The organism is Janthinobacterium sp. TND4EL3, from assembly GCF_900156175.1.
GTDB lineage: Bacteria > Pseudomonadota > Gammaproteobacteria > Burkholderiales > Burkholderiaceae_D > Janthinobacterium.
Genome location: NZ_FTMV01000010.1, coordinates 1 through 57,671, shown reverse-complemented (window position 1 = coordinate 57,671; position 57,671 = coordinate 1). Strand labels below are relative to the sequence as shown.

Genomic DNA, 57,671 nt, shown 5'->3' with positions numbered 1-57,671 from the left:
CGTAGTCATTTTGCTCCTTGCATGGTTTGTTGCAGCCAGGCGCCCAGTTCGCTGCGCTCGGCGTCCGTCATATTGGTCAGGTTCCCGATCGGCATGGCCTTCAGCTCGATGGCCTGCTTGTAGATTTGCGCCGCGTGCTGGCGGATTTCTATTTCATTATCCAGCATCATGCCGGCCGGCGCCGTGGCGAATCCCGGTTGCGTCGGGTGCGCCGAATGGCAGGTGGCGCAGCGCTGGGCAATGATGGCATGCACGGCCACGAACTGGGCGACGGGGTCCGCCACGGGCGCGCTCGCCACGGGTGCTTTCGGCGCGATGGCCACGGCCACGGCCACCAGCAAGGCCACGCCGAGGGCCGGGTAGCGCCACTCGACGCGGCCCTTGTGGCGCAGGTTGAAGAAATGGCGGATGAAGACGCCGGCCGCCATGATCAAGGCCAGCACCAGCCATGCGTGGTCGTTACGGTAAGTCATCGCGTAGTGGTTGCTGATCATGATGAACAGCACGGGTAACGTAAAATAATTGTTATGCACGCTGCGCTGCTTGGCTTTCAGGCCATGTTTGGGATCGGGCAGCTTGCCAGCGGCCATGGCCTCGACCATCTTGCGCTGGCCGGGAATGATCAGCATCAGCACATTGGCCACCATGATGGTGCCGATCATGGCGCCCACGTGGATGTAGGCGGCGCGCCCGCTGAGCAAATGCGTGAGCACATAGGCGGCGGCGACGATCAGCGCGAACACCGTCACGCCGAACCACAGTTCATATTGCGCCAGCTTCGAGCGGCACAGCAGGTCGTACACGGTCCAGCCGATGACGAGGGTGGCGATGCCGATGCCGACGGCCTGGCCGCTGGAGATATCGGCCACGGCCTTGTCGATCATCATGGCCTGGGCATTGAAGTAATACGCGATGGTGAGCAGTGCAAAGCCGGACAGCCACGTCGAATACGCTTCCCACTTGAACCAGTGCAGTTCCTTCGGCAATTCGGCAGGCGCGACCAGGTATTTTTGCGGGTTATAAAAGCCGCCGCCATGCACGGCCCACAGTTCTCCCGACACGCCCTTCTTCGCCAGCTCGGAGCCGGGCGCGGGCGGGCGGATCGAGTTGTCGAGCCAGACAAAATAAAAGGAAGCACCGATCCAGGCGATGCCCGTGATGACGTGCAGCCAGCGGACGATCAGGTTCAGCCACTCAAGGCCGTACGGAATCAGGTAGGCAAATACTTCCATAAATTTCCTCTAGTCAGACTGAACCAATATTCGTGCCAATCTACACAAGATAAACGGATTTACCGCCCATCACATGAAAAGTATCGTATATTTGACATATTCAAATCGATATACAACAGAGCCGCCGCCACATGTCCAGCCTGCCGCAACACCTCGACCTGCACCTGATCCGCATCCTCTACCTGCTGCTGGTGGAAAAGAATGTCTCGCGCGTGGCGCTGAAACTCAATCAGCCGCAGCCCTCGATTTCCGCCTCCCTGCGCAAGCTGCGCGAATTGACGGGCGACCCGCTGCTCGTGCGCGGCGCGCGCGGCATGGTGCCGACCCAGCATGGCGAAAGCCTGCTCAATCCGGCCAAGCGCATCCTCGACCAGACAGAAAGCCTGTTCGTCAAGAAGACGCCGTTCGTGGCGCAGGAAGAGGCGCGCACCTTCCATATCGCCGCGCCCGACTACCTGGACAGCCAGTTCCTGCCCAACGTCGTGGCCCTGCTGCGCCGCGGCTCGCCGAAAAGCCGCGTCGTGCTGCACAGCCTGGGGCCGGGCATCGACCATATCCGCCAGCTCTCCGACGGTGGCCTGGACCTGGTGATCGCCAACTGGGACGAGCCGCCCGCCCACCTGCACATCTCGAAGCTGTTCGAAGACCCCATCATCTGCGCCATGCATGCGGAAAACGCCTATGCGCGCCGCACGGCCAGCGACGCCATGACGCTCGACGATTATCTGAGCCTGCCCCACGTGGCGCCGTCGCAGATGATGCCCGGCTACCACGGCGTGATCGATTCCTTCCTCGAACGGCAAAACCTGCAGCGCAACGTGGTGGTGGAGTCGGCGTATTTCGGCCTGATCCCCTACATGCTGACGCAGACGGACCTGGTGCTCACCACGGGCCGGCAATTCATGCGCTTCTATGAAAAGACCCTGCCGCTGAAAACGTATACCGTGCCCTTGAAATTCCCACCCATGCGTTTTTACCAGCTGTGGCACCAGCGCGTGCACCAGGCGCCCGAACACAAATGGCTGCGCGACCAGGTCAGCGCGGCCGCCAAGGCGCTGGTGCAGCGATAGCCGCTATCAGCACGCGCATATAATGGAGGCAGGAACGGGGCGCTATCATCACCGCTTGCATGATCGGAAAACCATGACCACCCTTTCAGACCTGAACGCCGGCAGCCAGGCCGATTTTATCGCGCACCTGCATGGCATCTACGAACATTCGCCTTGGATCGCCCAGCGCGCGGCTGCCGCCCGGCCGTTTGCCAGCCTGACGGCACTCAAGACGGAGCTGCAGCGCGTGCTGGCGCAAGCCTCGCCCGAGGAGCAGCTGGGACTGATACGCGCCCACCCGGAGCTGGCCGGCAAGGCCGCCATCGCCGGGCAGCTGACGGCGGAATCGACGCGCGAACAGGCCAAGTCCGGCCTGAACCTGTGCAGCGCCGATGAATTTGCCACCCTGCAGCGCCTCAACAGCGAATACAACGCCAAGTTCGGCTTTCCCTTCATCCTGGCCGTCAAGGGCCCGACGGGCGATGGCCTGACGCGCCAGGACATCATCGCCACGTTTGCGCGGCGTCTGAAAAACCGCCATGCGGATGAGCTGGCCGAATCGCTGCGGCAGATCAAGCGCATCGCCGAACTGCGCCTGAACGACCTGTTCGACGTGCGCCTGGACTTCGGCCCCGCCATCATGCAGCAGGCGGAAACGCTGGCCGGCTGGAGCGACAGCGATTACAACCTGACCTGCGCCTACCTGACGCCGGCGCACCGCAAAACGGCGGCGCAGCTGGCCGACTGGATGCGGGACGCGGGCATGCAGGTACACATCGACGCCGTCGGCAATGTCGTCGGCCGCTATCTGTCCGACGCGCCGGGCGCGAAGACCCTGATGACGGGATCGCACTACGACACGGTGCGCAACGGCGGCAAATACGATGGCCGCCTGGGCATCGTACTGCCGATCGCCGTCGTGCGCCACCTGCATGAGCGGGGCGAAAAGCTGCCGTTTCATTTCGAGGTCGTCGGTTTCGCGGAAGAGGAAGGCGTGCGCTTCAAGAGCACGTTTTTGGGCAGCACGGCCGTGACCGGAAAATTCGACGTGTCGCTGCTGGAGCAGCGGGATGCGGATGGCGTGAGCATGCGCGACGCGCTGGCCGCCGCAGGCCACGAGGCGAGCGCCATCGGCGCCATCGCACGCGATCCCGAAGACTTGCTCGGCTATGTGGAAGTGCACATCGAACAGGGCCCCGTGCTGCTCGAGCGCGACCTGCCGCTGGGGATCGTCACGGCGATCGCCGGCAGCTCGCGCTACCTGGTCAATCTTGGCGGCGTGGCCAGCCATGCGGGCACCACGCCCATGACCATGCGCAAGGATGCGGCCAGCGCGGCTGCGGAAATCATCCTGCTGGTGGAACGGCGCTGCAGCCACGGCGAAGCGCTGGTGGGCACCGTGGGCCAGCTGCAGGTGCCCAACGGCTCCGTCAACGTGATCGCCGGCGCCTGCACCCTGTCGCTCGATATCCGCGCGGCCGTTGATGCCGTGCGCCAGGCTGCCGTTGACGATATTCTCGATGGCATCGCGGCCATCTGCGCGCGGCGCCAGATCGACTACCAGCTGGAACTGCTGCTGTCGGCGCGCGCGGCGCCATGCGCGCCGTGGCTGATGGCGCAGCTGGCACAGGCAGTGGAATCGGTCGGCATCGAACCGTATGCGCTGCTGTCGGGCGCCGGCCACGACGCCATGGCCATGGCCGCCATCACCGACGTGGCCATGCTGTTTACCCGCTGCGGCAATGGCGGCATCAGCCACAACCCGCTGGAAACCATGACGGCCGACGACGCCGACATCGCGGCGCGCGCGCTGCTGGCGTTTTTGCGCAACTTCCAGCCAGGGTCCAATGCCTAAGCGTCTATCCCAGGACGGAGCATCTCCTTCCGCCAATGCATCAACCGCTCGGCAAGGTGCGCAACGAGCGGCGCCCATCCACCTGGCGAAGGCTGGTGGAACAGGCGCATCGCAGGATACCAGGGACTATCGCAGCGTCCCGCCAGCCAGCGCCAGTCAGGTCGGTAGTGTGGCAGCAGCAGCCAGCACGGCGTGCCCAGCGCACCCGCCAGGTGCGCCACGGCCGTATCGACGCTGATCACCAGATCCAGGTTGGCGATCAGCGCCGCCGTATCGGCCATGTCACCCAGCGCCGCTCCGCCGCCAGCCAGGGCCAGTGATGCCGAAGTGTCATCCTCGCCTGCACCCTTTTGCAAGCTGACAAACTGCACGCCTGCCACCGCTCCAAGCGGCGCCAGCGTGTCGAGCGCCGCCAATGAACGCTCGCCATCGTTTTCAAATGCGGGATTGCCTTTCCAGGCCAGGCCCACGCGCAACGGCGCAGGTGGCAGGCGCGCGGCCCAGGCGGCCACAGCGTGCGAATCCGCGTGCACATACGGCACGTTCGACGGTATCGTTTCCAACACCGTGCCGTACAGGCCGGGAATGCTCAGCAGGGCGACCCAATAATCGCGCCCGTGCTCAGCGACCGCCTCGCCAATGGCCATCACCTCGTCAATGCCAGGCACGGTCCGCAGCAGTGCCTTGAGCGGCGCATGGCACAGCAGCGACACGCTGCCTGCGCCCAATTCGCGCAGCAAGGGCACGTAGCGGCACAGCAGCAGCATATCGCCCATGCCCGCTTCCGGGCAGATCAGCAGCGATTTGCCGGCCAGCGGCTCGCCCTGCCAGCGAGGGAAGCGAAAATAGCCGCCAAACGCGGACGGTTGCGGCCGCGCTTCCAGCATGTGCCAGCCTTCCGCCAAGCGGCCCTGGCGCAGCAGCAGGTAGGCGAGATTGTAGCGCGCGTTCGCGTAGGTGGGATCGAGTTCCATGGCCCGGCGGTAGCAGTGCTCTGCCTGTGTTTCGCGCTGCAGGCTGGCCTGCAGCGCGCCCAGGGTGGACCAGGCAGAAGGCAGCTCGGGCGCCAGCGCCAGCACGCGGCGCTGGATTTTCTCCGCTTCGTCAATGCGGCGCATCCGCAGTAGCAGCGCGCCCAGGTTTTGCAGCAGATGCGCGTCGTCCGGCATGTGCGCCAGCGCACGCAGGTACAGAGCCAAGGCATCTACCAGTGCGCCCTCCTGTTCCCGCATCCACGCCAGGTTGAGCAGGGCAAACGCATTGTCGGGGTCAAGTAGCAGCGCCTGCTGGAAACAGGCCTGCGCGCCTGCCGCGTCCCCCATGGACAGCAGTTCTCCACCACGCGCGGCGTGCAGCGCGGCCGGGTGCCGCTCGGTATCGGTATCGGAAATGCTCATCGCTGGGCAGCCTTTTGTCGCAAGGCGCCCAGCATAGCACCGCCGCGCAGCGGCAGCTAAGTAATCCTCGGCAAATTATTGTGACTTTATGACGAACAGAACCGGATGCTGTGCAAGGCGCCTACAGCGACGCAGTGCGAGCACTGCCAGCTGCCGGCAACACCGCACAGCGCCGGTTATGAAAGTCAGAAAACACAATAATTTATTGGGGGTTACTTAGACGAGCACGGCCCGCTCCAGCATCGCATGCAGCAGCACGTTGCAGCCCGCTTCCAGGTGCTCGGGCTTGGCGTCCTCGATTTCATTGTGGCTGATGCCGTCCTTGCACGGCACGAAGATCATGCCGGCCGGGGCCAGCCGGGCCGCGTAGATGGCGTCGTGGCCGGCGCCGGACACCACGTCCATCACGGAGTAGCCGAGTTTGGCTGTGGCATTGCGCACGGCGCCCACGCAGTCGGGGTGGAACGGGCATGGCGGGTAGTAGGACACCCTTTCCAGTGAGATGCCCAGGCCCGTCCTCTCGCGCGTGGCATCGATGAAGGCCGTGATCTCGCCATGCATGGTGTTGAGCAGTTCGTCGTTCACGTTCCGCAGGTCGATGCTGAACTTGACCTCGCCGGGGATCACGTTACGGCTGTTCGGGAAGACCTGCACCATGCCCACCGTGCCGCGCCCGTACGGCGGGTAACGGTTGGCAATCGCCACCACTTCCTGCATGATGGTGGTGGCCACCTGCAGCGCATCCTTGCGCAAGGCCATGGGCGTGGGGCCCGCATGCGCTTCCATGCCCGTCACCACGCAGTCGTACCAGGACAGACCCATCACGGCCGGCACGACGCCGATAACCTTGTCCGCGTCTTCCAGCACGGGGCCCTGTTCGATATGCGTTTCAAAATAGGCGCCGATGGGATGGTCGCCCGGCACCTGCTCACCCTTGTATCCGATGCGCGCCAGCTCCTCGCCCACCGTTTTTCCCTCCGTGTCCTTGGCCGCATACGCCGTTTCGAGCGAGAAGGCGCCGCAAAACACGCCCGAGCCCATCATCACGGGCACGAAACGCGAGCCTTCCTCGTTGGTCCAGAAGGCCACTTCGATCGGTGCCTGCGTCTTGATCTTCAGATCGTTCAGGGTGCGCACCACTTCCAGGCCCGCCAGCACGCCGTAATTGCCATCGAACTTGCCGCCCGTAGGCTGCGTGTCGATATGGCTGCCCGTCATCACGGGCGGCAAGGTATTGTCGGTGCCGTCGCGGCGCATGAAGACATTGCCGATCTGGTCAATCGTGATGCTCATGCCCGCCTCACGACCCCAGCCTACCACCAGGTCGCGGCCTTCCTTGTCGAGGTCCGTCAGTGCCAGGCGCTTGACGCCGCCCTTCGCCGTCGCGCCGATCCGCGCCAGCTCCATCAGCGCTGCCCACAGGCGCTCGCCATTGATACGCAATGCATCCATCGTCAACTCCTTATGCGATCGTGGCGGCAAACGCGGGACGCTCGATATAGCGCCCCGCCCCTTCGACGGCCGTCAGTTCGCCCTGGTGGAACACCACCTTGCCGGCGGCAATCGTGGTGCTGGGGATGCCGCGCACGGTGCGACCTTCGAAGACATTGAAGCCTCCCTTGGCGAACTGGGTGGCGGCGGAAATGGTGCGCGTGCCTTGCGGATCCCACAGCACGATATCGGCATCGCTGCCTGCGGCGATGACGCCCTTGCGCGGATACATATTGAAGATCTGCGCCGCATTGGTCGATGACACCTTGACGAATTCGGAGGGCGTGAGCATGCCGGAATTGACGCCTGCGTCCCACACCACGGCCATGCGTTCCTCGACGCCGCCGCAGCCGTTCGGGATGCGCGTAAAGTCATTCTTGCCGGCCGCCTTCTGCTCGGCGCAAAAGGTACAGTGGTCGGTGGCCGTCGTGTGCAGGTTGCCGCTTTGCAGGCCGTGCCACAAAGCCGATTGATGGTGCTTGCCGCGGAACGGCGGGCTCATGACATGGCCTGCCACGTAGTCGAAATCGTCGCTCTGGTAGACGCTGTCGTCGATCACCAGGTGGCCCGCCAGCGCTTCGCCATACACGCGCTGGCCATTGGCGCGCGCCCGCGTGATGGCGTCGAGCGACTCCGCGCACGAGACGTGCACGATGTACACGGGGGTGTTGAGGACATTGGCGATGGCGATGGCGCGATTGGCCGCCTCGGCTTCCACGGCCGGTGGGCGCGACAGCGGGTGTGCCTGCGGTCCGGTAATCCCCTTCTTCAGCAAGGCTTGCTGCAACTGGAAAACCAGCTCGCCGTTTTCCGCATGGACGGTGGGTAGCGCACCCAGTTCCAGCGAGCGGGTAAAGCTTTTCACCAAGGTTTCATCGTCGGCCATGATGGCGTTTTTATAGGCCATGAAATGCTTGAAGCTGTTCACGCCATGCTCGCGCACGAGAGTGCCCATCTCCGCATGTACCTGCTCGCTCCACCATGTGATCGCCACGTGGAAGGTGTAGTCACCAGCCGCCTTGGCCGACCACGCGCGCCACTGGTGATACGCCTCGATCAGCGACTGCTTCGGCGCGGGGATGACGAAGTCCATGATGGTGGTGGTGCCGCCCGCCAGTCCCGCCGCCGTGCCCGTGAAAAAATCGTCGGCCGTCACGGTGCCCATGAAAGGGAGGTTCATGTGCGTGTGCGTGTCTATCCCGCCCGGCATCACGTACAGGCCGCCCGCGTCGATCACGGCGGCGCCGGCCGGCAGCGCCAGGTTCTCGCCGACGGCGGCGATGGTGTCGCCCTCGATCAGCACATCGGCGCGAAACGCGCGGTCGGCGTTGACGACAGTACCGCCACGTATCAATGTAGTCATCTTGTCTCCTTTTTATTCGCAACGATCAGGATTGCGGCGCTTGCCGCACCTGCGCCGCCACCTTGCCCTTCATCATGACGCCGTAGACGACGGCGGCGATGGCCACGCCCACGAACCAGGCGTAGGTATAGATGGTTTTGAAGCCTTCGGCCACGCCAGGGAACGCCGTGGGAAAGGCCGCGTTCAAAAAGCCCGGGATATTCGGCAGCACGGCGATAATGAAGGCGATCAGCGCCGCCATGTTCCAGCCACCGCCATACGAGTAGATACCGTCATCGCGGTACAGCTGCCTGACGTCGAGCCGCGTCTTGCGCACAAAATAATAGTCGACGATAAGGATGCCGGCGATGGGACCCAGCAGGGCGGAATAGCCGATCAGCCACGTGAAGATATAGCCCTGAGTCGACTCGAGCACCTTCCACGGCATCATGACGATGGCGATGAATGCCGTGATGTAGCCGCCCATCTTGTACGAAATCTGCTTCGGCGCCAGTGCGGAAAAGTCGTATGCCGGCCCCACCAGGTTGGCCGCCAAATTGACGCTGACCGTGTCGATCAGGAGGATGATCAGGGCGATCAGCACGGCGGCGCCCGTCATGCGGCTGGCCAGGTCGACGGGGTCCCAGATGGCCTTGCCGTACATGACGACCGAACCGGCAGTGACGATCACGGCCAGCATGGCCAGCAAACCCATGGGCACGGGCAAGCCGACCGACTGGCCCAGGATCTGGTCGCGCTGCGTCTTGGCGAAGCGCGTGAAGTCGGGAATGTTCAATGCCAAGGTGGCCCAGAAACCCACCATGGCCGTCAGCGATGGCCAGAAGACGCTCCAGAACTGGCCCGCCTTTTTGCCGCCGGGGATGAATTGCGATGGCTGGTCCAGCAGGCTGGCCACGCCGCCGGCCTTGCTGTGCACCCAGTACAGCAGCACGAAGCAGATCAGGATTTTCAGCGGCGCCGTGTAGGTTTCGAGTTTACGGATCGATTCCATGCCATGCAGGATGTAATAGAACTGGATGGCCCAGAAAGCCAGGAAGCACAGCAGCTGGCTGCCATTGATGCCCAGGCCCGCGATCTTCTCGCCGCCCAGTTCATGTCCCATTAATACACCCATCAAGGTGTAGATCATCTGGCCGCCGAACCATGTCTGGATGCCGTACCAGCCGCAGGCAACGATGGCGCGCATCAGGGCCGGCAGGCGCGCCCCCGCCGTGCCGAACGAGGCGCGCGCCAGCACGGCATACGGGATGCCGTACTTGGTGCCCGCATGGCCGATCAGCAGCATCGGCAGGAGCACGATGGCGTTGGCGAGAAACACCGTGAGCACGGCCTGGTAGCCGGACATGCCGCTGTCGATCAGGCTGGCCGACAGGGTGTAGGCGGGAATGCACATCACCATGCCGACCCACAGCGCGGCAAAGTGATACCAGCGCCAGGTGCGCTGCGCCGCCGTGGTGGGCGCCAGGTCTTCATTCCAGAGTTGCGTATTGCCTGAATAGTCGTGGTTCACAGGGTTGCTCCATCGGTTGGGAGGTTGGGCGTTTTAAAAACGGCTGCGTCCTAGCTTACTGCAAAGTTGGGCAACTGTTTATAAAATATACGTACGCAAAAAACGTGCCCTATGCCGATTCCGCCAATGCCCGAGGGTTGCGCGGGTCCTGCGTCCAGTTCATGTACGGCTTGCCCGTTGCCTGCGGCACCATCGTGATGCAGCCCTGCACCGGACAGGTGATTTCGCACAGGTTGCAGCCTACGCATTCCTCCTTGATCACCTCATATGTGCGCGTGCCGGCCGCGTCGATCAGTTGCGCAATCGACTGGTGCGACGTGTCTTCGCAAGCCACGTAGCACTTGCCGCATTTGATGCAGTCATCCTGGTTGATCTGCGCGATCACCTGGTAATTCATGTCCAGGTATTTCCAGTCCGTCGTGTTGGCCACGGCCTTGCCGGAAAAATCGCTGATGCGTGCATAGCCCTTCTCGTCCATCCAGCGCGACAGGCCATCCTTCATCTCGTCGACGATGCGGAAACCATGCAGCATGGCGGCCGTGCACACCTGCACGCAGCCGGCGCCCAGGGCGAGGAATTCGGCCGCGTCGCGCCAGTTGCCGATGCCGCCAATGCCGGAAATGGGCAAGCCCCGCGTCTGCGGATCGCGGGCGATTTCCGCCACCATGTTCAGCGCGATCGGTTTCACCGCCGCGCCGCAATAGCCGCCGTGCGTGCTGGCGCCGCCGACAATCGGCAAGGCCACCATGCGGTCCAGGTCCAGCGAGGTGATGGAATTGATGGTGTTGATCAGGGAGACGGCGTCCGCGCCGCCCGCCTTGGCCGCGCGCGCCGGCATGCGCACGTCCGTGATGTTGGGCGTGAGCTTGACGATGACGGGCAGACGGCTGTGCTTCTTGCACCAGGCGGTCACCATCTGCACGTACTCGGGCACCTGGCCCACGGCCGCGCCCATGCCCCGCTCCGGCATGCCGTGCGGGCAGCCGAAATTGAGCTCGATGCCGTCCGCTCCCGTCGCCTCGACCTTGGGCAGGATGTCGGCCCAGTAGTGCTCTTCACAGGGCAGCATCAGGGAAACGATCATGGCGCGGTCCGGCCAGTCCTTTTTCACCTGCGTGATTTCGCGCAGGTTGATCTCCAGAGAGCGGTCGGTAATCAGCTCGATGTTATTGAAGCCGACCACTTCGCGGTTCTTGCCGTACAGGGCGGAATAGCGCGACGAGACGTTGACGGCGGCCGGATCTTCGCCCAGCGTCTTCCACACGACGCCGCCCCACCCCGCTTCGAAGGCACGCACCACGTTGTAGGCCTTGTCGGTCGGCGGTGCGGACGCCAGCCAGAAGGGATTCGGCGCCTTGATGCCGCAAAATTCGATGCTGAGATCAGCCATTATGCAGCCTCCACTTTATTCAACAAATCGGAATGGATGGCCAGTGCGGCCAGCTTGCCATGCTGGACGGCTTGCACCGTCAAGTCCTGTCCTGGCGCCACGCAGTCGCCGCCCGCATAGATCCCCGGCAGCACCGTGCGAAAACCCGCATCGACGGCGATCTTGTCGCCTTCGCGCTGCAGCAATGACGCCATCGGGTCCTGCAGCACCTGCGTATCGAGGCTCTGGCCGATAGCCTTGAAGATGGCGTCGGCCGCCACGTCGAAGGTTTCGCCCGTGCCCGCCAGGCGCGTGCCCTGCATGCGGGTTTTTTCGAAACGCATGCCGGTCACCTTGCCGGCAGTATCGAGCAGCACCTGCTGCGGCTGGGCCCACGTCAGCATGCGCACCTGGTTGGCCTTGGCGATCTCCTGCTCATGGTGGGTGGCCGTCATGGCGTCGAAACCGCGCCGGTAGACCAGGGTGACTTCCTCGGCGCCCAGGCGGCCAATCTGCACGGCCATGTCGATGGCCGTATTGCCGGCGCCAATCACAAGCGCCCGTTTCGGCACCGGCAGCGCGGCCAGGTCGTCCGCCTGGCGCAGCGCGGCGATATAATCGACGGCGGCCAGCAAGCCCGGTGCGTCCTCGCCCGTCAAGCCCAGCTTGCGGCTGGCGCCCAGCCCTAGGCCGAGAAAAACAGCGTCGTACTGCGCGTGCAGGTCGCGCAGCTGCACGTTTTCGCCCAGCGTCTGGCGACATCGGATGGTGATGCCGCCGATGTCCAGCAGGAAGTCGATTTCCTTTTGCGCGAAATCGTCCGTCAGCTTGTACTTGGCGATGCCGTATTCATTCAGACCGCCCGCCTTGCCCTCTTTTTCAAAGATCACCACATCGTGCCCCAGCATGGCCAGGCGGTGCGCGCACGACAGGCCGGCAGGGCCCGCGCCGACGATGGCAATCGTCTTGCCGGTGCTCGCCGCGCGCCTGAACGGGTGCGTCGCAAAGTGCATGTGGTCGACGGCGTAGCGCTGCAGCAGGCCGATTTTCACGGGCTGGCCTTCGGCGTCGTGATTGCGCACGCAGACGTCTTCGCACAGGATTTCCGTGGGACAGACGCGGGCGCAGCTGCCGCCCAGGATGTTCTGCTTCAGGATACCGGCGGCGGCGCCGTTGATGTTCTTGTCGTGGATATTGCGGATGAAGCTGGCCACGTCGATTTCCGACGGACAGATACGGCTGCACGGCGCGTCGTAGCAATACAGGCAGCGGGCGCTTTCGATGGCCGCCTGGCGCGCCGTGAGCGGCGGCGCCAGGTCCGTGAAATGGCCTGCCAGTTCCTCGTTGGGCAGGGCGGGATGCGGTAAATAGTGCAAAGACTCGATCATCGCGTATTCCTCTTGTTATGTGCGGCCGGCTTGTCGTTTGAAACCCTTACTTCATCTGGGGAAAAGCAAATTCCACACCAGCGCTGGCCGTGTTGGGCCAGCGCTGCATCACGGCCTTGTGGCGCGTGTAGAAGCGCACGCCTTCGGGGCCATACGCGTGGTGGTCGCCGAACATGCTGCGCTTCCAGCCGCCGAAACTGTTGAAGGCCATCGGCACGGGCAAGGGGATGTTGACGCCCACCATGCCGACCTGAATCTGGCGCACGAATTCGCGCGCCACGCCGCCGTCGCGCGTGTAGATGGCCACGCCGTTGCCATACTCGTTGGCGTTGATCAGCTCCACCGCCTGCCCCACGTCAGGACACCGCAGCACGCACAGCACAGGGCCGAAAATCTCTTCCTTGTAGATGCGCATGTCGCGCGTGACATGGTCGAACAAGGTGCCGCCGACGAAGAAACCGTTCTCGCGGCCAGGCACCACATGGTTGCGTCCATCGACCACCAAAGTCGCGCCCTGCTCCACGCCGGAGGCGATGAGTTTTTCGATCCGCTGCTTGGCCGCCAGAGACACGACCGGTCCCATTTCCGCACCATCTTCCATGCCGTCGCGCACTTTCAGTGCGGCCGTGCGCGTTGCCAGTGCATCGATCAATTTGTCGCCCGCATCGCCCACGGCCACGACGACGGAGATGGCCATGCAGCGCTCGCCCGCCGAACCGTAGGCCGCGCCGATCAGCGCGTCGACCGTCATGTCCATGTCCGCGTCCGGCATCACCACCATGTGGTTTTTCGCCCCGCCCAGCGCTTGCACGCGCTTGCCGCTGGCGCTGCCGCGCGCATAGATGTATTCGGCGATCGGCGTCGAGCCGACAAAGCTGATCGCCTGCACCACCGGGTGGTCGAGCAGGGCGTCAACGGTCACTTTATCTCCCTGCACCACGTTGAAGACGCCGTCGGGTAAACCTGCATCCTTGAGCAATTTCGCGTGCAGCAGGGACGCGGACGGATCGCGCTCGGATGGTTTCAAGACGAAGGTATTGCCGCAGGCAATCGCCACCGGGAACATCCACATCGGCACCATCACGGGAAAATTAAATGGCGTGATGCCGGCCACCACCCCCAGCGCCTGGCGCATGGACCAGGCATCGATGCCGCGCGAAATCTGGTCCGTGAATTCGCCCTTCAGCAATTGCGGTATGCCGACGGCAAACTCCACCATCTCGATGCCGCGCGCCACCTCGCCCTGGGCATCGGCAAAGGTCTTGCCATGCTCGCGCGTGAGCATGGCGGCAAATTCATCCGTGTGCTGCTGACACAGCTGCAGGTAGCGGAACAGCACGCGTGCACGCGTCAAGGGCGGCGTGGCAGACCACGAGGGAAAGGCGGCGGCCGCCGCCTGCACGGCCGCGTCCACGTCTTCCACGGTGCCCAGCGCCACGCGCGCCACAGGCTGGCCCAGGGCCGGGTTGTAGACGTCGCCGTAGCGGCCACTGCGGGTGTCGACCTTGGCGCCGTTGATGAAGTGCGTAATCGTGTCGAGATCGTTCATGGTGTTCCTTAGTCGAGATTTTTGAGTACCTTGGCCAGCTTGCCAAACAGCTCGTCGATATGCTGTTTCTCCAGCACCAGCGGCGGCGACAGGGCGATAATGTCGCCCGTCGTGCGTATCAGCACGCCGTCGGCGAAGGCTTGCTTGAAGGCGTTGAAGGCGCGCGTACCCGGTTTGCCGGCGATGGGATCGAGTTCGATGCCGGCGATCAGGCCGATGCTGCGCAAATCGATCACGTGCGGCAAACCTTTCAAGGAATGCACTGCATCGCTCCAATACGCCTGCATCGCTTTCGCGTGGCCCAGGATGTCCTGCTCCTCGAACACCTGCAAGGTGGCCAGCGAGGCGGCGCAGGCCAGCGGGTGGCCGGAATACGTATAGCCGTGGAACAGCTCGATGCCCGGTGGCGCATCCATGAAGGCATCGTGGATGTATTTTTTGCTGAATACGGCGCCCATCGGCACCATGCCGTTGGTCAGGCCCTTGGCCGTCGTCATCAGGTCCGGTTCGACGTCGAAATAGTCGGCCGCGAACGGCGTCGTCATGCGGCCGAAACCCGTGATGACTTCATCGAAGATCAGGAGGATGCCGTGCTTGGTGCACAGTTCGCGCAAGCGCTTCAGATAGCCTTTCGGCGGGATCAGCACGCCCGTGGAACCGGCCACCGGTTCGACGATGACGGCGGCGATCGTCGAGGCGTCGTGCAGGGCGACGATGCGCTCGAGTTCATCGGCCAGGTGGGTGCCGTATTCGGGTTCCCCCACCGTGTAGGCGTTCTTGTCCAGGTTGTGCGTGTGCGGCAGGTGGTCGACGCCCGGCAACAGCGGGCCGAAGGTCTTGCGGTTGCCGCCGATGCCGCCCACGGAAATGCCGCCGAAACCGACGCCGTGATAACCGCGTTCGCGGCCGATCAGGCGCGTGCGCGCGCCCTCGCCGCGCGCCCGGTGATAGGCCAGCGCGATTTTCAAGGCCGTGTCGACGGCTTCGGAACCGGAGTTGGTGTAGAAAACGTGGCCGAACTTGTGGCCCGTGTAGTCCATCAGTTTTTCCGCCAGGTCGAAGGCGGCCGGATGGCCCATCTGGAAGGTCGGCGCGAAGTCGAGCTGGCCCACCATCTCGCGGATGGCACCGACGATTTTCGGCTGCGCATGGCCGCACGGCACGCACCACAGTCCCGCCGTGCCATCGAGGATGGCGTTGCCATCGACGTCCTTGTAGTACATGCCTTCGGCCGACACCAGCAAACGCGGATGGGCCTTGAAATCACTGTTATTCGTAAATGGCATCCAGAATGCCGACATCGATTCCGGCCTTGTTTCGTTCATGACCTTCTCCTTGGGATGGGCTGGCGCTGGGCCAAGATCGTTTTTGACGAAGCGTAAAATAATTTACCAGTTGGCAAAAAGCTGATGTAATAATAGACAGGCCATCCCCAATGGCACAGATACACAAACGGCAAAGTATCCCAACCGTACAGGTCGAAAAACCACTACAGTTTTGTGCAAGGCAGCATATGGAGCCACCGGTGATACACAACGTGAAGCAGGACGAGGGCGAAGGTAACGCCAGCGGCTGGCCCGTGCTGGACATCGACCGCCAGAAAAAGGGCGGCCTCGTCGAGCAGATCGTCATCGCCATCAGCGTCATGGTAGGCAGCCGCGCGCTGCGCATCGGTACCAAAATGCCATCCGTGCGCCAGTTCGCCCGCTGCAATGGCGTGTCGACGTTTACCGTCGTCGAATCGTACGACCGCCTGGTCAACCTGGGCCTGCTGTCGTCGCGGCGCGGCTCCGGCTATTTCGTCGCGCGCCACGATATCGCCGCCTCGCCGCAGGCGGCCCTCAGCGCCAACACCCTTGCGAGTCCCACCGCCATCGACGCCCTGACGCCGGACCTGTACTCGGGCGTGTCCGACGCCCTGCCCGTGGGAGCGGGCTGGCTGCCGCCCGAGATGTATGGCGAAGCGACCGTGCTCGACGCCGTGCGCCAGGCCATGCGCATTCCCGCCAGCCGCCTGCGTGGCTATGGCCACCCTCTCGGCTTTCCCTCGCTGCGCCAGCACCTGGCAACCAGCCTGTCGGAAGAGCTGTTCCAGGTCGAGCCGGACCAGGTCCTGCTGACGCACGGCGCCACGCATGCCTTCGACTTGATCCTGCGCAGCCTGACCAAGCCGGGCGACACGGTGCTGGTGGAAGACCCCGGCTACAGCAATCTGCAGTCGCTGATACGCCACCACGGCTGCATCCCCGTGGGCATTGCCCGTGGCGAGGCGGGCCTCGACCTCGATGCGCTGGCCGTTGAAGCCGCGCGCACGCAGCCCAAGCTGATGTTCGTCAACACGGTGCTGCAAAATCCGCTCGGTACCTCCTTGAGCCAGGCGCAGACGCACCGCCTGCTGGCGCTGGCCGAACAATTCGATTTCTGGCTGGTAGAAGACGATATCTACCGCGAACTGGCGGCGCGCGGCGAAGCATCGCTGGCGGCCATGGACGGCTTGCGCCGCGTGATCCGCGTGGGCAGCTTTTCCAAGACCCTGTCGCCCGTGCTGCGCGTGGGGTCGATTTGCGCCTCGCCGCCGCTGCTGGCCGAACTGGTGCGCGTCAAAATGCTGGCGGGACTGACGACGTCGGAAATCAACGAGCGCGCCGTCTACCACGCCATCTGCGCGCGGCCGTACAAGCGCATGGTGGAACGCCTGGTGGCGCAGCTCGATGCGGCCCGCGAGCGCAGCATCGATTGCCTGGCGCAGGCGGGCATGGCTCCCGTGGCGCGGCCCCGTGGCGGCATGTTCGTCAGCGCCGGCTGGCCCGACGTGCAAACACCGGAGTGGAATGGCAAGATCATTGCCGACATGGCCCTGAAGGCGGGCATCCTGCTGTCGCCGAACGAATTTTTCATGCTACGCGCGCCCGAGACGGTGTGGTTCCGCTTCAACGTGGCCTATACCGATACCCCTGTGCTGCAGGCATTCCTGCAATCGATACGCCCACGCTAAAGAACCCGCCATGGCCAGCGACAAATCCCCTGCCCTTCCCGTAAAAAATGCCGGTGGCAGGCGCCTGCAAAACCGCGACCGCCTGGAAGCGGACATCCTTGAGCAAGCCGTGCGCGTCTTCGCGGAAAACGGCTATGAAGGCGCGTCGATCGCCACCATCGCCGAGCGGGCCGGCCTGTCGAAGCAAAACCTGATGTACTACTTCCCGTCCAAGCAGCTGCTGTACCAGCGCGTGCTCGACGATGTGCTTGACGACTGGCTGGCGCGCATGGAATCGCTGGCCAATGAACACGACGAGCCGCGCGACGTGCTGCGTGCGTATATCGGCGCCAAGCTGCGTTTTTCGCGCGAACAGCCATGGGCCTCGCGCGTGTATGCGCTGGAAGTGATCAATGGCGCGCCCCTGTACGGCGCACAGATACGCGACCGGGTCGTGCCCCTGCTGCGCAAGGATATCGCCGTCTTCGAAGCCTGGATTGCGGCCGGCCGGATCGCGCCCGTCAACGCCACGCACCTGATGTTCGCCATCTGGGCCATGACCCAGTCATATGCGGACTTTTCGGCGCAGATGGCCCTGGTGCTGGAACGCAAGCAGCTCACGCGCAAGGATTACGAGGATGCCGAAATCCTGCTCACGCACATGGTGCAGGCGGCCATCGCCCTGCCCGCGGCAGCACCCGGCACGTGATGAAATTTCCAAGGAACAATCTGGCAGTGATAGCATGGCGCGCTGGAGCGTTTGCACGGGCGGCGCAATATCGACAGGATAAGGAACAGGCATGAAACTATGGTCATCGGCGCGCACCGCGTCATTGCTGGGCAAAGCTGTCTGCGCGGCCCTGCTGGCAGTGGCGTCCACGGCACAGGCGCAGACAGTCGGCATGATAGACAGCCAGCCGCTCAGCGAAACCTGGCTCAACGCGGGCTTTTATTCGTATCACTTTCAGCGCGACAAGAACCTGAACGACAGCAATCCGGGCCTGGGCGCCGAATACCGCTTTTCCACGGTCGCGTCGGTCACGGCCGGCCGCTTCTACAATAGCGACCGCGCCTACTCGAACTACCTGGGCGTGTACTACCAGCCGATCAAGGTGGGTCCGCTGCGCATCGGCGCCGTCGTTGGCGGCTTCAGCGGCTATCCGAAGATGCGCGATGGCGGCTGGTTCCCGGCCCTGGTTCCCACCATCAGCTATGAATACCAGCGCGTGGGCGTGAATATCGCCATCGTGCCGTCCTACAAGGACCGCCTGTATGGCGCCCTCAGTTTCCAGCTGAAACTGAAGGTATTCGAATAACGGCTTGTCCCGGCCTGTCGCCGTTCGGTCTGCCATTCCTGCCATTCGTCGCATACGCAATGCCCGGCAGCAAGGATTTGCCTATAGTGGATTCATCGCCAGCATGCATACGGCAGCGGCCCCCACACGACAGGAGAACGGCATGAAAGACATCAATTCGGCACCGGGCAGCACTTCCTTCAGCGCTTTCTGGAACGAGCTGTGCACTTACGCGCGCCAGGGCCTGGCCGCCTTGCGCGCCATGCCCTGGCCCATGCTGCTGGCGTGCTGCCTGGGCCTGGCGTTCGTGATCACCATTTTACCGCTGGCCATCATGCTGTTTGCCCTCGTCATGCTGCTCAGATGGGCGAGCAACAGTGACGATACGGGCACGGACACGAAGGCGGCGGGCGCTCAGCAGCCACCGCAGTAAAATTTGCGTTATGGCAGAAGTGTCATGATTGTTTTATGGCACTATGGATGCGCGCAGCATTGACAAGTGTCAATACCATCCCTATGGATGGTACGGGCACGGAACACCGCGCATCCCGGACGATCAAAGCTACTCCCCACCTGCCATAGGAGTTTCCAGATGACCAATACAGCAAAAGCAACAACCGCGACCACCATCCCCTGCCTGCGCTACCGCGACGCGCCGGCTGCCATTGAATGGCTGTGCAAGGCGCTCGGTTTTGAAAAGCAATTGATCGTGCCCGATGGCGAAGGCGGTGTCGCGCACGCCCAGCTCAGCTTTGGCAATGGCATGGTCATGGTGGCGCCCGCCATCGACAGCGACTATGGCCGCCTGATGAAACTGCCTGGCGACATCGGCGGCGCGAATACACAAAACTGCTACCTGGTCGTCAGCGACGCCGATGCCGTCTACCGCAGCGCGCTGGAAGCGGGCGCAGAAATCGTCCTCGACATCAAGGATGAAGATTACGGCGGACGGGGCTTCACCTGCCGCGACCCGGAAGGCCACATCTGGAGCCTGGGCACCTACGATCCATGGTAAAACGGAGAACAATGATTGTCGCTACCCTCACCGCCGCCAGCCTTGCGCTGATCGGCGGTTTCCTGTCCGCTCCCGTCCTCGTCGACGAACATCTCAACCGCATTCATCCCCCGTCCGGCAAGGCGCCGTCGGCAGCCACTGTGACCCTGCACCAGAGCCTGTGGATCGCCGACCTGCACGCCGACAGCCTGCTGTGGCAACGCAATCTGAACCGCGACAGCCAGCGCGGCCATGTCGACTTTCCCCGCCTGCAGCGGGCCAACGTGGCGCTGCAAGCCTTTTCCGTCGTCACCAAGACGCCGCGCAAGATGAATATCGAGCGCAATGGCAGCGATACGGACAACATCACGGCCCTGGTCGTGGCGCAAGGCTTGCCACCGGCCACGTGGAACAGCCTGCTGGCGCGCGCCACTTACCAGGCCGACGAGCTGCGCCAGCAAGCGGGCAAGAGCCATGGCAAGGTGCGCGTCATTGGCAGCCGCGCCCAGCTGCGCAGCTTCATTGCCGCGCGCGAAAAAGACCCCGCCCTGCTGGGTGGCTGGCTGACCCTGGAAGGCGCGCATGCGCTCGAAGGCAAGCTGGACAATCTCGACACCCTGTACCGGTCCGGCTACCGCATGGCAGCGCCCACGCATTTCTTCGATACGGAACTGTCCGGCTCCCAGCACGGCTTGAAAAAAGGCGGCCTGACGCCGCTGGGCAGGCAATGGCTGCGCGCCATGGAGCAGCGCAAGATGATCGTCGACCTGGCGCACGCCTCGTCGGCCACCATCGACGACGTGCTGACGTTGGCGAAACGCCCCGTGATGGTATCGCACACGGGCGTGCGCGGCACCTGCGCCAACGGGCGCAACCTCAGTGACAGTCAATTGAAGCGCATCGCCGCCCAGGGCGGCCTGGTGGGTATCGGCTTCTGGAATACGGCCGTCTGCGGCAAGGACGTGGCCTCCATCGCGCGCGCCATCAAGTACACGGTCAAGCTGATCGGCGCCGAACATGTGGCGTATGGTTCGGACTTCGATGGCGCCGTCACCACGGCCATCGACGCGACGGGCTTGCCGCGCTTGACGCAGGCGCTGCTGGACGCGGGCCTGTCGGAAGAACAGATCCGCCGCGTCGCCGGCGAAAACGTGCGCGACTTCCTGTTGAAAAACCTGCCCGACGACGACGCCTAGGCCAGGGAGCTGATCAAGGCCTGGTCCGCCACCTGGCGCGGCCGGATGCGTATCAGTTTGCGGTACAGGGGCGGCATGGCGTCGCACAGCGCCAGCAATGCATCTTCCGCCATGGCCGGGCGCACGTACTGGAACTGTGCGGGATTATTCTCGGGCAGCGCCCCTTCCATGGTGGAGCCGTAGGCGCCCAGGGTCATGAAACTGGCGGCGCTGTCGTCCGGGCCGATGGCCAGCACGAAGGTGCCGTGCTTGGGATGCCCCAGGTAGCATTTGATTTCTTCCTGCAGCGCCGGCGCCGCATTCGCCATCAATTCATAGCGCAGCTGCGCGTACTGGCGCGTGCATTCCATGAACGGCGTGCGGATGGCCGATTGACCCAATTTTCCCGGCATACATAGCAGCAGGTTGCCGAAGGAATCGAGCAAGGCGGCCGCATCGCCCTGACCGCCATCACGCGCGTCCTGCTCCATGGCCGCCTGCAGAAATGGCGCCAGGCCCGCGTCGGGCGCGTGCGGGTCGCAGCGGTAAGTCAGGGCGTCGGGATAGCGGCGGCGCAAGGCGCGCACCACGGGATGCTCGGACGGCAAGGCGGCGGGATCGCGCAGGGGCACGTCGTCGCCGGCGCTCAGCAGCTGCATCACCTGCGCCGATGTCGCCTCGAACACGAGCGAACACAGTGCCTGCGTCGCCTCGTGGATGCTCTTGCCGATGAAAAAAGATTTGGGCGCGGCGCCGGACGGGGCACGCGCATACTCGGTGGCGCCGCGCACGGCCGGATAGCAAAAACTGCGGCCCGCCTGCGCCTGCAGCGGCGCCGGCAAGGCCGTAAACGTGGCGCCGCCATCATAATTGATACCCGCCTTGACGTCGGGCGCGGCGACCACCACATTGAAACCGGCCGCCAGGATGGCCCCCGTGCACATGCAGCAGGGATCGAGCGAAGTGACGATGGTCAGTTCGCCCGGCGGCGGCAAGGGCGTGCCCTTGGCACGCTCGGCGAAATACCAGTCCACCAGCTGACGCTCGCCATGCGCGGTGGGGTCGAACACCAGGCCCTGGCGCACGACGTTGTTGTGCATCGATTGCAGCACGTTGCCGGCGCCGTCGAGCAGCACGCCGCCCACGCCAAAAGTACCCTGCGTCTTCGCTGCCATGGCTTCGGCCGCGGCTATCGCCACGGCGGCCTGGATATCGATCGTCTTGTTCAAGCGGATCCTGTTACTTCATGTCCAGGTCGGAATTGCCGAAGCCGTGCGGCAGCAGCCAGCCCGCCGTCACTTCCATGACATCGTTTTTCAGGTTCGTCAGGATCACGGGCAGGTCGGCGCCGCCCATCTCGAAGATCACCTGTCGGCAGGCGCCGCATGGCGAAATCGGTTCCGCCGTGTCGCCCGTGACGGCCAGTTTGGCGAAGTCGCCCGGCTTGCAGCCATGCGCGATGGCGCTGAAAAACGCCGTGCGTTCGGCGCAGTTGCACAGCCCATAGGCGGCGTTTTCCACGTTACAGCCACGGAAAACGCGGCCATCCTTGCACAGCAGCGCCGCGCCCACCTTGAAACGCGAGTATGGCGCGTAGGCCAGTTCGCGGCCCGCATTGGCTTCGGCGATCAGTTCTTGGTTGTTCATTTGATTATTTACCTGTAAAACCCGCAAAGGCCGGGGCCGTACCCTCATGGTACGACCCCAGCCCCTGCTTTGGAGCTAAAAATAGTTATTGACGAATGGTACGGTAAATCACCGGATTAGCCGCCAGCGCCACGGTGCTGATGTCATACGCTTGCTGGATTTCCCTGACGGCTTGCTGTGCCGCCGCTTCCGTGCGCGCGTGGACCATGGCCAGCGGCTGGCCAACGGCCACCTGCTCGCCCAGGCCCACGAGGTCTGTCAGACCGACGGCGAAATCGATGCTGTCCGTCGGACGGCGGCGGCCACCGCCCAGAGCCACCACGGCCAGGCCGATGGCGCGGCAATCGCGCACGTTGGCAAAGCCGGCCGACAACGCCGGCGCCGGCACGACGAACGGCGCCTGTTCCAGGTGTTTATCAGGATGCTCGACCAGATCGGCCGGGCCGCCCAGGGCGGACACCATGCGCGCAAAGCGCTCGGCCGCCGCGCCCGAATCGAGGGCCGCGATCAGTTTCACGCGCGCTTCCTCTTCGGTGGCGGCCAGGCCTCCCAGCACCAGCATCTCGGCGCACAGCGCCAGGGTCACTTCATGCAGGCGTGCGGGACGCGAACGGCCCGTCAGGTAATCCATGGCGCCGCGCACTTCCAGCGCATTGCCGGCGTACGGCGCCAGCGACTCGTTCATGTCCGTCAGAATCGCCGACGTCTGCATGCCCGCTCCATTGCCCACGGCGACGATGCTCTCGGCCAGTTCCACCGACTTGTCGTAGGTCGGCATGAAGGCGCCCGTGCCCACTTTCACGTCCATCACCAGCGCATCCAGGCCCGCCGACAGTTTCTTCGACAGGATGGAACCGGTGATCATGGCCACCGATTCCACCGTGGCGGTGACGTCTCGGATGCTATAGAAGCGCTTGTCGGCCGGCGCCAGCTGCGCCGTCTGGCCGATGATGGCCACGCCAACGTCCTTGACGACTTTACGGAACAGAGCATTGTCCGGCACCGTGCAATAGCCTGGAATGGCGTCGAACTTGTCCAGCGTGCCGCCCGTGTGGCCCAGGCCGCGGCCCGAGATCATCGGCACGTAGCCGCCGCACGCGGCGACCATGGGGCCCAGCAGCAGGGAAACCACGTCGCCCACGCCGCCCGTCGAATGCTTGTCGACGATGGGACCCGGCAGGTTCAGCGAGCGCCAGTCCAGCACCTGGCCGGAATCGCGCATGGCCAGGGTGAACGCCACGCGCTCGTCCATGTTCATGTCGTTGAAATAGACGGCCATGCCTAGCGCCGCGATCTGTCCTTCGCTGACGCTGCCGTCAGTGATGCCGCGCACGAAAAACTGGATTTCCTCGGCGCTCAGGACGCCCTTGTCGCGCTTCTTGCGGATGATTTCCTGGGTTAAAAACATGAATTAACTCCGATCATAATAGACTGGGGTCAGTCCCTACGGTTCTGACCCCAGCTTTGCAACTCCAGTTGTCAATCAGACGCCGTAAGGAATCCACACGTTTTTCACTTGCGACGCATGCGCCAGCACGGCACGGCCGCCGCTTTGGGCGGCGCTGTACCAGTCGCGGCCCTTCGCGCCGCCGACCCAGGTGCGCTTCAGGGTGCCAGCCGACAGGCGCTCGACTTCCGCGCAACCGTCGGCGGAGCCGTCATGGCGCCAGACGGCGTCGATGTCGGCGTGCGTGGCCAGCGTGCGCGCCAGTTCATCGGCGTTGCCGCTGATGATGTTGACGACGCCGCCAGGCAGGTCGGACGTGTCGAACACCTGGTACAGGTCCAGCGCGGACAGCGGATGCGCTTCCGACGGCACCACCACCACGCGGTTGCCCAGCGCGATGGCCGGCGCCACCAGCGAGATGAAGCCGAGCAAAGGCGCTTCATTCGGGCAGACGATGCCGATCACGCCGACCGCTTCATTGAGCGCCACGGTGATGCCCTTGGTGGGCGGCTGGTGCGCCAGGCCGTCGTATTTGTCGGCCCAGGCGGCATAGTAGAACAGGCGTTCGATCGATGCCTGCACTTCCTTCTCGGGATTCTTACTGCCCGTCATGGCGGCGATGCGGGCGGCGAATTCGTCGGCGCGCGCTGCCAGGTTTTCGGCGATGTAGTACAGCACTTGCGCGCGGTTGTGCGCCGTGGCGCTGGTCCAGCCGGACGCCTTATGGGCCGCTTCGACGGCGTTGCGGATATCCTTGCGGCTGCCCACGCCCACTTCGGCCAGCAGGGCGCCGTTGGCGCCGAACACGGGCGCGCTGTAGGCGCTGTCAGGGCGTGCCTGCTTGCCGCCGATGTACATCTTGGCCGTGCGGTCGATGGCGAAGGGGTCGGCTGCCGCCGGCTTCGCGTTGGCCTTGGCTTTCGCTTCCACCACCGGCAGGGCCGGACGCGCATCTTCGGCCAGGGCCGTCATGTACTCCAGCATGCCTTCGCGGCCGCCTTCGCGCCCAAAGCCCGATTCGCGGTAGCCGCCGAAGCCGCAGGCGGCATCGAACTGGTTGGCGCTGTTGATCCACACCACGCCAGCCTTGATGGCGGGCGCGATATCGAGGGCCAGGCTGATCGACTCGGTCCACACGCTGGCGGCCAGGCCGTACACCGTGTTGTTCGCCAACTGCACCGCTTCAGGCGGCGTGCGGAAGCTCATGGCCACCAGCACGGGGCCGAAGATTTCAGCCTGTGCCACGGCAGCCGAGGTCGACGCGCCCGTGATCAGGGTCGGCGGGAACCACGAACCGTCAGCCGGCAATTCGCATGCCGGCTGCCACACGTCGCAGCCTTCGGCCTTGGCCGAATCGACGAGCGCGGCGATGCGCTGGCGCTGCACGGGATCGACCAGCGCGCCCACGTCCATTGATTTGTCCAGGGGCGAACCGAGGCGCAGGTTTTCCATGCGGGCGCGCACCTTGTTCAGGAAGCGCTCCTGGACCGATTCCTGTACCAGCAGGCGCGAGCCGGCGCAGCACACTTGTCCCTGGTTGAACCAGATCGAATCGACCAGGCCTTCCACGGCACCGTCCAGGTCCGCGTCTTCGAAGACGATGAACGGCGACTTGCCGCCCAATTCGAGGGACAGCTTCTTGCCGCTGCCGGCCGTCGCTACGCGGATCAAACGGCCTACTTCGGTCGAACCCGTAAAGGCGATCTTGTCGACGCCAGGATGGTTGACGATGGCCGAACCCACGCGGCCGTCGCCGGTGACGATATTGACCACGCCGGCCGGCACGCCCGCCTGCACGCACAATTCGGCGAACAGCATGGCGGTCAGCGACGTGAATTCGGCCGGCTTGAAGACGACCGTGTTACCGGCCGCCAGGGCCGGGGCGATTTTCCACGACAGCATCAGCAGGGGGAAATTCCACGGCACGATCTGGCCCACCACGCCCACGGCGCGGTAGTCGGCGAATTCTTCCGATTGCAGCTGCGCCCAGCCGGCGTGATGGTAGAAATGGCGCGCGGCCAGCGGCAGGTCGATATCGCGCGTTTCGCGGATGGTCTTGCCGTTGTCCAGGGTTTCGAGCACGGCGAACAGGCGTGCATGCTTTTGCAGTAAGCGGGCCAGCGCGTACATGACTTTCGCGCGGCCATGGCCGCCCATGCCTTGCCAGACCGGCAACGCGCGGCGCGCCGCGTCCACGGCCCGTTCCACGTCCGCATCGGCGGCTTGCGTCAGCTCGGCCAGCTGCGTGCCGTCGGCAGGATTGGTCGAGGCGAACAGCTCGGCCGGCTCGCTCCAGGCGTTGTCGATGAACAGGCCGAATGTGCGCTGGTGGCCGTCGAGCCACGCCTGCGCTTCTTTTTGACTTTCGGGAGCAGGGCCGTAGTCCATAGTAGTGAGAATCTCGTTAATTGTAGGCATGACGATTGTTCTTTAAGGTTGTGCGTGACGATGATTGGCCGAGTAGCTGCCGGTGACGTAGTGCTCGAGCTGGCGCTCGATGTCGGTCAGCAGGCTGGAAGCGCCGATGCGGAACAGGTGCGGCTGCAGCCATTCATTGCCCAGTTCTTCCTTCATCAGGGTCAGGTATTGCAGCGCGCTCTTGGCCGAGCTGACGCCGCCGGCCGGCTTGAAGCCCACCTGGAAACCCGTCTGCTCGTGGTATTCGCGGATCGTGCGCACCATCGTCAGGGCCACGGGGATGGTGGCGTTCACGCCTTCCTTGCCGGTGGAGGTCTTGATGAAATCGGCGCCCGCCATCATGCACACCCACGACGCCTTGGCCACGTTTTCCATGGTCAGCAAGTCGCCCGTGGCGAGAATCGCCTTCACGTGCGCTTCGCCGCACGCCTTGCGATAAGCCAGCATTTCGTCGTACAGCACTTGCCAGTTGCCGTTCAGGACGTGCTGGCGCGTGATGACGATATCGATCTCGGAAGCGCCGGCGGCGACCGAGAGTTCGATTTCGCGCAGCTTCGTTTCCATGCTCGTCAGGCCGGCCGGGAAACCCGTCGATACGGCGGCGATGGGCAGGCGGCCCTGGATGACTTTCACGGCAGGTTGAATCATCTCGTGGTACACGCACACGGCGCCGGTGCTCAGCTGCGTCAAGCCCAGCGCGTCCATCAGGTCGGCGCGCAGCGGGCGCATGGCCTTCATGCACAGGCGTTCCACGCGGCCCGGCGTATCGTCGCCGCCCAGGGTGGTCAGGTCGATCATCTGGATGGCTTTCACCAGCCAGGCGGCCTGGTATTCCTTTTTCACCGTACGGCGGTTCGCCAGGCTGGCCGCGCGGCGGTCCGTCGCGGCGCGGTTGACGCGGATCTGGTTGATCCAGCCCAGGTCGAGGCCAACGGCCTCGTTACGCTTGAATTCGGGGTGCATGAGTGTCATAACAAGCTGGTTCCATTAGCAAGTGGTGGTACGCCAAGGTGCTTGGCGAGGGTTTGGCCAATATCGGAGAACGTCTCGGAAATGCCCAGTGCGCGCGGGGCGACGCCGGGACCGAAGAAGATCATCGGAATGTGTTCGCGGGTGTGGTCGGAGCCGTGCCAGGTGGGGTCGCAGCCATGGTCGGCGGTGATCACGACCAGGTCGCCTTCCTTGAGCTTGGCCATGAATTCCGGCAGGCGACCATCCATTTCGCGCAGCGCGTCGGCATAGCCTTCGACGTTGCGGCGGTGGCCGAACGCCTGGTCGAAATCGACGAAGTTCACGAAAGTGAGCGACTTGTCCTGCACTTCATCGGCCGTCTTCAGCAGCGCTTCGAACAGCGCCATGTTGTCGACGCCCTTCACGACTCTGGAAATGCCCTGGGTGGCGAAAATGTCGCTGATCTTGCCCAGGCCGACGACTTCGCCGCCTGCGTTCTTCACGTGGTCGAGCAGGGTCGGCGCTGGCGGCGCCACCGCATAGTCGTGGCGGTTGGACGTGCGCGTGTAATTGCCATTGCTGCCCGTGAACGGGCGGGCGATGACGCGGCCGATGTTGTACGGCTCGACCAGCTTGAAGGCCATTTCGCACACTTCGTACAGGCGTTCGAGGCCGAACGATTCTTCGTGCGCGGCGATCTGCATCACCGAGTCTCCAGAGGTATAGATAATCAGCTTGCCGGTGGCGACGTGCTCGTCGCCATGCTTGTTGATGATGTCCGTGCCCGAGGCATGGCAATCGCCGAGGAAGCCCGGCACGCCGGACAGGGCTTTCAGCTTGTCGGTCAGGTCGGCCGGGAACGACGGCGTGGTGCGGGGAAAATATCCCCAGTCGAATTCGACGGGCACGCCGGCGATTTCCCAGTGGCCGCTCTGCGTGTCCTTGCCGGTGGAGCGCTCGCGCGCCGCGCCGTAGGCACCGGTAAAACCGTCGCGCTGGTCGAAGCCCGTGGCCCATTCGCCGCTGGCCAGGTGGGCGGCGGCGCCCAAGCCCAGGCGTTCCATGTTCGGGAGTTTCAAGGTCTTGCCGCTTTTGGCGACAGTGCTGGCAATGTGGCCAAAGGTATTGGCACCTGCGTCGCCATACTTGGCGGCGTCTGGCGTCGCGCCAAGGCCGAAGGAATCAAGCAGGAGGATAAATGCGCGTGACATGATAAGGCTCGCTTTATGGAGTGATGCAAAGATGATGCGGACAGTGTAGGCCGGTCTTTCGCGGCCTGCCGCGCGGCAGCGCCGGTGGCCGGCGCGCCGCTACTGCGTAAAAAAGTGCTTAGGCTTGCGGCGTAGCCGATACGGTCGCCAGGAATGCCAGGATCAGCTTGACCAGGTCTTTTGCGCCGATGGCCGCGTATTTCAGGGTTTGTTCGTGCGACAGGGCGAATGGCGACATGCCTTCGGCCAGGTTGGTGATGACGGACACGCCCACCACTTTCAGGTCGCAATGACGGGCCGACACCACTTCCGGCACCACGGACATGCCGACCGTGTCGGCGCCCAAGCGGGCCATCATGCGGATTTCGGCGGCCGTCTCGAAGTTCGGGCCTGGGTAGGCGACGAACACGCCTTCGTGCAGGGTGATGCCATTCGAGGCTGCCGTGTCCTTGACCAGCTGGCGCAGATCCGCATCGTAGGCGTTGGCCATGCTGAAGAAGCGCGGGCCGAAGCGATCGTCGTTCGGGCCGACCATCGGCGTGCCTGGCAGCAGGTTGATATGGTCGCTGATGGCGACCAGGCTGCCGGCATCCACTTCTGGGCGCAGGGAACCGGCGGCGTTGGTGACGAACAGCATTTCGCAGCCCAGCAGTTTCAAGGTGCGGATGGCGCTCGTCATCACGCCCATGCCATAGCCTTCATAGAAATGGCCACGGCCCTTCATGCAGACGACGGCGACGCCAGACAGGGTACCGACCACCAGTTCGCCGGCATGGCCGTGCACGGTGCTGATCGGGAAACCTGGCAATTCGTCAAAGCTGATGCTGACGGCGTCCGTCATCTGCTCGGCCAACACGCCCAGGCCGGAGCCGAGGATCATCGCCACGCGCGGCTTGAAATTTTCAGGAGCGCGGGCACGGATGATTTCGGCGGCGTGGAAAGGGGCGTTGTTCGACATGGTTATCCTCGTAATGACTAATGATGATGGTTGCTGCCTGCGCGGCGGCAAGGTGCCGCAGCCCAGGTATCGGGTATGTATGGGTGTTGCTGGACTATCCAGATGCTATTGCCTCTATTTGCCGCCACTATGCATCAAACGGAATATGTATGGCAAATACCATTTTTCTTGCCCATTTATACAATTCAAATATAAATGGCCGATATTATAGTCGAGGCTAGCCCAGGCCAGCCATGCCCGGGAAATCCATGCATACAAGCTCCATACGAAGGTTTTTTAACCCTGCTTGACACCGGCTTGACATCGCAAAGACAAATGTTTAAAGTCACGAACAAATGTTTAACCCTTCAGTGAAAACTTGTGACCGATACCAATAAAAAAGACCAGCTATATGCGCTGATCCGCAACAACCCCTTCATCTCGCAGCAAGACCTGGCGAGCGAGCTGGGCTTGTCGCGCTCGGCCGTCGCCGGCCACATCGCCGGATTGATCCGCGAGCGGCGCCTGCTGGGACGCGCCTACGTGCTGCCCGACAGCCGCCCCGTGCTGTGCATAGGCGCCGCCAACCTCGACCGCAAGATGCGCACCCTGGCCACCCTGCAGATGGGTACCTCGAATCCCGTGCGTTCGGAAGAAGTGTTTGGCGGCGTGGGCCGCAACATCGCGGAAAACCTGGCCCGATTGTCGATTCCCGTGGCCCTGCTGACGGCGCTGGGCGACGATGCGGCCGGCCACGCGCTGCAGACGCACGCGGAAGACGCGGGCATCGACATGCGCGGTAGCTTGCATTTGAGCAATACCAGCAGCGGCACCTACACGGCCGTGCTCGACGAACATGGCGAAATGCTGCTGGCGATGGCCAACATGCAGCTGTACGAACAGCTGACACCGGCCTTTTTGCACAGCCGCCAGCCGCAGCGCGCGGCCGCCGCCCTGACCGTCTGCGACCTGAACCTGGGCCACGACAGCGTGCAGGCACTGCTGGCCGACGCGCGCCAGGACGCGGCCCGCGCGACGCCGCTCGTCATCGTCGCCGTCTCGCAGCCAAAGATGGCGCACCTGCCGCAAGACCTGACGGGCTTGCATCTGCTGATCCTCAACCGGGGCGAGCTGGAAACGCGCGTGGCGCGGGCCTTGCCCACGGCATTCGAGGTGCGCGCCGCCTGCCGTGAAGTGCAGCGGCAGGGCGCGCGCCAGGTGATCGTCACCTGCGGCGGCGAAGGCGTGTACTTCACGGATGGCGACGGCGTAGACGCGCCTGTCGAGCACCTGGCCGCGCGCGAAGTGGACGCCGTCGACGTGACGGGCGCCGGCGACGCGTTTTCCGCCGCCGTCTGCTGGTCGCTGTACCACGACAGCAGCGATTTGAAACTGGCATGCCGGCGCGGCCTGAAGCTGGCGGCCATGACCCTGGAGTCGGCTGCCACCGTCTCGCCCCTGATTTCGGCCGGCGCCCTCGACGACATTGACGACGCCGACCTGGCGCCCCCTCCCCCTACCCTCTTTCAACAGGATTGACACATGACGCAACTCAATAACTTCCTCTCGTTCTCGCAAGAAGTGCTCGACGCGCGCGCCGCCGGCAAGGCCATCGTGGCGCTGGAATCGACCATCATTTCGCACGGCATGCCGTATCCGCAAAACGTGGAAATGGCGCGCGAAGTGGAACAGATCATCCGCGATGGCGGCGCCGTGCCGGCCACCATCGCCATCATCGGCGGCAAGATCTGCGTGGGCCTGTCGCCGGAGCAGCTGGAATTGCTGGGCACCTCGCCCGACGCCATGAAGGTCAGCCGCCGCGACCTGCCGTTCGTCTTGTCGCAGCGCAAACTGGGTGCCACCACCGTGGCCGCCACCATGATCTGCGCGGAAATGGCAGGCATTGCCGTGTTCGTCACGGGCGGTATCGGCGGCGTGCACCGCGGCGCGGAAACGAGCTTCGACATTTCGGCCGACTTGCAGGAATTGGCGCACACGTCCGTGGCCGTCGTCTGCGCGGGCGTCAAGTCCATCCTCGACATCGGCCTGACCCTGGAATACCTGGAAACCCATGGCGTGCCCGTCATCAGCGTGGGCCAGGAAGGTTTCCCCGCCTTCTTCACGCGCGAAAGCGGCTTCAAGGCCGATTTCCGCCTCGACACGGCCGCCGAGCAGGCCGCCTTCATCGGCACGAAATGGCAACTGGGCCTGAAAGGCGGCGTGATCGTCAGCAACCCCGTGCCGGCCGCGCAAGCGATGCCCAAGGAAGAAATCGATGCGATCACCACGCAAGCCTTGCAGGAAGCAGACGCGGGCGGCGTGAAGGGCAAGCAAGTCACGCCATTCCTCTTGTCGCGCATCAAGCAGCTGACGGACGGCCGCAGCCTGGCGACGAATATCGCCCTCGTCAAGCACAATGCGCAAGTCGGCACCGCGCTAGCCATTGCCATGCAGGCGGTCGTGGCACGATAATAGGACTGCTGTAAAAAAGCGCGCGGCCTTCGGGCTCGCGCGCCGTTCCCGTTTAGCATCAGGTAATGCAAGGAAAGCATGTCCATCGATCTGAAACAGTTAAAGTATTTTCTTGCCGTTGCCGAGGAGAAAAGCTTCAGCCGCGCCGCCGAGCGCCTGCATATCTCGCAGCCGCCCCTGAGCCAGCAGATCATGAAACTGGAAAGCGAACTGGGCGTACGCCTGTTTGCGCGCACCACGCGCACCTTCGAGCTGACCGTGGCGGGCAAGGCGCTGATGAACGAGGCAGCCGAGCTGCTGGCCAAGATGCGCATGACCATCGACACCATCCGCCAGATCGACCGGGGCGAAGTAGGCCGCTTGCGCGTGGGCATCGTCGGCTCGGCCATGTGGGGCCCCATCCCCAGCCTGCTGGAAGAATTCCAGACCAAATTTCCCCGCGTCAGCTGGACCATCCATGAATACGGCCCCACGGTGCAATACGAAGCACTGCGCGCCAAGCAGATCGACGTCGGTTTCTGGCGCGAACCGAAACTCAATGACGACGACTTGCGCCACGACAACCTGCGCCAGGAACTGTGCTTCCGCGAAAACGTCTGCGTGGCCGTCAATGAACACCATCCGCTGGCAAAAAACACGGCCATCGAGCTGATCGACATCGCCCACGAGCCGATGCTGACCCTGAACCTCGACAAATCCGCGTTTCCCCGCTACCTGGTGCAATGCTGCATCAACGCCGGTTTCGAACCCGTGATCTTCCAGGAAGCGAGCGAGCCGCAAACCCTGCTGGCCATGGTGGGCGCAGGCCTGGGCGTGACCCTGGTGCCGGAAACGACGAGCCGCATCGGCTGGCCCGGCGTCGTGTTTCTGCCGATCAAGACGAATCCGCCGTCGGCCAATCTGTACATCAGCTACACGACGCTCGATGACGCTCCCGTCGTGCGGGCTTTCCTGAACATCATCAATCCCCCATCAGCCTGAGAACGCGAACAAAACCTACTGCGCGTCGCGGGTCGCGGCCTCCGATGCTCACTGTGCATGCGCACAGCTCCGCTTCTCGACCACAACTCACTGCCGCTCGCTACGGTTTTGTTATGCGTTCTTAAAACCTATTTATATGCGCTACATATAAATACATAAACAAAAACGTATTTGTCATACATATCTGGCATGATGCATAGTGATTCGGACGCCCATCGCGGCGCCGGTTCCGTGCCTGCCCTGCCCGTCCCCTGACGGCGCATCCCGGCCCACTCCGGCAGCCCCATTCGATGTTGTACCTATAAAAGAGACGGGGCGCGACTGTTGCATGAGCATCACACTGTCGACATGAAAGCACGCGAGGCCAGCAATGATCTTGTGCAATACAGTGCAATGTTGATAAGGAATTATCACCTCGTGCATCAAAAACAGGCTAAATCGGCCCCAAATTATATGTTTCACCTATAAAAAATATACAATATCGATCTTCCAGGAGCCAATTCATGAAACTTACACAATTTAGTTTGACGATCGCAGCCGTATTTCTGACTGCTCAAGCGTCCGCGGCTACCCCAAAACTGGGTGTCGTGTATGACGCGGGCGGCAAGTTCGACAAGTCGTTCAACCAATCCGCTTTCGAAGGCGCTTCGCGCTTCAAAAAAGACACGGGCATTTCTTTCATCGAAGTGCAGGCATCGAGCGATACGCAAGCCGAGCAAGTCATGCGCGGCCTGGCCCGCAAGAAACTCGACATGATCGCCGCCATCGGCTTTGCGCAAACGCAAGCCGTGCAAAAGGTCGCCAAGGAATTCCCGAACGTGAAATTCGTGCTGATCGACGGCCAGGCCGCCGGCAGCAACGTCAATTCCGTCGTCTTCAAGGAAGAAGAAGGTTCCTACCTGGTCGGCGTGGCTGCGGCCATGGCCAGCAAGAGCAAGAAAGTCGGCTTCATCGGCGGCATCGATATTCCCCTGATCCGCAACTTCGCCTGCGGCTACGCGCAAGGCGTCAAGGCCGTCAATCCGAAGGCGGAAATCACGCAAAACATGGTCGGCACCACGTCCGGCGCCTGGAATGACCCGGCCAAAGGTGGCGAACTGGCCCGCTCGCAATTCGAGCGCGGCGTCGATGTCGTCTTCGCCGTCGCTGGCGGCAGCGGCATGGGCACCCTGCAAATGGCCAAGGAAAAAGGCAAGCTGGCCATCGGCGTCGATTCGAACCAGAACCATTTGTATCCAGGCAGCATCCTGACCTCGATGGTCAAGCGCGTCGACAACACCGTCTACGACAGCTTCATGCAAGTCAAGAACGGCACCTGGAAAGGTGGCGTCAGCTATAAAGGATTGAAAGAAGGCGGCGTGGATTGGGCGCTCGATGCGAACAACCGCAAGCTGATCACGCCGGAAATCGAAAAGCGCGTGTTGGGTGCGCGTAAGGACATTATCGATGGCAAGATCAAAGTGATCGATTACCGCGTCGGCAGCAGCTGCCCGGTCTAATTTTTCTCCGTATCTTTTAGCGCGCCGCCGGGGCCTGTCTCCGCGCGGCGCGTTTCCATGAAACTATCCAGTTATGAATCTATGCAGCCAGCAGTAGAATTTCGCAGCATTTCCAAGCAATTTGGACATGTGAAGGCGAACGCCGACGTCAGCTTCTCCATCGCCAAGGGCAGTATCCACGGCCTGGTGGGAGAGAACGGCGCCGGCAAATCGACCTTGATGAGCATCCTGTACGGGTATTACCGTGCCGACGGCGGAGAAATCCTGCTCGACGGAAAAGTACAGCCTATCCGCAACAGCCAGGAAGCGATCAATCTCGGCATCGGCATGGTGCACCAGCACTTCATGCTGGTCGAGAACTTCACTGTCCTCGACAATATCATGCTGGGCACGGAAGGCGGTTTTCGCCTGGCCAGCCACCGCACGGAAGCGGAAGCGAAATTGCGCGAGATTTGCGCGCGCTACCGCCTTGACGTGGACCCGCTGGCGAAGATCGAAGATTTGTCCGTCGGGGCGCAGCAGCGCGTGGAAATCCTCAAGCAGATTTACCGCAGCGCCAATATCCTGATCCTCGACGAGCCGACGGCCGTGCTGACGGCCCAGGAAACGGCCTCGCTGTTTGAAATCCTGCGCCTGTTCAAGGAGCAAGGCAAGACCATCATCCTGATCACGCACAAGCTGCAAGAGATCCTGGAAATCACCGATAACGTCACCGTCATGCGCGGCGGCACGGTGGTGGGCGCCGTGGCGACGGCCGGCACCTCGAAAGAGGAGCTGGCCAACATGATGGTCGGTCGCCCCATCCAGAGCCACTTGCCCCGTGCACCGTACAATCCGGGTGCCACGGTGCTGGAAGTCGACGGCTTGCAACTGGCTGACGCACAGCAGGTCAAATTGCTGGCCGACATAGGTTTCAATTTGCGCGCCGGCGAAATCGTCGCCATCGCGGGCGTTTCCGGCAATGGCCAGAGCGAGCTGCTGGAAATCCTGTCCGGCATGCGCTTGCCGACGTCCGGCAAGCTGCGCTTCCTGGACAAGGACTTGCCATTTGCCAAGCGCCACGATGCCGACGGCTTGCCGCTGGCCTTCCGCGAACTGGGTATCGCCCACATTCCGGAAGACCGCTTGCGCGATGGCGTGGTGAAAAATTTCTCCGTCATGCAAAACACCATCCTCGGTTACCAGGATCACCTGAAGAACCGCTGGGGCCTGTTCAACTTCAAGGCCATCGGCGCCCGCTGCGCGGAACTGCTCAAAACCTTCGACGTGCGCCCGGCCAATCCGGACCTGCGCATCGGCTTGTTGTCAGGTGGTAACCAGCAAAAGGTGGTGATCGCGCGCGAAGTGCTGGCCAAGCCGAAACTGATGCTGGTGGGCCAGCCCACGCGCGGCGTCGACATCGGCACCATCGAAAGCATCCATACGCAATTGCTGGCCCTGCGCGACGCGGGCGTGGCGATCCTGCTGGTATCCGTCGAACTGGAAGAAGTGCGGGCGCTGGCCGACCGCATTCTCGTCATGTGCGGCGGACGCATCACCGGCGAACTGAAAATTGAAGAATTCGATACCACCCGCATCGGTCTGCTGATGGGGGGAATGCATAAATCATGAATAACGACTTGCCACGCTGGGCGACAGCCTTTGTCATGCCCATGTTAAACCTGCTGTCGGCCTTGCTGGTCGCGGCCCTGGTGATTTATATGCTGGGCGAAGACCCGGCCGAATCGCTGTCCATCCTCGTCCACAGCGCCATCCTCAATCCGGAAGGCCTGAGCTACACGCTGTTCTACGCCAGCACCTTCATCTTCACGGGCCTGTCGGTTTCCGTGGCGATGCAGGCCGGGCTGTTCAATATCGGTTCCGAAGGCCAGATGTATATCGGCGGCCTGGGCCTCACCGCCGCCATGCTGGCCTTCGACCAAACACTGCCCGCCTGGCTGCTGATTCCTGCCGCCATGATCGGTGCCGCCCTGTTCGGCGCGCTGTGGGGCTTCTTGCCCGGTTACCTGCAAGCGAAGCGCGGCAGCCACATCGTCGTCACCACCATCATGTTCAACTTCATCGCCGCCAGCCTGATGAACTTCATTATCGTGAAGTACCTGATTCCGCCGGGCGAGCAGAATACGGCCAGCCGCGTGTTCGCGGAAAGCGGCGAAATGCCGCGCCTGTCCACCTGGTTCCCGTCGTTGGGCGACACTCCGCTGAACGTAAGTTTCCTGTTGGCAATTGCTGCGCTGGTGATCTACGGCGTGATGGTCTGGCGCTCGTCGTGGGGCTTCAAGCTGCGCGCCACGGGCTTGAACAAGCACGCGGCCCACTATGCGGGCGTATCGATCAGCAAGATGATCATCGTCGTCATGCTGATCTCGGGTGCGCTGGCGGGCCTGGGCGCCGTCAACTCCATCATGGGTTCGACGCATTACCTGTCGCTCAACTTCGTCGGCGGCGCCGGCTTCATCGGCATTGCCATCGCCCTGATGGGGCGCCAGCATCCGGTCGGCATCTTTTTGTCGGCAGTGCTGTTCGGCGCGCTGATCCAGGGTGGCTTCGACTTGTCGCTGGAAAAACCGAATATCCCGACGGAAACTTTCATTTTCATCCAGGGCTTGATCATCCTGTTCTGCGGCGCCATGGAAAACTTCTACGCACCGGCCATTTCCGCCCTGCTCAAGCGCAACAAAGGCTAACACCATGACACTCGACGACTTTCATTTCGCCAGCATCCTGGTTTCGACCGTGCGCAATGCGCCCGTCCTGATCTTTGCCGCCATGGCCGGCCTGTTTGCCGAACGCAGCGGCATGATCGACATCGGCCTGGAAGGCAAGATCCTGGCCAGCGCGTTTGCTTCCGCCGCCGTCGCCTACACGACGCAAAACCCCTACTACGGCATGGCTGCCGGCATGCTCGTCTGCGTCGCCCTGGCCCTGCTGCAGGCGTACGTCAGCATCACGCAAAAGGGCAACCAGCTGGTGGCCGGCATGGCGATCAACATCGCCATGAGCGGACTAACGTTTGTTCTGGCGCAATTTTTCTTCCAGCAAGGCGGCCGCACGCCCGACCTCGGCTCGGCACGCCTGTTCGACGTGGTCTTGCCGGGCACGCAGTACGTGGAACACATTCCCTTCATCGGCTGGGTGTATGCCCATCTGATCGGCGGCCATTCCATCCTCGTCTACGTGGCCTTCCTCTTGATTCCGCTCGTGCACTGGCTGCTGTACCACACGCGTTTCGGCCTGCGCCTGCGCGCCTGCGGCGAAAATCCGCATGCGGCCGACTCGGCCGGCGTGAGCGTGGAAGCGACGCGCTACCTGGCCATGCTGGTGGCCGGCATCCTGTGTTCGTTCTCGGGCGCGTATCTGGCCATCGTGCAAAGCGGCTTCTTCCTGCGCGACATGTCGGCCGGCGCCGGCTACCTGGCCCTGACGGCCATGGTGTTCGGCAACTGGCGCCCCGTCTACACCTTCCTCGGCTGCCTGATGTTCGGTTTCTTCGCCGCCATCCAGATCCAGATTGAAGGCGTGGACTTGCCCGTCGTGGGCCGCATCCCCGGCTCCTTGATCCAGATGGTGCCGTACGTCGTCACCGTGATCGTGCTGGCGGGCCTGATGGCGAAATCTGTTGCCCCGAAAGCTATCGGTATCCCATTTGTAAAATCGCGCTAGTTTCAGCCTACGCTGACAAAAAAGCGAAGCCCGCGGGCTTCGCTTTTTTTACGCCTGCGGAATCTCGTCCACCGAGAAATACACGGGTAAACCGAGATCCTGCGCCACGTCCACCATCTGGTCTGCCCCTGCCGATGCGCCGCCGATACGCAGCACGGCATCGCAGTGCGTAAGCAAACGCGTCGCGTGCGCGTGAAACAGGGTCTCGTAGACGCTGTCGCCCACGTGCGTGGAACCGGCCAGCGCCAGCATGGGCAGGGCCAGCCACTCACCGAGCACGGGCATGTGTCCCTTGGCGTACAGGGGCAGGCAGACGGCTTCCATGGCCGCCACATTTCGCCCCATCAAGCCCGGATCGTCGCCCGTGCCCGAGCGGTAGGGGCCGGCAATGAGGATTTGCAAGCCCCGTTTGCGCGGCATCAAATGCAGCTGCGCATGCTGCAGCAGCATGATGGTCTTGCCGTCGCAGATGCGTCCGTCCGCCACCATCCGCAGCGCTTGCGCCAGGGGCAATTCCAGCACCTCGATATCTTCCCCCTCGTGCGCCAGGCCACCGCCGTCGCCGATGCGGCTGGCCGGATCGTATTCGGCAACGAAGAAATGCAAACGCTCCGTCACGGAACCGGGACTCATGAAAGCCTGGAATATCTTGTGCACCTGCCCCACCCGGTAACCGGTCTCCTCTTCCACTTCGGCGCGGATGCGCTGCTCGGCGCTGGCCTCTTCCAGCAAGCCGGCCGCCGACTCGATCAGGAAACCGTCGTGGCCAGTGCGGTACGTGGGAAAGCGGAACTGGCGGATCAGGATCACCGTGCGCTTGGCTTTGTTGTACAGCAGGATGGTGGCGCCATCGCCGCGGTCATAGCTTTCCCGCGTCTGCGTCTGCCACTGGCCATCGCGGCGCAGATAGTCGAACGTGGTCTTCTGCAGCAGATACCAGTCATGCGACAGGGTTTTCACCTGCTGGATGCGGACCCGCTCCTGTCTCGAATTGTCTTCGTGCATGTCATCTCCTTGTGCTTGCCTTCGTCGACTTTATCATGCAAACTCGTGCAATATCAAGAAAATACAAGAAAAATCATGCTGACACATCAACGCAAACAATATCTGCTGGACTTGCTCCAGCGCGAAGGGCAGATCGTCGCCAAGGCCGTCAGCGACGCCTTGGGCTTGTCGGAAGACACGATACGGCGCGACCTGCGCGAGCTGGCGAAAGAAGGATTACTCGAGCGCGTGCACGGCGGTGCCCTGCCCTTGCTGCCCCGCTCGCCCGCGCTGGCACCGTTTGCGGGCCGCGAACAGATATCAAACGAAACCAAGCCCGCCATCGGCCGCGCGGCAGGCGCCATGATACAGACGGGGCAAGTGGTGTTTCTCGACGGCGGCACGACCGCCGTGCAGCTGGCGCGCCAGTTGCCGCGCGACTTGCGCGCCACCGTCGTCACGCACGGCCCGTCGGTTGCCGTCGAACTGGTCAATCACCCGTTCATCGAGGTGCTGATGCTGGGTGGGCGGCTGTACAAGCACTCGATCGTGGGCGTCGGCGCGGCGACCGTGGAAGCCATCGGCCGCATCCGCGCCGACCTGTATTTCATGGGCGTGTCCAGCCTGCATCCGCAAGCGGGCATCACCACCGGTGACTATGAAGAAGCGTGCGTGAAACGCGCGTTGAGCGAGGCGTCAAGCCGCACTATCGTGCTGGCCTCGCCGGAAAAGTTCAACACGGCCTCGCCGTTCCAGATCGCGCCCTTGAGCCAGGTCAACGACATCATCGTGCACCGCGACGTGGAAGATGCCTTGGTCGCGCCCTTCCGCAAGATGGGCATCAACGTGATCCTGGCGTAAAAAAGCGGCCCGCAGGCCGCCTTTTGTTCCCCCTCCTATTGCGGCCAAACCGCCTGCAATACGGCAGCGAGGCGATAGCCGGCCTCGGTCAGCTGCTGCTTTGCCAGCGCCGAACTGGGCACGGGATAATTGTCCGGCACCGTCAAGCTCCACACATTATAGACATCGCCCTTGCGGCTGGTCTGCTGCGTGGCGGGGCCGGCAACCACGTCCGTGAAAGCAATCTTGGACGCCGCCAGCGAGGCATCGGCCCACTGATATGGCCAGGTGGCGGGGTCGCCGCTGTTGGCGCTCACCGCAGGCGCGCTGGCGATCACGGTGCGGGCGAACTGCTGCGGCGTGCGGGTGCTCAAACGCCGCATGGCGTAATCGACCACGGTCGTATCCCAGTAGGAATGCAAGGGCCTGGTGGGCGACTTCGGAGAGCTGCTGGCAGGCTTGGCCGTGCCGTCTTCCGTGGGCAGCGGTGCGGGGATCACGGCGTCCGACAGGGCCGTCATCTTCGCATCGTCGAGCAGCAAGTCGTTGCCGCCGCGCGCATTGAAAATGGCCACGTCGTCGATCTGCGCCTGCGTGGCGGGCACGAAGAACTGGCCATCCTTGCCGAGAAATGCATTGCCCACATGCAGCGGCTGGTGGATATCGCCCACCAGGTGCGTGATCAAAATCAAAGCTTCGCGCTGGCTGAAGCCGTGCGGATTGCTGGCCGCATCGGCCTTTCCTTGCAATACCAGGATCGCCTGCTTGAGCGTTTGCACGATATCGTCATCGGCCGTACCCACGCCATGGTCGTGGTAATGCGCATGTTGAAAAGGCACGTTCGTGTAATGGTATTCGCCATGCTTGGGGTTCGCCGCGACATAGGTCAACATTTCCGGCGATTGCGGGCCGCAATACGTACCCTTCACGCAATCGGGCCAGTTGGCGATCTTTTCCAGGCTTTCGCCGGGCAGCAGCAATTGGGCGATATGCGCCTGGGCCGCGCTTCCCTTGAGCAATTGATCGGCGATGGCACCCACGGCGCGGTGGCCGTCACTGCCCCAGGCCAGCGCATTGCCGGAAGCAAATGCGGCGCCCAGCGCCAGCACGCAAAGTAATTTTTTCATGTTCACCATTATTCCTTGCCCTGTGGCGTGGCTTTCGCCGGCTTCGGATACTGCTTGTTGATGTCGATCGGCTGTGCATACGCCGAGCTCCACGTCTGCTCATGCAGCGCGGCGATGCGCTGCGCCATGGCGTCGTTGCGCAGCACCACTTCCAGGTTGCGCGACAAGTCGAAATAGCCGCCCGCCCAGTTGCTCGTGCCGACCCAGGCCAGCTTGCCATCGATGCTCATGGTCTTGCTGTGAATCACGCGCGCAAATGGAATAAAGCCCGTCGAGGCCATGGGAATCGTCACGATGCGGATTTCCACGTTTGGCACCAGGGCCAGGCTTTTCAGGTAGGCGATGGCGGGCGCTTCCGTATTCCAGGCGGATACCATCAGCTTGATTTTCACGCCGCGCTGGGCGGCCGCGCGCACGGCGTTGTCGATCACGGCGTAGTACGGCCGCGTGCGGTTCGGGCCATACGACAGCGGTGCATAGTCGAGCAGCTGGATGCGCACTTCGCTTTGCGCTTGCGCCAGCAAGGCGGGCAAGCCCGTTTCCGAGTCGCCCACGCCGGCCGGGTTATACGCGTTCGGGCTGGCCAGCAGGAACGCGTTTTGCGCGTAATTGGCCGGTACGACTTTGCTGTTGAGCACTGTGGCGCGGCTGCCTTGCGACGTCAGCGCCTGGGCTTGCCAATCCTGCTCGAAAATCGCTTGCACCTGGCTGACCATGGCCGGCTCCGTGATCTTCAAGCCCGTCTCATGGATGTGCTCGAACGAGCGCCAGTCGAAATTCTGGCTGCCGATATACGCAACCTCGCCATCGACGGCCAGGTACTTCGCATGCACGATGCCGTTGCCCGTGATTTTATTGAAGTCGATGAGGCGCAAGTCCAGGTTCGGAATCGCCTTGATGCGGGCGATGGTCGCCGCTTCCGACAGGCCCACGCCCTTCTGGTCCAGCAGGAAGCGGATTTTCACGCCGCGCTGGCCGGCGGCCGTGAGGCTATCCAGCACCTTTTCAAAGGCCGTGCCCGGTTTGCTGACGGCATAGAACTGGGCGATGACGATTTCTTTCTTTGCCGAATCGAACAGCTCGCTCCACACGGCGACAGGCTCGCGCAGGTCGGGATTGGTCAAGCTCGTTTCCGCGGGCGAAGTGTGCACCAGCTCAAAGCCGGGTATCGTGAAATCGGCGTGGGCCGTGCCCGCGAACAGGGTAGTGACGAGCAGGGAAACAGATAAACGACGCATGGTTTTTCCTTGTAAAGTTATTTGACGCGCACGATGCGGCCCGCCGCCGTGGCGCTGCCTGCCGGCTTGCCGGCGCGCGCGCGGGCGATCAGGTAATCGCTGAAGGCGTCGATGTCGCGCACGCCCGTGTCCAGGCGGCGCTTGCCGGCCGCCAGCACGGTGAAGCGGTCGCCGCCACCGGCGAGGAAACTGTTGGCAGCGACTCTGTATTGTTGATTATCGTCAATAGGGCTGCCATTGAGCATGACGCTGCCCGGCAGCACGCGCTGGCCCTGGGGCCGCGTGCTGTCCCAGCGATATGTAAAACCTTCGGACACTTGCAGCAAATTACCCTCTTCCGCTTCGGCACCCGGCCATTGCTGCTCCAGCAGGGCACGAATTTGCGCACCGGACAGGCTGACGACGATCAGGGTATTGCCGAACGGTACGACGGCCTGGTTCTGCCCCACGTTCGTCATCAGGTCGGCGCCCGCTTCCAGGTCCTTGCGGATGCCGCCATTGTTCATCAGGCCGATTTGCGCGCCGGCGGCGCGCGCGCCGAACAGGGTGCTGTCGGCCACCAGGTCACCCAGCGCGGAAGCGCCGCTGCCCTTGGTGCTGCGGCCCACGTTCGGCACGGCGATGGCGGCCACGGGACGCGACAATTCGGCCGCACTGCGCTGCTTCACCGATTCCAGGTAAGAAGCCACGGCCGGGTCCGGCTCATACATGCCTGGCAACATGACGACATTTTGCGCGCTGGCATCGATCAGCGCATTCTTGACGGGATCGACCTTGAGCTTGATGCGCGTCAACATGTGTCCGCCCATCTGTGCTTGCGTCACCAGCCGGCCATCGACGCGGCACAGATAACCCTGGTGTGAATGGCCGCTGATGACCAATTGAATCGCCGGGTCGAGGCGCTTGACCACGTCGACCACTTCGCCCTTCAGCTGGCTGCAATCGGGCTGGTCGACGGCTTCGACCGTCTCGCCGCCCTGGTGCAGCAGCACGACGAAGACGCCCACGCCCTGCGCGCGCAACTGGGGCAAGGTGGCGTTGATGGCGTCCGCTTCATCGCCAAACTGCAGGCCGGCAATGCCGGCGGCCGTCACCACGGACGGCGTATCTTTCAGCACGGCGCCGATCAGGCCCACCTTGACGCCATGCGCCTCTTCGATGCGGTAGGCGGGCAGCAGCGACTTGCCCGTTTGCGTGTCGATCACATTGGCCGCCATATAGGTATAGCTGGCTCCCTTGAAGTCGGGCGTGAACTTGCACGCCTTGTCGGCGCGCGCGGATTCGCAGCCGCCGCGCTGCTGGCGCAGCAATTCCGCCTTGCCCTGGTCAAATTCGTGGTTGCCGACGGAACTGGCCTTCATGCCCAGCATGTTCATGGCCACGATGCTCGGTTCGTCCGCCCACAGCGCCGACATGGCGGGACTGGCGCCGACCAGGTCGCCATTGCCGACAAAAATCAGTTGCGCATCTTCGCGCCGCCACGCCTTCAACGCGCCGGACAGGGTATCGATACCGCCCGCCTGCACCGTCTTGCGCCCGGTATCGGCAGCGCTCGTGTAGGTGAATTTGCTGCGGTCGAGATTGCCGTGAAAATCGTTCAGGGCGACCAGATTGATATCGACGGGCGCCACGGAAGGCGTGAAAGGCGTGGTGCAGGCGGCCAGCAGCAAGGTCAGGGCCGCAGCAGCAGCGAGTGGTGTCAGATGATGTTTCATGGTCCCCACATAGTGATCAGTATTCAAAAAGTCTATCTCATCCGGGGGGCGCCGTGCGCCACCAGTCCGTACGAGTCCTATCGAAAAGCAAAACGTAAAACGAAAAAACGGCCGGTGTCGCCACCAGCCGTTCGGAACTTCAATCAAGCGTCGAGATTAGAACTCGTACTTGACCGTAGCCTGGATTGCCCATTGGGACTCACCCTTTTGTTGACGCACTGTGTAGTCATCTACCTTGTCACGCACTTGGTAGATGTAACGACCCGCGTCATCAAGACCGACAAAGTCAACAAAGCTGCGAGTTTGACCGCCAGCCGAGCGGAAAGCCATTTCATTGATACGGCCCCACTTGCGGTTGATCATGTTACCCACGTTGAAGAAGTCCATCGTGAACACGCCTTTGTTGCCTTTGAAGAAGCCTGGGACTTCCTGGCTGACGCGCATGTCGAAGCTGTTGGTCCATGGCGAGAAGCTGTCGTTACGCTTCACCACGCCGCCTTTCGAACTGCGCAGGTCGCCATTGGCATTGACAAACGACCAGAAACGGTCTTCGTTGGCATGGTTGTTCGCCGTATCGCCACGGAATACCACTTCGCCGGAACCCGGTTTCGATGGAATGTACATCAAATCATTGCCACTGACGCCGTCGCCGTTCAAGTCATTGTTGTATGTCCAGCTGTATGGTTTGCCCTTGCGACCTTCATAGAACAGGCCGAAGCTGGTCTTGTAGTTGTCGAAGAAGCGTTTCTGGAAGTTCAGCACAGCATTGAAGCGGTCTTTCACCAGGTAGCCGGAATTGGCGGCAACGTTCTCGTTCGGATTGAAAATCGAACGGGCGTTAAAGTTCGACGTCGATACCGACGAGGTCAGCGGCGACACTTCCGTTGCATCCGTGTAGGTATAGGCAACCGACCAGCCGAAGCCTTTGGTCATCGGCTGACTGACCGAGAGGGTCACCAGATTGCCTGCGCCCTTGTCCGTTTTCTCGGCAACCATCACGTTGTTGAACGATGGGTTCTTGAGTGCCTTGGCAACGATAGAACCTGTGCAACCTTTATTCGTGGCCGACAAGCCACCGGCTGCAGTCCAGCAATTCGTATTGTAACCACCAGCACCGTAGTACAACTCACGGCCGTCGCTACCGATACGCGTAGCCGCCCCCAAGTTCAGGTGTTGATAGTAAATCGCATCCTTGTTTTGCGTGCGCAGGTATTCCGCGCCAAAGACCAGGCCCATCCATGGCAATTCATGTTCGAAAGCCAGGTTGCCCTTCCAGATCGATGGCTGGCGCAGGTTCGGCGACAGGAAGTCCACGTTGGCTGCAGGGGCGGCATCGCTGAAGTTCGTCGGCTGCGCGTTCGGATCGGGATTGAACAGGCCACCTACGGTTGGGCAAGCCTTGAAGCCGCTGGTACCGCAACCTACGATACGGGTTGCCACGCCAGGATTGGCGAACGGATTCGACATCCAGACCGTCGCTGCAGCGCCCTGGAACAGGCCGAAGCCGCCGCGCAGTTGCGTAGGACGGGCGCTTTCAAACTTGTAGTTGAAGCCCACGCGTGGCTGCCACAGTGTCTGACCATCGATGGTTTGCGTATTGTTCAAGCCGAAACCGCCGCTTTGTACCTTGCCAGTCTGAGCGTTGCCAGCGACCAACGGTGCAGCCGCCGCAGCGTTATACAACGGACGATCACTGATGCCGGCCTTGTCGACACGCACGCCATACTGCACGGTCAATTGCTTGTTGACGGTCCATACATCTTGAGCGAAGAAGCCATAATTTTTCAGGCTGAAGTCAGCAATTGCGTTTTCCAGCGAGCTGCCTGGCAATGGTACTTGCACCTGATACGAGCTCGGGCGTCCAGTACGGAAGTTTTCCAGCACTGCTTGCTGATGCAAGGCAGCCGTCTGGCTGTTGCAGACGAAGTCATAAATATCCTTGCCGTCCTTGTCCTTGCCAGTTGGCTTCAAGAACGAATAGGCTACGTTATTGATGCAACCAAACGTATAGTTGCCGTTGACGTTTTGCAGGAAAGCATTGTAGACATCGTTCTTGCTGAAGTCGGTACCAAACTTGACTTCATGATCGCCCAAGGCCCAGTTGGCACCCAGATAAGCATCTTTGGTCTTGGTACGTAAAACGTTGAACTGGTACGACTGGTCGGTGCCGAAGTTCAGGTAGCGGCTGTTGGTCGAAATACCTGCAGGTGATCCTGGCGGCAGCGCGCCCGAAAATTGCAGTGCCATAGTTGGCAGGTTGGAGTTGTTCTTCGGCAGACTTTCGTAATCGCGCGACGACACCTTGAACTCCGTCGAAAAATTCGGTGTCCAGTCGGCAAACCACTGGCCAACGATGGTCTCGATCGACTTGTTCTGCGAACGCCAGGCCGAGTTCAGGGCGATGCCGCTAGCCGTTACGCCTGTAAACATCGGCTCGGACTGATCGGTTTTGGAATAACGAACCATCGCGCGATGGTTGTCGTTGATATTCCAGTCCAGTTTCAGCAAGATATCATCTACCGTCAACTTTGTGCCCGCAGGAACATTCGTCGTGCCGATAGGCATTTTGTAGACGTTTTGTGCGATCGCCTGCGCTTCAGTGATTGCCGATTCGGTAACGCCGACGTTCGTCATCGGGCTGCCCAGCGGGCCAAAGTTTGGCGCCGTACGGGTGCTTTCCAGCTTTTCCTTGTTAGCGAAGAAGAACAGCTTATCCTGGATCAACGGGCCGCCGACGGAAATGCCCTTGGTCGTTTCGCGGAACGGCGCTGGTGCGTAATAGCTGTCCTTGACGTTGTCGTAGCGGTCACCGGCCATGCTGTCATTACGGAACACATAGTAGACGCTACCCTTGACATCATTGGTACCGGACTTGGTCACGGCATTGATATTGGCGCCGGTATAGCCTTTTTGCGTTACGTCGTAGTTTGCGACGTTCACTTGCACGGACTGGATCGCATCGATCGAAATCGGCTGCTTGGCAGTCGGGCTGCCGTTCGATTCCAGGCCAAAGGTATCGTTCACGGCCACGCCATCGATGGTCATCGAGTTGTAGCGCGAGTTTTGGCCGGCAACGGACAATTCGCCGCGCTCTTTGTCGGTTTGCGAAACACGCGGGTCGGAACGGGCGTAATCTTGCAGATTGCGCTGGATCGAGGCCTGCATGGCCAATTCGTTCGCGCCAATGTTGGTGCCCGCACCCATATTGCTGCGGTTAAAGATCTGAGCGCGTGCGCCCGTGCCCGTGACGTTCACGGTTTGCATCTGGGCGCCCAGGGTGGCGTCCACGTTGGCCGTTTCCGCCAACTGCACGTACACGCCTTCGCGTTTTTCCACTTCACCATTCTTGGTGATGGTGATGGTGTATGGACCGCCGGCACGCAAGCCGCGCGCGACGTAGCGGCCTTCCGCATCGGTCGTCACGTTGCTGACGGAACCCGATTCGGTATGAACGATGGTAACGGTGGCGCCAGCTGCCGGCTTGCCGTCATTGGCCGAGATACGGCCGCCGATGGAAGACGTAGTGTTCTGTGCGAACGATGGTGCCGCCGCCAGTGCAATAGACAGGCTGAACGCGATTTGCGTTAGCCGAAGTCGCTTGTGATTGATCATCTTTAACCCCAGAAAAGACTATTATTTTTTGAAAATCCTGGATTGCACCACTGCCCGGCTGCGCCGCACAGCAACACAAACACAAGATCTCCTCTTTACGATGCTGCAACTGTTACGCCGGCTGGACTGGCTGCGGTCCTGACTAGACCATCACAAAACGCCGTTCCACACATCACAGCTATCTCTATTCAGACAATAACGGCGGAAAAAACTACAACCGATCCGTAAGACCCAGGGCGCTAGCACCTGTGTCATTCACCCGACATGCTGACCCGGCTAACATGGCAAGCCGCGAGTGTAATTGTTAAATATTTCAAGACTGTGACACGGCGGCAAAATGCAGAGGAATGTCGTCATTTAACTGTGCGACTGTTTGTTTCACTCTGCATCTCACCTTTATTTACTGCAAATACCCATCTTCATACGCTATCAGCGCTATCGATTGTGACTTTTTAATATCACATTCATCCCACTATGCATCATCAAAAAATGGATGACAAATACGTTTTTTTTTACATATTTATATATTTTAAGTATAAATAGCATGGGGTAAGCGGCTGGATTGATATCGTGCCGACAGCGTCCGGGCTTATGGCGCGAGATTATAAATGAGCAATATGTACTTGAAATTGATTCATCCACGAAATTGGATAAAGTAGTGCATCTGCCGTTAATTGTGTCGCATGGCCGCCACAAAATTAACAAAACAACAGCAAGAGGATTGGAGAGGGAAAATGAAAAACGGCCGGAAGAACCGGCCGCCTTGAGAGTATCAGTTATTAACGTCGCGCAACTTACGGTTTGATGCGCTTGTTCCCCTGGTCGGCAGCGGCAATCTGCGCTTCAAAACGGGCGAAACGGGAATCGAGCGCTTTCAGCAGACGCTGCTTGTCCGCTTCCGCCAGGAAGGAATAGCGCAAGCTGTTATACGACAGCTTTTTGATTTCCGCATAATCGGTCTTGTACTGGCTGGCAAACAGCACGTACTCGTTCGACAAGGTATTGCGCGATACGCCGGCATCGTCGGTGGAAATCACGAAGGGCACACCGTACTTGCGGTACAGGGTAATCGGATGGGCCTGGCCCTTGATGCCGAGGATGTAATCATTGCTGGTCAGGTTCACTTCCACGGGAATATTGCGTTCGCGCATCTTCTGCATGGTCCCCAGCGCATTATTTTCGTAAGCGATATCCATGCCGTGGCCGATGCGGTTGGCGCCAGCCACGTCGACGGCTTCGGCGATATGGAAAGCCATGCCTTCCGGCGGCACCATGCCCAGCGCCAGTTCACCGGCGTGCAGGGCGATCTTGACGTTCGGATATTTCGTCTTGAGGAACTTGAACATTTCCATGTGCAGGCTGTAGTCGCGCATCGACACATTCACGCTTTCCTGGCCCACGATATTCACGCCCACCACCAGCGGATTCAGGCTGGCCGCCTTGAAGGCCGCCACCATCGAAGAGAACACCTGTGATGGCGACAGGAAGCGCAGCACATACGCCTGGTAGCGCATGGTGAAGTGCGCATCGTCGATGCCGGCACTGCTGGCGTTCACGTTATCGTTATACGCCGCGATGCTTTTCTGAAAAACCGCATCCTGTTCCAGGCTTTGTGTCCAGTTGGCCAGCAGTGCTTGCAAGGCAGCTGGCGGCAAGCCGGATGCCAGCACCTGCTGGTCGAATTGCGCGTTTTGCACGAATGGCGACAACTCGAAAATCGTCTCGATATAGCTGAGGTTTTCCGCAATGGCGCGCTGCTTCAGGGTTTTCAGGCCATCGGCCGTATTCGTCGAAGCGACGGGACCGAAATAGCCAAAGGTATCAAAGAAGGTACGGTCCGGCGGCGTCTGGATGGCGCCGTGGTTGTAGAAATCCTTGGTCGACCAGCGCTGCAGCAATTCCGCGTACAGGCCCGCATCGGCAAACACTTCCGTGGACGACAGGCAGCTGCGCTGGCCGGCCGGCTTGGCGCGTTCGGCCGCGACGACATCCTTGTTGCTCTCGATGCGGTAGCTCGTCTTGTTGACGCAATAGTTTTCCTTGTCGACCCAGTCGAGGAATTGCTCGGCGTAGATGGCACCCGAGTAATGGTGATGCAGGTCGCCGCCCTTGGGCATCATGGAAAAGAACAGGCTCAACTCGGCTGTCTTGGGCTGCGCGCCGGACACCAACGCGGCAAAATGGCGCGCGGTGGCCGCTTCGTTGGAAGACGGGCTGGCGGCATGGGCCGTTGCGGTCAGTGTCAGCGCGGCGGCAAGCGCCAGGCCAGTGAGTTTTATTTGCATTCGCATTCTCGCTCAGGAAAATTCGTGTTGAACAACGGGTAGGTCAGCCCTGCCCCCGCACATGCACGCGCTGCCCGCCCGAATACGTGGCGGCCACAGCGCGGTCATCCCCCAGCAGCGCAAAGGCGAACAGCAATTCCTCCAGGCTCTGGCAGGCGGCCGTGCGGCGCTCGAGCAGCGGCGTCGATTTTTTATCGAGCACGATAAAATCGGCTTCCGTGCCCGCCGTGAAATTGCCCAGAATGCCCTCCAGTTGCATGGCGCGCGCGGCGCCCAGGGTCGCCAGGTAAAACATGCGCAAGGCAGGCAGGTAGCTGCCTTTCAAGCGTGCTACTTTATAGGCTTCGTTCATGGTTTGCAACATGGAGAACGAGGTGCCGCCGCCCACATCCGTCGCCAGCGACAGCAGCACGCGCGCCGCATCGGCCCGCTCGAAATCGAACAGGCCGCTGCCCAGGAACAGGTTGGACGTAGGACAAACAGCGGCCGCCGAGGACGTCTCCGCCATGCGCGCGCGGTCGCGCTCATCGAGCCAGACGCAATGGCCGAACATGGCGCGCGGGCGCAGCATGCCGTACTGGTCATACACGTCTAGGTAGCTGCGCGCCTGCGGATGCAGTTCGCGCACCCAGCGGCACTCATCCTCGTTTTCGGACACGTGCGTCTGCAGATAGGTATCCGGATAAGCGCGCGCCAGCTCGCCCGCCAGGTGCATCTGTTCATTCGTCGACGTGGGCACGAAACGGGGCGTGATCGCATACAGCGAGCGGCCATGCTTGTGCCAGCGCTGGATCAGCTCTTCGCTTTCGCGCGCGCCCGACTCGGCCGTGTCGCGCAGGAACTCGGGACAATTGCGGTCCATCATGACCTTGCCCGCCACCATGCGCAAGCCGCGCGCCTCGCTGGCGCCGAAGAAGGCATCGACCGATTGCGGATGCACGCTGCCATACACCATGGCCGTCGTGGTGCCACAGCGCAGCAGTTCATCGAGGAAAAACTCGGCGACATCGCGCGCATGCGCCGGATCCTCGAACGCCCGCTCGGTGGGGAAGGTATAGGTTTCCAGCCACGGCAGCAAGCCCGGCGCGGGCGAAGCGATCATTTCCGTCTGCGGGAAATGCAGGTGGGTATCGATAAAGCCCGGCACGATCAGCTTGCCCCGGTAATCGACAATCTCAGCGCCTGGCGGCAAGGTTGCCAGCAGTTGCGCATGATCGCCCGCTGCCACGACCTTGCCATCGGCCACGATCAGCAAGCCATCCGCATGCCAGGCATGGGCTTGCTCGCTGAAGGCGGGATCGGCGTGGAAGTGCAGCAAGCTGGCACGGTAGGCTTGCAAGGTGGCAGGAACAATTGGCATGACGTCTTTCTATAGAGGATGAATGACCGCGCGCTGCTTGCGTCGCGGCGGCGCGCTGGCAGTGACCAGCCGCGGCGGTGCGGCCAGGGCCGCGCTGGCGGCCTCCTCCCACACCATGAGTAATTGACAGGCAACGGAGGCGGCGATCACGGCCGGCACCTTGCTCCGGATGCCAGGCATGCCGATCGGACACACCATGGCGGCAATGCGCTCGGCCAGTACGCCGCGCGCCTGCAGGCGGTGCTCGAATTGCTTGCGTTTCGTCTGCGAACCGATCAGACCGAACCAGCCCGCATCCTCGCGCCCCATGATGGCTTGCGTCAGGCGTTGATCCAGCGCATGGCTATGCGTCATGACGAGGAAGCTGCCGCCCGGCGGCGCCATGGCGACAAATTCCTCCGGCGTGTCGGTGGCGGCGATGCGCACATTATCCGGTAGTTGCGCGGGAAACATGTCTTCGCGTTCATCGACCCAGGTGACATTGCAGGGCAAGTGGGCCAGTGCGCGCACGATGGCTGCGCCCACGTGGCCGGCGCCGAACAGTGTCAGGTGCGCGCGCGGCGCCAGACAGGGGTCGACCAGCCAGCGCCGCCCATCGCTGCCCTGCGCGACATGGGTTGCGCGTTCGCGTGAGAACGTGTCGGGCACCTGCGCCGCCGTCCCGGCAATCAGGCTGCCAGCCGCATCGAACAGGGCCGAGACGGGTTCGCCGTCGAGCGCCGTCACCCGCCAGCTGTCTTGCTGGCGCCGTTCGCGCAAGGCAGCCAGCAATTCTCTCAGACCGGCATCGACATATTCAAAAGCCAGGTGGACGACGCCGCCACAGCATTGGCCCAGGCTGGGACCGAGTGCAAAACGCTCGAGCCGTGCATGCGTGTCCCCTGTCGCCAGCATGGTCTTGGCGATTTCCACGGCGCGCAATTCCAGGTGGCCGCCGCCGATGGTGTCGGCCTGGCCATCGAGGGTGACGCGCATCTTCGCCCCCGCCTCGCGCGGCCCGGAACCTTCGACCAAGGCAACCGTCACCAGCACGGATGCCTGCGTGTCATTGTCGAGTGCCGTCAACCAGTCGCTCATCGTCTGCTCCTATGCACCGGCACGCGCCGCTTGCACGGCCATGACCGCCTTGAGGATTTCCTCGCTGGTGGCAGGGGCATTCAGTGGTGGCTGTACGGCGTGATGGCCCACGCTGGAAATGGCGTCGCGGATGGCAAAGAACACGGAAAACGGCAACAGCAGCGGCGGCTCGCCCACGGCCTTGGAACGGTGGATGCTGTCTTCCACGTTGCGGTTCTGGAACAGTTTCACACGGAAATCTTCGGGACAATCGGAAATGCCGGGAATCTTGTACGTCGACGGCGCATGCGTCATCAGCTTGCCCGCCCCATTCCACCACAGCTGCTCCGTCGTCAGCCAGCCCATGCCCTGGATAAACGCCCCTTCCACTTGACCCAGATCAATCGCGGGATTCAATGACTGGCCTGCGTCGTACAAGGCATCCGCGCGCAGCAGTTTCCACTCGCCCGTCAAGGTATCGACCACCACTTCGGCCACGGCCGCGCCATAGGCGTAATACGAAAACGGATGCCCCGTCATCGTCTTCGCATCCCACGACAGGCCGGGCGTGGCATAGAAGCCGTCCGACCACAGTTGCACCCGCGCCAGATACGCCTTCTGCACCAATTCGGCAAACGGCACGACGTGACCATTGACGTGGATGTGCTTGTCGAAGAAGCGCACGCCAGCCGTTTCGCCGCCGTACAGTTTGACCGCGTAATCGGCCAGGCGTTCACGGATCTGGCGTGCCGCATCCTGCGCCGCCTTGCCGTTGAGGTCCGCGCCGGTGGACGCTGCCGTGGCCGACGTGTTCGCCACCTTGCTGGTGTCGGTGGCCGTGGCCCGCACGCATTCGAGGTCCAGTCCCAGCTCGTGCGCCACCACCTGCATGACCTTGGTATTGATGCCCTGCCCCATTTCCGTGCCGCCATGATTGACCAGCACGGAGCCATCCACGTACACGTGGACCAAGGCACCTGCCTGGTTCAGATGCGTGACGTTGAAGGCGATGCCGAATTTCAAGGGCGTGAATGCCAGCCCCTTCTTCAGCACGGGGCTGGCTTCGTTGAAGGCATCGATGGCGCGGCGGCGCGCCCGGTAATCGCTGCTCTCTTCCAGTTCGGCAACGAGCTCATGGATCACGTTGTCGACGATGGTCTGGCCATACGGCGTGACATTGCGCCCTTCCGCATCGTTGCGGCCATAGAAATTGAGCAGGCGGATATCGAGCGCGTCGCGTTGTAAATGGCGGGCGATTTCATCGATCACGTATTCGATGGCAATGGCGCCCTGCGGCCCGCCAAAGCCCCGGAAAGCCGTGTTCGACTGGGTATTCGTCTTGCCGCAGGCGGCGCGGATGTCCACGTCGGACAAATAATAGGTGTTGTCGAAGTGGCAGACGGCGCGCGTGGCGACGGGACCGGACAGGTCGGCCGAGTACCCGGCGCGCGTGGTCATGTCGACCCTGGCGGCCAAGATCTTGCCGTCGTCGTCGTAGCCGACCTCGTATTCATAGTAAAAACAGTGGCGCTTGCCCGTCACCAGCATGTCGTCGTCGCGGTCGGCGCGCAATTTGACGGGCCGTTTCAGTTTCGCTGCTGCAATCGATGCGGCCGCCGCCCACAGGGCCGACTGCGACTCCTTGCCACCGAAACCGCCGCCCATGCGCCGGCATTCGACGGTGATGTTGTGCGAATGCACGCCCAGCGCATGCGCCACCACGTGCTGCATCTCGCTCGGATGCTGGGTCGAACACAGCACCAGCATGCCCTGCGCTTCTTTCGGGATGGCGTAGGAAATCTGTCCTTCCAGATAAAACTGTTCCTGGCCGCCCACATACAGCTGGCCCTTGACCACATGCGGCGCTTTCTCGAACGCGGCCTGATAGTTGCCACGCGTCAGTTGCATGGGCGGCAGCACGTACGATTGCGCCGCCTTGGCCGCCTGCGGCGTCATGATGGCGGGCAATTCGTCATAGCTCACTTGCGCCAGGCGGGCGGCGCGGCGCGCATGATCGTACGTATCGGCCACGACAATAAAAATGGGCTGGCCCACATATTGCACCAGCTCCGCAGCCAGGATGGGATCGTCATGGATGATGGGACCGCAATCATTGGTGCCAGGAATGTCCTGCGCCGTGTAGACGGCGACAACACCGGCAGCGGCGCGCACGGCGGAGATATCCATGGCGGTAATGCGCGCGTGCGGCTTTTGCGACAGGCCCAGTGCCGCGTGCAAGGTGCCTTGCAATTCGGCGATATCGTCCGTATAGGTGGCTTGCCCAAGCACATGTAGTTGCGCCGATTCATGCGGGCTGGGCTTGCCCACGGCGCTCCAGGCGGCCGCTTGCAGTTCGGGCGTGGCAGGATGGTTCATGCTGGTCCTTTCAGGCGCGGCAAGCGTAGGCGTTGAGGGACGTCGGGGGCAATGGCGCACCGGGACGCGTTTCCAGCCAGAAGCGACGCAACAGGTTTTGCGCCGTCGTCATGCGGTAGCTGTTCGACGCGCGCATGTCGGACAGGGGCGCGTAATCGTCGGCCAGCAAGCGCATGGCGATGCGTAAATTGTCTTCCGTCCACGCCTGTCCACGCAGAAACGCTTCCGTTTGCGCAGCACGCTGCGGCGTGGCCGCCATGCCGCCGAAGGCGATGCGCGCGTCCACGATGCGCTCGCCATCGAGTTCAAAGGCGAACGCGGCGCACACGGCCGAGATATCCTGGTCAAAGCGCTTGGCCAGTTTATATGTGCGGAATTGCACCTCGGCACGGGGCAAGGGCACGCGCACGGCTTCGACGAATTCGCCGGGCTGCATATCTTTCTTTTGGTAACCCAGATAGAACTTTTCAAGCGGCATGATCCGCTGTCCGGCCGGGCCGCGCAGCACGATATCGCTGCCCAGCGCAATCAGCCACGGCATCGAGTCGCCGATGGGCGAACCATTCGCCACATTGCCGCCCAAAGTACCGGCGTTGCGGATCGGCAAGGAAGCAAAACGCTGCCACAGTTCCGACAACTCGTCCGGATAATGCCGGCACAGCGCCGCATACGCTTCGTTCAGGCTGGCGCCTGCACCGATGTGAAGTTTGCCACCGTCCACGGCGATGATTTTCAGGGCGGCCACGTTGCCAAGATAAATGATGTCGCCCAGGTCGCGTAGTTGCTTGGTCACCCACAAGCCGATATCGGTGGAACCGGCCAGCAGGCAGGCCTGCGGCTTTTCCGCGCGCAACGCCACCAGTTCCTCGATGCTGCGCGGCGCGTGGAAGTGCTGGCCGCCGTGTTCATAGGTTGTCACGCTGGCGCGCTGCAGCGTCTTCAATTGCACCTTCAAGGCATCGCGATCGAACGTGACGTGCGGCAATTCGCCCATGCGCCTGGCAGCGTCGATGATGGGCCGGTAACCGGTGCAGCGGCACAGATTGCCGGACAGCGTATCGTCGATTTCGCAGCGCGTGGGCGTGGCGCCGTTTTTCTCCAGGTACATTCCCCACAAAGACATGACGAAGCCGGGCGTGCAAAAACCGCATTGGGAACCGTGGCATTCGACCATCGCCTGTTGCACCGGATGCAGGGCGCCGTCGGGCTGTTGCAAGTCTTCCACGGAAAACAGCGCTTTGCCATCGAGGGTGGGCGTGAGCTGGATGCAGGCGTTGACGGCCTTCATTTCCACCTGTCCATCCACCAGGCTGCCGATGACGACTGTGCAGGCGCCGCAATCGCCTTCGGCGCAGCCTTCCTTGGTGCCCGTGCAATGCAAATCCTCGCGCAGGTGCTGCAACACAGTCTGCGTAGGGGCGGCGTTGCGTACTTCCTGTACGGCACCACGGTAGTAAAAACGGATCGGTTCTGACATGCTGGCCTCGGTATAGTCCCAGTATAGGAGATTAACACCGGCATATGAGACAACTATATGCAAAGACTGATTTTACTTATCACCCAATATCAATACCCATCAGATAGTATAGGGATGCGTCGCATGCCAGTGTTCGGCGATATCGATGCGGCGCGTGATCCACACCTGCTCATGGCCCTGCACATAGTCGAGGAAGCGCGCCAGTGCGGCCGCGCGGCCAGGCCGCCCCACCAGGCGGCAATGCAGGCCGATGGACAGCATCTTCGGCTGGTTCAGGCCGTTCGGGTCGCCTTCCGCATACAGCACATCGAAGGCATCTTTCAAATAATCGAAAAACTGCGTGCCCGAGTTAAATCCTTGCATGGCAGCAAAGCGCATGTCGTTCGTATCCAGGGTGTAGGGCACGATCAACTGCGGCTGCACGGCCGGCATGCCGGCCGCATCCGTGTACGCCACCTTTTCCCAGAATGGCAGGTCATCGCCGTAATAATCGGCGTCGTAGCGGAAGCCGCCATGCTCGACCACCAGTTTGCGCGTATTGGGCGAATCGCGCCCCGTGTACCAGCCTTGCGGGGCGGCCCCCGTCAATTCACGGATGATCTGCACGGCTTCGTGCATGTGTGCGCGCTCCGTCGCTTCATCCATGTTTTGATAGGAAATCCAGCGCAAGCCATGACAGGCGATTTCATGGCCCAGTTCCTGGAAGGCGGCCACCGCCTCGGGATTGCGCTTCAGGGCCATCGAGACGCCAAACACGGTCAGCGGCAGGCGCCGCTCCTCGAACATGCGCAGCAAGCGCCAGAGTCCGGCGCGCGAACCGTATTCATAAATCGACTCCATGCTCAGGTGCCGCGCAGGAAAAGCGGCGGCGCCAATCATTTCCGATAAAAACGTTTCCGAGGCAGCATCGCCATGCAGCACGCTGTTTTCCGCCCCTTCCTCGTAATTGAGCACGAATTGCAGGGCGATGCGGGCTTGGCCCGGCCATTGCGGATGGGGTGGCGTGCGGCCATAGCCAATCAGGTCGCGCGGATAATTTTCATAAGTGCTCATGCGGTGGCTCGCCTATAGGAGACAATGTTGGTTATACGCCCAATCATATAGCCAGGTGCTGACGCAGGTATATGATTTGCACGATAAGCACATTCACTCACCCTATATACAGGATAGCAAATGGGAAAACTCAGCACGCATGTACTCGATATCGCCCATGGCAGGCCGGGAGCCGGCGTCAAGGTCGCCCTGTTTTCAGTCGCGCCGGAAGGAAAAGTGTTGTTGAAGATGGATATGACCAACAGCGACGGGCGGTGCAGTTCACCGTTGCTGGAAGGCGACAGCATGAAAGCAGGCCAGTATGAGCTGGTGTTCAACACAGGCGACTATTTCGCCGCCCAAGGCGTGGAGCTGCCCTCGCCCCGCTTCATCGACCTGGTCACGCTGGCGTTCGGCATTGCCCATACCGACGAGAACTACCATGTGCCGCTGGTGGTGTCGCCGTGGTCGTATTCGACTTATCGCGGGAGTTAAGCGACGTTCAACGACAAAGGCAGCGCGCAGCGCTGCCTTTTTTTCGTCCGCCGGCTTTACAGCTCAAACCGCCAGACGAAAAAAAACCCGACCATTGCTGATCGGGTTTTTTTCTAGGTGAAACAGCCGGGGGCTGTTTCACCAAATAACAAGCCTGACGATAACCTACTTTCACACTGGTTGCAGCACTATCATCGGCGCAAAGTT

At 62.1% G+C, this 57,671-nt stretch carries 45 protein-coding genes and 1 pseudogene (1 of these 46 running past the window's edge); 17 read left to right on the top strand and 29 right to left on the bottom strand.

Going from position 1 to position 57,671, the window contains the following annotated elements:
- Both BXA07_RS16395 and BXA07_RS16390 read right to left on the bottom strand, forming a co-directional pair.
- Window positions 1–9: the start of a M20/M25/M40 family metallo-hydrolase gene (locus tag BXA07_RS16395; protein ID WP_076568999.1), read on the bottom strand. 1,224 nt of this gene lie to the left of the window's left edge; only the first 9 of its 1,233 coding nucleotides appear in the window; its start codon is at window positions 7–9; its stop codon lies off the left edge, out of view.
- Window positions 6–1,232: a urate hydroxylase PuuD gene (locus BXA07_RS16390; protein ID WP_076568997.1), complete on the bottom strand. Its 1,227-nt coding sequence runs from the start codon at window positions 1,230–1,232 to the stop codon at window positions 6–8. The genes BXA07_RS16395 and BXA07_RS16390 overlap by 4 nt, the downstream gene beginning before the upstream one ends.
- Before the next feature lie 131 nt (window positions 1,233–1,363).
- Between BXA07_RS16390 and BXA07_RS16385 the strand changes: the two genes are divergently transcribed.
- Window positions 1,364–2,302: a LysR family transcriptional regulator gene (locus BXA07_RS16385; RefSeq protein ID WP_034754583.1), complete on the top strand. Its 939-nt coding sequence runs from the start codon at window positions 1,364–1,366 to the stop codon at window positions 2,300–2,302.
- 73 nt (window positions 2,303–2,375) lie between these two features.
- Complete coding sequence (locus tag BXA07_RS16380; RefSeq protein WP_076568995.1) at window positions 2,376–4,136, top strand: allantoate amidohydrolase; 1,761 nt, start codon at window positions 2,376–2,378, stop codon at window positions 4,134–4,136.
- Here BXA07_RS16380 and BXA07_RS16375 read toward each other — a convergent pair.
- The 8 genes from BXA07_RS16375 to BXA07_RS16340 form a co-directional block, all read right to left on the bottom strand.
- A complete protein-coding gene (locus BXA07_RS16375; protein ID WP_083708336.1) occupies window positions 4,133–5,533 on the bottom strand; it encodes a tetratricopeptide repeat protein in 1,401 nt (466 codons plus the stop codon). The genes BXA07_RS16380 and BXA07_RS16375 overlap by 4 nt on opposite strands.
- 216 nt (window positions 5,534–5,749) lie before the next feature.
- Complete coding sequence (locus BXA07_RS16370; RefSeq protein ID WP_076568993.1) at window positions 5,750–6,985, bottom strand: Zn-dependent hydrolase; 1,236 nt, start codon at window positions 6,983–6,985, stop codon at window positions 5,750–5,752.
- Between the two features lie 10 nt (window positions 6,986–6,995).
- Window positions 6,996–8,387 (bottom strand): dihydropyrimidinase, encoded by a 1,392-nt coding sequence (gene hydA, locus BXA07_RS16365; protein ID WP_076568991.1) that lies wholly within the window; start codon window positions 8,385–8,387, stop codon window positions 6,996–6,998.
- 25 nt (window positions 8,388–8,412) lie between these two features.
- Window positions 8,413–9,897 carry an NCS1 family nucleobase:cation symporter-1 gene (locus tag BXA07_RS16360; RefSeq protein WP_076568989.1) on the bottom strand — a complete coding sequence of 495 codons (1,485 nt, stop codon included), beginning with the start codon at window positions 9,895–9,897 and terminating at the stop codon, window positions 8,413–8,415.
- A gap of 109 nt (window positions 9,898–10,006) precedes the next feature.
- Entirely contained in the window at window positions 10,007–11,287 is a 1,281-nt protein-coding gene (preA, locus tag BXA07_RS16355; protein WP_076568987.1) for an NAD-dependent dihydropyrimidine dehydrogenase subunit PreA, read from the bottom strand.
- Window positions 11,287–12,654, bottom strand: a complete 1,368-nt coding sequence (locus BXA07_RS16350) for an NAD(P)-dependent oxidoreductase (protein WP_076568985.1) — start codon at window positions 12,652–12,654, stop codon at window positions 11,287–11,289. Before BXA07_RS16350 ends, preA begins: the two co-directional genes overlap by 1 nt.
- Before the next feature lie 46 nt (window positions 12,655–12,700).
- The gene (locus tag BXA07_RS16345; protein WP_076568983.1) at window positions 12,701–14,203 is read right to left on the bottom strand and encodes a CoA-acylating methylmalonate-semialdehyde dehydrogenase; all 1,503 of its coding nucleotides are present in this window, start codon (window positions 14,201–14,203) and stop codon (window positions 12,701–12,703) included.
- A gap of 8 nt (window positions 14,204–14,211) precedes the next feature.
- Complete coding sequence (locus BXA07_RS16340; protein WP_076568981.1) at window positions 14,212–15,528, bottom strand: omega-aminotransferase AptA; 1,317 nt, start codon at window positions 15,526–15,528, stop codon at window positions 14,212–14,214.
- 200 nt (window positions 15,529–15,728) lie between these two features.
- On the opposite strand from BXA07_RS16340, the gene BXA07_RS16335 reads away from it, so the two are divergent.
- The 6 genes from BXA07_RS16335 (at window position 15,729) to BXA07_RS16310 (ending at window position 20,662) form a co-directional block, all read left to right on the top strand.
- Window positions 15,729–17,198 (top strand): aminotransferase-like domain-containing protein, encoded by a 1,470-nt coding sequence (locus BXA07_RS16335; RefSeq protein ID WP_244556304.1) that lies wholly within the window; start codon window positions 15,729–15,731, stop codon window positions 17,196–17,198.
- Window positions 17,199–17,208: 10 nt separating this feature from the next.
- Window positions 17,209–17,886 (top strand): TetR/AcrR family transcriptional regulator, encoded by a 678-nt coding sequence (locus BXA07_RS16330; RefSeq protein WP_076568977.1) that lies wholly within the window; start codon window positions 17,209–17,211, stop codon window positions 17,884–17,886.
- 91 nt (window positions 17,887–17,977) lie between these two features.
- A complete protein-coding gene (locus tag BXA07_RS16325) occupies window positions 17,978–18,493 on the top strand; it encodes a hypothetical protein (protein WP_076568976.1) in 516 nt (171 codons plus the stop codon).
- 142 nt (window positions 18,494–18,635) lie between these two features.
- A complete protein-coding gene (locus BXA07_RS16320) occupies window positions 18,636–18,905 on the top strand; it encodes a hypothetical protein (RefSeq protein ID WP_076568975.1) in 270 nt (89 codons plus the stop codon).
- Between the two features lie 159 nt (window positions 18,906–19,064).
- Window positions 19,065–19,487, top strand: coding sequence for a VOC family protein (locus tag BXA07_RS16315; RefSeq protein WP_076568974.1), 423 nt, complete (start codon window positions 19,065–19,067; stop codon window positions 19,485–19,487).
- A gap of 11 nt (window positions 19,488–19,498) precedes the next feature.
- Entirely contained in the window at window positions 19,499–20,662 is a 1,164-nt protein-coding gene (locus BXA07_RS16310; protein WP_139335614.1) for a dipeptidase, read from the top strand.
- On the opposite strand, the gene BXA07_RS16305 is transcribed toward BXA07_RS16310, so the two are convergent.
- The 7 genes from BXA07_RS16305 to xapA form a co-directional block, all read right to left on the bottom strand.
- Window positions 20,659–21,876 (bottom strand): nucleoside deaminase, encoded by a 1,218-nt coding sequence (locus tag BXA07_RS16305; RefSeq protein ID WP_170909681.1) that lies wholly within the window; start codon window positions 21,874–21,876, stop codon window positions 20,659–20,661. The two genes, BXA07_RS16310 and BXA07_RS16305, sit on opposite strands and share 4 nt — an antisense overlap.
- 4 nt (window positions 21,877–21,880) lie before the next feature.
- The gene (locus tag BXA07_RS16300; RefSeq protein WP_076568971.1) at window positions 21,881–22,336 is read right to left on the bottom strand and encodes a cytidine deaminase; all 456 of its coding nucleotides are present in this window, start codon (window positions 22,334–22,336) and stop codon (window positions 21,881–21,883) included.
- A gap of 37 nt (window positions 22,337–22,373) precedes the next feature.
- A complete protein-coding gene (deoA, locus tag BXA07_RS16295; RefSeq protein ID WP_076568970.1) occupies window positions 22,374–23,696 on the bottom strand; it encodes a thymidine phosphorylase in 1,323 nt (440 codons plus the stop codon).
- A gap of 75 nt (window positions 23,697–23,771) precedes the next feature.
- Window positions 23,772–26,123 carry an aldehyde dehydrogenase family protein gene (locus BXA07_RS16290; RefSeq protein ID WP_076568969.1) on the bottom strand — a complete coding sequence of 784 codons (2,352 nt, stop codon included), beginning with the start codon at window positions 26,121–26,123 and terminating at the stop codon, window positions 23,772–23,774.
- A gap of 42 nt (window positions 26,124–26,165) precedes the next feature.
- Window positions 26,166–27,125: a deoxyribose-phosphate aldolase gene (deoC, locus tag BXA07_RS16285; RefSeq protein ID WP_034785577.1), complete on the bottom strand. Its 960-nt coding sequence runs from the start codon at window positions 27,123–27,125 to the stop codon at window positions 26,166–26,168.
- Complete coding sequence (locus BXA07_RS16280) at window positions 27,122–28,315, bottom strand: phosphopentomutase (RefSeq protein WP_076568968.1); 1,194 nt, start codon at window positions 28,313–28,315, stop codon at window positions 27,122–27,124. The genes deoC and BXA07_RS16280 overlap by 4 nt, the downstream gene beginning before the upstream one ends.
- A gap of 118 nt (window positions 28,316–28,433) precedes the next feature.
- Window positions 28,434–29,273, bottom strand: coding sequence for a xanthosine phosphorylase (gene xapA, locus BXA07_RS16275; protein WP_076568967.1), 840 nt, complete (start codon window positions 29,271–29,273; stop codon window positions 28,434–28,436).
- Window positions 29,274–29,633: 360 nt separating this feature from the next.
- Between xapA and BXA07_RS16270 the strand changes: the two genes are divergently transcribed.
- The 7 genes from BXA07_RS16270 to BXA07_RS16240 all read left to right on the top strand — a co-directional run bounded on the left by BXA07_RS16270 (window position 29,634) and on the right by BXA07_RS16240 (window position 37,867).
- Window positions 29,634–30,791 (top strand): carbohydrate kinase, encoded by a 1,158-nt coding sequence (locus BXA07_RS16270; protein WP_076568966.1) that lies wholly within the window; start codon window positions 29,634–29,636, stop codon window positions 30,789–30,791.
- Between the two features lie 3 nt (window positions 30,792–30,794).
- On the top strand, window positions 30,795–31,724 hold the full coding sequence (locus tag BXA07_RS16265) for a pseudouridine-5'-phosphate glycosidase (RefSeq protein ID WP_076568965.1): 930 nt from the start codon (window positions 30,795–30,797) through the stop codon (window positions 31,722–31,724).
- Window positions 31,725–31,802: 78 nt separating this feature from the next.
- Window positions 31,803–32,705: a LysR family transcriptional regulator gene (locus BXA07_RS16260; RefSeq protein ID WP_076568964.1), complete on the top strand. Its 903-nt coding sequence runs from the start codon at window positions 31,803–31,805 to the stop codon at window positions 32,703–32,705.
- Window positions 32,706–33,208: 503 nt separating this feature from the next.
- Window positions 33,209–34,204, top strand: coding sequence for a BMP family lipoprotein (locus tag BXA07_RS16255; RefSeq protein WP_076568963.1), 996 nt, complete (start codon window positions 33,209–33,211; stop codon window positions 34,202–34,204).
- An 81-nt stretch (window positions 34,205–34,285) separates the two neighbouring features.
- Window positions 34,286–35,815 carry an ABC transporter ATP-binding protein gene (locus BXA07_RS16250; RefSeq protein WP_076568962.1) on the top strand — a complete coding sequence of 510 codons (1,530 nt, stop codon included), beginning with the start codon at window positions 34,286–34,288 and terminating at the stop codon, window positions 35,813–35,815.
- Window positions 35,812–36,891: an ABC transporter permease gene (locus BXA07_RS16245; protein WP_076568961.1), complete on the top strand. Its 1,080-nt coding sequence runs from the start codon at window positions 35,812–35,814 to the stop codon at window positions 36,889–36,891. The genes BXA07_RS16250 and BXA07_RS16245 overlap by 4 nt, the downstream gene beginning before the upstream one ends.
- 4 nt (window positions 36,892–36,895) lie before the next feature.
- Window positions 36,896–37,867: an ABC transporter permease gene (locus BXA07_RS16240; protein WP_076568960.1), complete on the top strand. Its 972-nt coding sequence runs from the start codon at window positions 36,896–36,898 to the stop codon at window positions 37,865–37,867.
- Between the two features lie 420 nt (window positions 37,868–38,287).
- Here the strand turns inward: BXA07_RS16240 and BXA07_RS31370 are convergent.
- A pseudogene (locus BXA07_RS31370) lies at window positions 38,288–38,872 on the bottom strand (NUDIX domain-containing protein); the annotation flags it as partial.
- Window positions 38,873–38,947: 75 nt separating this feature from the next.
- Here BXA07_RS31370 and BXA07_RS16230 point away from each other — a divergent pair.
- The gene (locus tag BXA07_RS16230) at window positions 38,948–39,712 is read left to right on the top strand and encodes a DeoR/GlpR family DNA-binding transcription regulator (RefSeq protein WP_076568958.1); all 765 of its coding nucleotides are present in this window, start codon (window positions 38,948–38,950) and stop codon (window positions 39,710–39,712) included.
- Window positions 39,713–39,747: 35 nt separating this feature from the next.
- On the opposite strand, the gene BXA07_RS16225 is transcribed toward BXA07_RS16230, so the two are convergent.
- From BXA07_RS16225 to puuE, 10 genes are all read right to left on the bottom strand, one after another.
- Window positions 39,748–40,818: a S1/P1 nuclease gene (locus BXA07_RS16225; protein ID WP_076569199.1), complete on the bottom strand. Its 1,071-nt coding sequence runs from the start codon at window positions 40,816–40,818 to the stop codon at window positions 39,748–39,750.
- A gap of 8 nt (window positions 40,819–40,826) precedes the next feature.
- Complete coding sequence (locus tag BXA07_RS16220) at window positions 40,827–42,056, bottom strand: phospholipase D-like domain-containing protein (protein WP_076568957.1); 1,230 nt, start codon at window positions 42,054–42,056, stop codon at window positions 40,827–40,829.
- 17 nt (window positions 42,057–42,073) lie between these two features.
- A complete protein-coding gene (locus tag BXA07_RS16215) occupies window positions 42,074–43,771 on the bottom strand; it encodes a bifunctional metallophosphatase/5'-nucleotidase (protein WP_076568956.1) in 1,698 nt (565 codons plus the stop codon).
- A gap of 156 nt (window positions 43,772–43,927) precedes the next feature.
- Window positions 43,928–47,383: a TonB-dependent receptor gene (locus tag BXA07_RS16210; protein ID WP_076568955.1), complete on the bottom strand. Its 3,456-nt coding sequence runs from the start codon at window positions 47,381–47,383 to the stop codon at window positions 43,928–43,930.
- 794 nt (window positions 47,384–48,177) lie between these two features.
- The gene (locus tag BXA07_RS16205) at window positions 48,178–49,668 is read right to left on the bottom strand and encodes an adenosine deaminase family protein (protein WP_076568954.1); all 1,491 of its coding nucleotides are present in this window, start codon (window positions 49,666–49,668) and stop codon (window positions 48,178–48,180) included.
- 43 nt (window positions 49,669–49,711) lie between these two features.
- Window positions 49,712–51,028 carry a guanine deaminase gene (gene guaD / locus BXA07_RS16200; protein WP_076568953.1) on the bottom strand — a complete coding sequence of 439 codons (1,317 nt, stop codon included), beginning with the start codon at window positions 51,026–51,028 and terminating at the stop codon, window positions 49,712–49,714.
- Between the two features lie 9 nt (window positions 51,029–51,037).
- Complete coding sequence (xdhC, locus tag BXA07_RS16195; protein WP_076568952.1) at window positions 51,038–52,105, bottom strand: xanthine dehydrogenase accessory protein XdhC; 1,068 nt, start codon at window positions 52,103–52,105, stop codon at window positions 51,038–51,040.
- A gap of 9 nt (window positions 52,106–52,114) precedes the next feature.
- A complete protein-coding gene (gene xdhB / locus BXA07_RS16190; protein WP_076568951.1) occupies window positions 52,115–54,460 on the bottom strand; it encodes a xanthine dehydrogenase molybdopterin binding subunit in 2,346 nt (781 codons plus the stop codon).
- Window positions 54,461–54,470: 10 nt separating this feature from the next.
- The gene (xdhA, locus tag BXA07_RS16185) at window positions 54,471–55,937 is read right to left on the bottom strand and encodes a xanthine dehydrogenase small subunit (RefSeq protein ID WP_076568950.1); all 1,467 of its coding nucleotides are present in this window, start codon (window positions 55,935–55,937) and stop codon (window positions 54,471–54,473) included.
- Between the two features lie 99 nt (window positions 55,938–56,036).
- The gene (gene puuE / locus BXA07_RS16180; RefSeq protein WP_076568949.1) at window positions 56,037–56,990 is read right to left on the bottom strand and encodes an allantoinase PuuE; all 954 of its coding nucleotides are present in this window, start codon (window positions 56,988–56,990) and stop codon (window positions 56,037–56,039) included.
- A 120-nt stretch (window positions 56,991–57,110) separates the two neighbouring features.
- On the opposite strand from puuE, the gene uraH reads away from it, so the two are divergent.
- Window positions 57,111–57,464, top strand: coding sequence for a hydroxyisourate hydrolase (gene uraH / locus BXA07_RS16175; RefSeq protein ID WP_076568948.1), 354 nt, complete (start codon window positions 57,111–57,113; stop codon window positions 57,462–57,464).
- Between the two features lie 7 nt (window positions 57,465–57,471).
- On the opposite strand, the gene BXA07_RS31120 is transcribed toward uraH, so the two are convergent.
- The coding region (locus BXA07_RS31120; RefSeq protein ID WP_212592329.1) for a hypothetical protein at window positions 57,472–57,671 on the bottom strand (200 nt) is incomplete at its 5' end.

Bases quoted from the DNA above. Each gene is read 5' to 3' on its own strand.
- BXA07_RS16340 (WP_076568981.1), bottom strand. From the start codon at position 15,528: ATGAACGAAACAAGGCCGGAATCGATGTCGGCATTCTGGATGCCATTT.
- BXA07_RS16255 (WP_076568963.1), top strand. From the start codon at position 33,209: ATGAAACTTACACAATTTAGTTTGACGATCGCAGCCGTATTTCTGACT.
- BXA07_RS16320 (WP_076568975.1), top strand. From the start codon at position 18,636: ATGAAAGACATCAATTCGGCACCGGGCAGCACTTCCTTCAGCGCTTTC.
- BXA07_RS16300 (WP_076568971.1), bottom strand. From the start codon at position 22,336: ATGAGGGTACGGCCCCGGCCTTTGCGGGTTTTACAGGTAAATAATCAA.
- BXA07_RS16205 (WP_076568954.1), bottom strand. From the start codon at position 49,668: ATGCAAATAAAACTCACTGGCCTGGCGCTTGCCGCCGCGCTGACACTG.
- deoC (WP_034785577.1), bottom strand. From the start codon at position 27,125: ATGACACTCATGCACCCCGAATTCAAGCGTAACGAGGCCGTTGGCCTC.
- BXA07_RS16370 (WP_076568993.1), bottom strand. From the start codon at position 6,985: ATGGATGCATTGCGTATCAATGGCGAGCGCCTGTGGGCAGCGCTGATG.
- BXA07_RS16240 (WP_076568960.1), top strand. From the start codon at position 36,896: ATGACACTCGACGACTTTCATTTCGCCAGCATCCTGGTTTCGACCGTG.
- BXA07_RS16250 (WP_076568962.1), top strand. From the start codon at position 34,286: ATGCAGCCAGCAGTAGAATTTCGCAGCATTTCCAAGCAATTTGGACAT.
- BXA07_RS16220 (WP_076568957.1), bottom strand. From the start codon at position 42,056: ATGCGTCGTTTATCTGTTTCCCTGCTCGTCACTACCCTGTTCGCGGGC.
- deoA (WP_076568970.1), bottom strand. From the start codon at position 23,696: ATGTTTTTAACCCAGGAAATCATCCGCAAGAAGCGCGACAAGGGCGTC.
- BXA07_RS16290 (WP_076568969.1), bottom strand. From the start codon at position 26,123: ATGGACTACGGCCCTGCTCCCGAAAGTCAAAAAGAAGCGCAGGCGTGG.
- preA (WP_076568987.1), bottom strand. From the start codon at position 11,287: ATGGCTGATCTCAGCATCGAATTTTGCGGCATCAAGGCGCCGAATCCC.
- BXA07_RS16215 (WP_076568956.1), bottom strand. From the start codon at position 43,771: ATGAAACATCATCTGACACCACTCGCTGCTGCTGCGGCCCTGACCTTG.
- puuE (WP_076568949.1), bottom strand. From the start codon at position 56,990: ATGAGCACTTATGAAAATTATCCGCGCGACCTGATTGGCTATGGCCGC.
- uraH (WP_076568948.1), top strand. From the start codon at position 57,111: ATGGGAAAACTCAGCACGCATGTACTCGATATCGCCCATGGCAGGCCG.
- BXA07_RS16380 (WP_076568995.1), top strand. From the start codon at position 2,376: ATGACCACCCTTTCAGACCTGAACGCCGGCAGCCAGGCCGATTTTATC.
- BXA07_RS16350 (WP_076568985.1), bottom strand. From the start codon at position 12,654: ATGATCGAGTCTTTGCACTATTTACCGCATCCCGCCCTGCCCAACGAG.
- xdhB (WP_076568951.1), bottom strand. From the start codon at position 54,460: ATGAACCATCCTGCCACGCCCGAACTGCAAGCGGCCGCCTGGAGCGCC.
- xdhA (WP_076568950.1), bottom strand. From the start codon at position 55,937: ATGTCAGAACCGATCCGTTTTTACTACCGTGGTGCCGTACAGGAAGTA.
- BXA07_RS16225 (WP_076569199.1), bottom strand. From the start codon at position 40,818: ATGAAAAAATTACTTTGCGTGCTGGCGCTGGGCGCCGCATTTGCTTCC.
- BXA07_RS16330 (WP_076568977.1), top strand. From the start codon at position 17,209: ATGGCCAGCGACAAATCCCCTGCCCTTCCCGTAAAAAATGCCGGTGGC.
- BXA07_RS16230 (WP_076568958.1), top strand. From the start codon at position 38,948: ATGCTGACACATCAACGCAAACAATATCTGCTGGACTTGCTCCAGCGC.
- BXA07_RS16245 (WP_076568961.1), top strand. From the start codon at position 35,812: ATGAATAACGACTTGCCACGCTGGGCGACAGCCTTTGTCATGCCCATG.
- BXA07_RS16265 (WP_076568965.1), top strand. From the start codon at position 30,795: ATGACGCAACTCAATAACTTCCTCTCGTTCTCGCAAGAAGTGCTCGAC.
- xapA (WP_076568967.1), bottom strand. From the start codon at position 29,273: ATGTCGAACAACGCCCCTTTCCACGCCGCCGAAATCATCCGTGCCCGC.
- BXA07_RS16385 (WP_034754583.1), top strand. From the start codon at position 1,364: ATGTCCAGCCTGCCGCAACACCTCGACCTGCACCTGATCCGCATCCTC.
- hydA (WP_076568991.1), bottom strand. From the start codon at position 8,387: ATGACTACATTGATACGTGGCGGTACTGTCGTCAACGCCGACCGCGCG.
- xdhC (WP_076568952.1), bottom strand. From the start codon at position 52,105: ATGAGCGACTGGTTGACGGCACTCGACAATGACACGCAGGCATCCGTG.
- BXA07_RS16325 (WP_076568976.1), top strand. From the start codon at position 17,978: ATGAAACTATGGTCATCGGCGCGCACCGCGTCATTGCTGGGCAAAGCT.
- BXA07_RS16280 (WP_076568968.1), bottom strand. From the start codon at position 28,315: ATGTCACGCGCATTTATCCTCCTGCTTGATTCCTTCGGCCTTGGCGCG.
- BXA07_RS16260 (WP_076568964.1), top strand. From the start codon at position 31,803: ATGTCCATCGATCTGAAACAGTTAAAGTATTTTCTTGCCGTTGCCGAG.
- BXA07_RS16210 (WP_076568955.1), bottom strand. From the start codon at position 47,383: ATGATCAATCACAAGCGACTTCGGCTAACGCAAATCGCGTTCAGCCTG.
- BXA07_RS16375 (WP_083708336.1), bottom strand. From the start codon at position 5,533: ATGAGCATTTCCGATACCGATACCGAGCGGCACCCGGCCGCGCTGCAC.
- BXA07_RS16315 (WP_076568974.1), top strand. From the start codon at position 19,065: ATGACCAATACAGCAAAAGCAACAACCGCGACCACCATCCCCTGCCTG.
- BXA07_RS16310 (WP_139335614.1), top strand. From the start codon at position 19,499: ATGATTGTCGCTACCCTCACCGCCGCCAGCCTTGCGCTGATCGGCGGT.
- BXA07_RS16390 (WP_076568997.1), bottom strand. From the start codon at position 1,232: ATGGAAGTATTTGCCTACCTGATTCCGTACGGCCTTGAGTGGCTGAAC.
- guaD (WP_076568953.1), bottom strand. From the start codon at position 51,028: ATGCCAATTGTTCCTGCCACCTTGCAAGCCTACCGTGCCAGCTTGCTG.
- BXA07_RS16345 (WP_076568983.1), bottom strand. From the start codon at position 14,203: ATGAACGATCTCGACACGATTACGCACTTCATCAACGGCGCCAAGGTC.